The organism is Streptomyces sp. NPDC045026 (assembly GCF_056432625.1).
In genome coordinates this window covers 114,543-170,397 of record NZ_JBWKIS010000013.1, presented here as the reverse complement: position 1 = coordinate 170,397, position 55,855 = coordinate 114,543, and the positions used below count along the sequence as shown (strand labels likewise).

At 70.2% G+C, this 55,855-nt stretch carries 54 protein-coding genes and 1 riboswitch (2 of these 55 only partly in view); of the genes, 28 read left to right on the top strand and 26 right to left on the bottom strand.

Going from position 1 to position 55,855, the window contains the following annotated elements; translation table 11 throughout:
* Positions 1-622: the 3' portion of a helix-turn-helix domain-containing protein gene (locus tag AC07EJ_RS26465; protein ID WP_478885040.1), read on the top strand. 209 nt of this gene lie to the left of the window's left edge; the window shows 622 of its 831 coding nt (coding positions 210-831); the start codon falls outside the window, past its left edge; the stop codon is at positions 620-622.
* A gap of 46 nt (positions 623-668) precedes the next feature.
* Entirely contained in the window at positions 669-917 is a 249-nt protein-coding gene (locus tag AC07EJ_RS26460; RefSeq protein ID WP_478885051.1) for a DUF397 domain-containing protein, read from the top strand.
* 9 nt (positions 918-926) lie between these two features.
* Here the strand turns inward: AC07EJ_RS26460 and AC07EJ_RS26455 are convergent, their stop codons facing one another.
* The 5 genes from AC07EJ_RS26455 to AC07EJ_RS26435 form a co-directional block, all read right to left on the bottom strand.
* Positions 927-1,496, bottom strand: a complete 570-nt coding sequence (locus AC07EJ_RS26455; RefSeq protein ID WP_478885039.1) for a DinB family protein — start codon at positions 1,494-1,496, stop codon at positions 927-929.
* A gap of 49 nt (positions 1,497-1,545) precedes the next feature.
* A complete protein-coding gene (locus tag AC07EJ_RS26450; protein WP_478885038.1) occupies positions 1,546-2,481 on the bottom strand; it encodes an SMI1/KNR4 family protein in 936 nt (311 codons plus the stop codon).
* A gap of 214 nt (positions 2,482-2,695) precedes the next feature.
* On the bottom strand, positions 2,696-3,916 hold the full coding sequence (locus AC07EJ_RS26445) for an MFS transporter (protein WP_389479956.1): 1,221 nt from the start codon (positions 3,914-3,916) through the stop codon (positions 2,696-2,698).
* Positions 3,917-4,429: 513 nt separating this feature from the next.
* A complete protein-coding gene (locus tag AC07EJ_RS26440) occupies positions 4,430-5,638 on the bottom strand; it encodes an FAD-dependent oxidoreductase (RefSeq protein WP_389479953.1) in 1,209 nt (402 codons plus the stop codon).
* On the bottom strand, positions 5,635-6,096 hold the full coding sequence (locus tag AC07EJ_RS26435; RefSeq protein WP_389479950.1) for a hypothetical protein: 462 nt from the start codon (positions 6,094-6,096) through the stop codon (positions 5,635-5,637). Before AC07EJ_RS26435 ends, AC07EJ_RS26440 begins: the two co-directional genes overlap by 4 nt.
* Before the next feature lie 129 nt (positions 6,097-6,225).
* On the opposite strand from AC07EJ_RS26435, the gene AC07EJ_RS26430 reads away from it, so the two are divergent.
* Positions 6,226-6,840 (top strand): PadR family transcriptional regulator, encoded by a 615-nt coding sequence (locus AC07EJ_RS26430; RefSeq protein ID WP_389479948.1) that lies wholly within the window; start codon positions 6,226-6,228, stop codon positions 6,838-6,840.
* A gap of 140 nt (positions 6,841-6,980) precedes the next feature.
* On the opposite strand, the gene AC07EJ_RS26425 is transcribed toward AC07EJ_RS26430, so the two are convergent.
* Positions 6,981-7,514: an SMI1/KNR4 family protein gene (locus tag AC07EJ_RS26425; RefSeq protein ID WP_478885037.1), complete on the bottom strand. Its 534-nt coding sequence runs from the start codon at positions 7,512-7,514 to the stop codon at positions 6,981-6,983.
* Between the two features lie 480 nt (positions 7,515-7,994).
* Here AC07EJ_RS26425 and AC07EJ_RS26420 point away from each other — a divergent pair, with 480 nt between their 5' ends.
* Entirely contained in the window at positions 7,995-10,667 is a 2,673-nt protein-coding gene (locus AC07EJ_RS26420; RefSeq protein ID WP_478885036.1) for an N-acetylmuramoyl-L-alanine amidase, read from the top strand.
* A gap of 261 nt (positions 10,668-10,928) precedes the next feature.
* Here AC07EJ_RS26420 and AC07EJ_RS26415 read toward each other — a convergent pair whose 3' ends face one another.
* The 4 genes from AC07EJ_RS26415 to AC07EJ_RS26400 form a co-directional block, all read right to left on the bottom strand.
* On the bottom strand, positions 10,929-11,486 hold the full coding sequence (locus AC07EJ_RS26415) for a hypothetical protein (protein WP_389479939.1): 558 nt from the start codon (positions 11,484-11,486) through the stop codon (positions 10,929-10,931).
* A gap of 74 nt (positions 11,487-11,560) precedes the next feature.
* Positions 11,561-12,070 (bottom strand): hypothetical protein, encoded by a 510-nt coding sequence (locus tag AC07EJ_RS26410; RefSeq protein ID WP_389479937.1) that lies wholly within the window; start codon positions 12,068-12,070, stop codon positions 11,561-11,563.
* Between the two features lie 101 nt (positions 12,071-12,171).
* On the bottom strand, positions 12,172-12,876 hold the full coding sequence (locus AC07EJ_RS26405) for a DUF4328 domain-containing protein (RefSeq protein WP_478885035.1): 705 nt from the start codon (positions 12,874-12,876) through the stop codon (positions 12,172-12,174).
* A 158-nt stretch (positions 12,877-13,034) separates the two neighbouring features.
* Positions 13,035-14,654 carry a beta-N-acetylhexosaminidase gene (locus tag AC07EJ_RS26400; protein WP_393585693.1) on the bottom strand — a complete coding sequence of 540 codons (1,620 nt, stop codon included), beginning with the start codon at positions 14,652-14,654 and terminating at the stop codon, positions 13,035-13,037.
* A 369-nt stretch (positions 14,655-15,023) separates the two neighbouring features.
* Here AC07EJ_RS26400 and AC07EJ_RS26395 point away from each other — a divergent pair, with 369 nt between their 5' ends.
* The 5 genes from AC07EJ_RS26395 to AC07EJ_RS26375 all read left to right on the top strand — a co-directional run bounded on the left by AC07EJ_RS26395 (position 15,024) and on the right by AC07EJ_RS26375 (position 19,161).
* Positions 15,024-15,593 (top strand): 2-oxo-4-hydroxy-4-carboxy-5-ureidoimidazoline decarboxylase, encoded by a 570-nt coding sequence (locus AC07EJ_RS26395; RefSeq protein WP_389479929.1) that lies wholly within the window; start codon positions 15,024-15,026, stop codon positions 15,591-15,593.
* Positions 15,594-15,741: 148 nt separating this feature from the next.
* On the top strand, positions 15,742-16,122 hold the full coding sequence (sdhC, locus tag AC07EJ_RS26390; protein WP_100594758.1) for a succinate dehydrogenase, cytochrome b556 subunit: 381 nt from the start codon (positions 15,742-15,744) through the stop codon (positions 16,120-16,122).
* A gap of 8 nt (positions 16,123-16,130) precedes the next feature.
* Complete coding sequence (locus AC07EJ_RS26385) at positions 16,131-16,619, top strand: succinate dehydrogenase hydrophobic membrane anchor subunit (protein ID WP_389479926.1); 489 nt, start codon at positions 16,131-16,133, stop codon at positions 16,617-16,619.
* A gap of 23 nt (positions 16,620-16,642) precedes the next feature.
* Positions 16,643-18,397, top strand: a complete 1,755-nt coding sequence (gene sdhA / locus AC07EJ_RS26380; protein WP_389479923.1) for a succinate dehydrogenase flavoprotein subunit — start codon at positions 16,643-16,645, stop codon at positions 18,395-18,397.
* Entirely contained in the window at positions 18,397-19,161 is a 765-nt protein-coding gene (locus tag AC07EJ_RS26375; protein WP_389479920.1) for a succinate dehydrogenase iron-sulfur subunit, read from the top strand. Before sdhA ends, AC07EJ_RS26375 begins: the two co-directional genes overlap by 1 nt.
* 59 nt (positions 19,162-19,220) lie before the next feature.
* On the opposite strand, the gene AC07EJ_RS26370 is transcribed toward AC07EJ_RS26375, so the two are convergent.
* Positions 19,221-19,661, bottom strand: a complete 441-nt coding sequence (locus AC07EJ_RS26370) for an Lrp/AsnC family transcriptional regulator (protein ID WP_478885050.1) — start codon at positions 19,659-19,661, stop codon at positions 19,221-19,223.
* Between the two features lie 94 nt (positions 19,662-19,755).
* Between AC07EJ_RS26370 and AC07EJ_RS26365 the strand changes: the two genes are divergently transcribed.
* From AC07EJ_RS26365 to AC07EJ_RS26340, 6 genes are all read left to right on the top strand, one after another.
* Positions 19,756-20,685: an SMP-30/gluconolactonase/LRE family protein gene (locus AC07EJ_RS26365; RefSeq protein ID WP_478885034.1), complete on the top strand. Its 930-nt coding sequence runs from the start codon at positions 19,756-19,758 to the stop codon at positions 20,683-20,685.
* A 44-nt stretch (positions 20,686-20,729) separates the two neighbouring features.
* Positions 20,730-21,131, top strand: coding sequence for a VOC family protein (locus tag AC07EJ_RS26360; RefSeq protein ID WP_478885033.1), 402 nt, complete (start codon positions 20,730-20,732; stop codon positions 21,129-21,131).
* Between the two features lie 136 nt (positions 21,132-21,267).
* The gene (locus tag AC07EJ_RS26355; RefSeq protein ID WP_389479913.1) at positions 21,268-21,678 is read left to right on the top strand and encodes a hypothetical protein; all 411 of its coding nucleotides are present in this window, start codon (positions 21,268-21,270) and stop codon (positions 21,676-21,678) included.
* A 5-nt stretch (positions 21,679-21,683) separates the two neighbouring features.
* The gene (locus tag AC07EJ_RS26350; protein ID WP_389480076.1) at positions 21,684-22,193 is read left to right on the top strand and encodes a thiol-disulfide oxidoreductase DCC family protein; all 510 of its coding nucleotides are present in this window, start codon (positions 21,684-21,686) and stop codon (positions 22,191-22,193) included.
* A 9-nt stretch (positions 22,194-22,202) separates the two neighbouring features.
* Positions 22,203-23,036, top strand: coding sequence for a TetR/AcrR family transcriptional regulator (locus AC07EJ_RS26345; RefSeq protein WP_393585685.1), 834 nt, complete (start codon positions 22,203-22,205; stop codon positions 23,034-23,036).
* 78 nt (positions 23,037-23,114) lie between these two features.
* Complete coding sequence (locus tag AC07EJ_RS26340; protein WP_478885032.1) at positions 23,115-24,299, top strand: D-alanyl-D-alanine carboxypeptidase family protein; 1,185 nt, start codon at positions 23,115-23,117, stop codon at positions 24,297-24,299.
* Between the two features lie 137 nt (positions 24,300-24,436).
* Here AC07EJ_RS26340 and AC07EJ_RS26335 read toward each other — a convergent pair whose 3' ends face one another.
* Positions 24,437-24,943: a MarR family winged helix-turn-helix transcriptional regulator gene (locus AC07EJ_RS26335; RefSeq protein ID WP_389479908.1), complete on the bottom strand. Its 507-nt coding sequence runs from the start codon at positions 24,941-24,943 to the stop codon at positions 24,437-24,439.
* A gap of 94 nt (positions 24,944-25,037) precedes the next feature.
* On the opposite strand from AC07EJ_RS26335, the gene AC07EJ_RS26330 reads away from it, so the two are divergent.
* Positions 25,038-26,444 (top strand): MFS transporter, encoded by a 1,407-nt coding sequence (locus tag AC07EJ_RS26330; RefSeq protein ID WP_389479905.1) that lies wholly within the window; start codon positions 25,038-25,040, stop codon positions 26,442-26,444.
* Here AC07EJ_RS26330 and AC07EJ_RS26325 read toward each other — a convergent pair.
* Positions 26,374-28,839, bottom strand: a complete 2,466-nt coding sequence (locus AC07EJ_RS26325) for an MMPL family transporter (RefSeq protein ID WP_478885049.1) — start codon at positions 28,837-28,839, stop codon at positions 26,374-26,376. The genes AC07EJ_RS26330 and AC07EJ_RS26325 overlap by 71 nt on opposite strands.
* A 331-nt stretch (positions 28,840-29,170) precedes the next feature.
* Between AC07EJ_RS26325 and AC07EJ_RS26320 the strand changes: the two genes are divergently transcribed.
* Positions 29,171-29,845 carry a response regulator transcription factor gene (locus tag AC07EJ_RS26320; protein ID WP_389480071.1) on the top strand — a complete coding sequence of 225 codons (675 nt, stop codon included), beginning with the start codon at positions 29,171-29,173 and terminating at the stop codon, positions 29,843-29,845.
* A 227-nt stretch (positions 29,846-30,072) separates the two neighbouring features.
* Positions 30,073-31,668, top strand: a complete 1,596-nt coding sequence (locus tag AC07EJ_RS26315) for a sensor histidine kinase (protein ID WP_478885048.1) — start codon at positions 30,073-30,075, stop codon at positions 31,666-31,668.
* On the opposite strand, the gene AC07EJ_RS26310 is transcribed toward AC07EJ_RS26315, so the two are convergent.
* The 3 genes from AC07EJ_RS26310 to AC07EJ_RS26300 all read right to left on the bottom strand — a co-directional run bounded on the left by AC07EJ_RS26310 (position 31,601) and on the right by AC07EJ_RS26300 (position 34,917).
* Positions 31,601-33,157: an ABC transporter substrate-binding protein gene (locus AC07EJ_RS26310; RefSeq protein ID WP_478885031.1), complete on the bottom strand. Its 1,557-nt coding sequence runs from the start codon at positions 33,155-33,157 to the stop codon at positions 31,601-31,603. The two genes, AC07EJ_RS26315 and AC07EJ_RS26310, sit on opposite strands and share 68 nt — an antisense overlap.
* A gap of 191 nt (positions 33,158-33,348) precedes the next feature.
* Positions 33,349-34,635: a metallophosphoesterase gene (locus AC07EJ_RS26305; RefSeq protein ID WP_389479900.1), complete on the bottom strand. Its 1,287-nt coding sequence runs from the start codon at positions 34,633-34,635 to the stop codon at positions 33,349-33,351.
* Between the two features lie 42 nt (positions 34,636-34,677).
* On the bottom strand, positions 34,678-34,917 hold the full coding sequence (locus AC07EJ_RS26300) for an SCO4848 family membrane protein (RefSeq protein WP_234374403.1): 240 nt from the start codon (positions 34,915-34,917) through the stop codon (positions 34,678-34,680).
* Between the two features lie 109 nt (positions 34,918-35,026).
* Here AC07EJ_RS26300 and AC07EJ_RS26295 point away from each other — a divergent pair, with 109 nt between their 5' ends.
* Positions 35,027-36,394, top strand: a complete 1,368-nt coding sequence (locus tag AC07EJ_RS26295) for a D-alanyl-D-alanine carboxypeptidase family protein (RefSeq protein WP_478885030.1) — start codon at positions 35,027-35,029, stop codon at positions 36,392-36,394.
* Positions 36,395-36,497: 103 nt separating this feature from the next.
* Here AC07EJ_RS26295 and AC07EJ_RS26290 read toward each other — a convergent pair whose 3' ends face one another.
* From AC07EJ_RS26290 to AC07EJ_RS26275, 4 genes are all read right to left on the bottom strand, one after another.
* Positions 36,498-37,418, bottom strand: a complete 921-nt coding sequence (locus tag AC07EJ_RS26290) for a YihY/virulence factor BrkB family protein (protein WP_389479895.1) — start codon at positions 37,416-37,418, stop codon at positions 36,498-36,500.
* Positions 37,406-37,870 (bottom strand): GtrA family protein, encoded by a 465-nt coding sequence (locus tag AC07EJ_RS26285; RefSeq protein WP_389479893.1) that lies wholly within the window; start codon positions 37,868-37,870, stop codon positions 37,406-37,408. Before AC07EJ_RS26285 ends, AC07EJ_RS26290 begins: the two co-directional genes overlap by 13 nt.
* Positions 37,871-37,989: 119 nt before the next feature.
* On the bottom strand, positions 37,990-38,940 hold the full coding sequence (locus tag AC07EJ_RS26280) for a decaprenyl-phosphate phosphoribosyltransferase (RefSeq protein ID WP_478885029.1): 951 nt from the start codon (positions 38,938-38,940) through the stop codon (positions 37,990-37,992).
* A 101-nt stretch (positions 38,941-39,041) separates the two neighbouring features.
* Positions 39,042-39,560 (bottom strand): phosphatase PAP2 family protein, encoded by a 519-nt coding sequence (locus tag AC07EJ_RS26275; RefSeq protein WP_389479888.1) that lies wholly within the window; start codon positions 39,558-39,560, stop codon positions 39,042-39,044.
* A gap of 351 nt (positions 39,561-39,911) precedes the next feature.
* On the opposite strand from AC07EJ_RS26275, the gene AC07EJ_RS26270 reads away from it, so the two are divergent.
* Complete coding sequence (locus AC07EJ_RS26270) at positions 39,912-41,249, top strand: FAD-binding protein (RefSeq protein WP_478885028.1); 1,338 nt, start codon at positions 39,912-39,914, stop codon at positions 41,247-41,249.
* Positions 41,250-41,444: 195 nt separating this feature from the next.
* Positions 41,445-42,200: an SDR family NAD(P)-dependent oxidoreductase gene (locus tag AC07EJ_RS26265; protein ID WP_389479883.1), complete on the top strand. Its 756-nt coding sequence runs from the start codon at positions 41,445-41,447 to the stop codon at positions 42,198-42,200.
* 36 nt (positions 42,201-42,236) lie between these two features.
* On the opposite strand, the gene AC07EJ_RS26260 is transcribed toward AC07EJ_RS26265, so the two are convergent.
* Together AC07EJ_RS26260 and trpS are read right to left on the bottom strand one after the other, a co-directional pair.
* Positions 42,237-42,818: a 2'-5' RNA ligase family protein gene (locus tag AC07EJ_RS26260; protein ID WP_389479880.1), complete on the bottom strand. Its 582-nt coding sequence runs from the start codon at positions 42,816-42,818 to the stop codon at positions 42,237-42,239.
* Positions 42,819-42,887: 69 nt separating this feature from the next.
* A complete protein-coding gene (gene trpS / locus AC07EJ_RS26255; RefSeq protein ID WP_389479877.1) occupies positions 42,888-43,901 on the bottom strand; it encodes a tryptophan--tRNA ligase in 1,014 nt (337 codons plus the stop codon).
* 278 nt (positions 43,902-44,179) lie between these two features.
* On the opposite strand from trpS, the gene AC07EJ_RS26250 reads away from it, so the two are divergent.
* The 3 genes from AC07EJ_RS26250 (at position 44,180) to AC07EJ_RS26240 (ending at position 46,483) form a co-directional block, all read left to right on the top strand.
* Positions 44,180-44,743 (top strand): RNA polymerase sigma factor, encoded by a 564-nt coding sequence (locus AC07EJ_RS26250; protein WP_478885047.1) that lies wholly within the window; start codon positions 44,180-44,182, stop codon positions 44,741-44,743.
* Complete coding sequence (locus AC07EJ_RS26245) at positions 44,736-45,599, top strand: hypothetical protein (RefSeq protein ID WP_478885027.1); 864 nt, start codon at positions 44,736-44,738, stop codon at positions 45,597-45,599. Before AC07EJ_RS26250 ends, AC07EJ_RS26245 begins: the two co-directional genes overlap by 8 nt.
* Positions 45,600-45,733: 134 nt before the next feature.
* Positions 45,734-46,483: a hypothetical protein gene (locus tag AC07EJ_RS26240; protein WP_478885026.1), complete on the top strand. Its 750-nt coding sequence runs from the start codon at positions 45,734-45,736 to the stop codon at positions 46,481-46,483.
* An 89-nt stretch (positions 46,484-46,572) separates the two neighbouring features.
* Here the strand turns inward: AC07EJ_RS26240 and AC07EJ_RS26235 are convergent, their stop codons facing one another.
* On the bottom strand, positions 46,573-48,021 hold the full coding sequence (locus AC07EJ_RS26235; RefSeq protein ID WP_389479869.1) for a glycine hydroxymethyltransferase: 1,449 nt from the start codon (positions 48,019-48,021) through the stop codon (positions 46,573-46,575).
* A gap of 61 nt (positions 48,022-48,082) precedes the next feature.
* Positions 48,083-48,169, bottom strand: a riboswitch (ZMP/ZTP riboswitch).
* A gap of 117 nt (positions 48,170-48,286) precedes the next feature.
* On the opposite strand from AC07EJ_RS26235, the gene rocD reads away from it, so the two are divergent.
* Positions 48,287-49,513 carry an ornithine--oxo-acid transaminase gene (gene rocD / locus AC07EJ_RS26230; RefSeq protein ID WP_389479867.1) on the top strand — a complete coding sequence of 409 codons (1,227 nt, stop codon included), beginning with the start codon at positions 48,287-48,289 and terminating at the stop codon, positions 49,511-49,513.
* A 198-nt stretch (positions 49,514-49,711) separates the two neighbouring features.
* Positions 49,712-50,557 (top strand): DMT family protein, encoded by an 846-nt coding sequence (locus AC07EJ_RS26225; RefSeq protein WP_478885046.1) that lies wholly within the window; start codon positions 49,712-49,714, stop codon positions 50,555-50,557.
* 13 nt (positions 50,558-50,570) lie between these two features.
* Here the strand turns inward: AC07EJ_RS26225 and pdxR are convergent, their stop codons facing one another.
* Positions 50,571-51,995 (bottom strand): MocR-like pyridoxine biosynthesis transcription factor PdxR, encoded by a 1,425-nt coding sequence (pdxR, locus tag AC07EJ_RS26220; RefSeq protein ID WP_478885025.1) that lies wholly within the window; start codon positions 51,993-51,995, stop codon positions 50,571-50,573.
* 47 nt (positions 51,996-52,042) lie between these two features.
* Between pdxR and AC07EJ_RS26215 the strand changes: the two genes are divergently transcribed.
* Both AC07EJ_RS26215 and AC07EJ_RS26210 read left to right on the top strand, forming a co-directional pair.
* The gene (locus AC07EJ_RS26215) at positions 52,043-52,609 is read left to right on the top strand and encodes a carboxymuconolactone decarboxylase family protein (RefSeq protein WP_478885024.1); all 567 of its coding nucleotides are present in this window, start codon (positions 52,043-52,045) and stop codon (positions 52,607-52,609) included.
* Between the two features lie 41 nt (positions 52,610-52,650).
* Positions 52,651-53,094: a carboxymuconolactone decarboxylase family protein gene (locus AC07EJ_RS26210; RefSeq protein ID WP_478885045.1), complete on the top strand. Its 444-nt coding sequence runs from the start codon at positions 52,651-52,653 to the stop codon at positions 53,092-53,094.
* Positions 53,095-53,279: 185 nt separating this feature from the next.
* On the opposite strand, the gene AC07EJ_RS26205 is transcribed toward AC07EJ_RS26210, so the two are convergent.
* Positions 53,280-54,227, bottom strand: coding sequence for an ABC transporter substrate-binding protein (locus tag AC07EJ_RS26205; RefSeq protein ID WP_478885044.1), 948 nt, complete (start codon positions 54,225-54,227; stop codon positions 53,280-53,282).
* A gap of 47 nt (positions 54,228-54,274) precedes the next feature.
* On the bottom strand, positions 54,275-55,855 hold the 3' portion of the coding sequence (locus AC07EJ_RS26200; RefSeq protein ID WP_389479861.1) for an ABC transporter permease. Its footprint extends 393 nt past the window's final position; 1,581 of the gene's 1,974 nt are visible here — the last part of the coding sequence; its start codon lies beyond the right edge, outside the window; its stop codon occupies positions 54,275-54,277.

Below are 55,855 nucleotides of genomic sequence, written 5' to 3'. Positions count from 1 at the left end.
CGAGAACTTCCTACCCACGCAGGGCGAGGGAAGCGTCGCCGAACACTTCGCGGAAGCACTGGAGTTGGAGCGACAGGCGACGGTGATCCGGACCTACGCACCGAAGCTGGTGCCCGGCATGCTCCAGACCGAGTCCTACGCCCGCGAAGTCCTCCAGTCCGGCTTCCCGCCGAAGACCGACGAGGAACGTGACAGGCTCCTTGTCACACGTCTGGCAAGGGCCCGCGTCCTGGATGACTTCAAGTCACCAGTGACGTGGTTCCTCCTGGACGAAGCAGTGTTGCGCCGCCCTGTGGGAGGCCCTGCAGTGATGTGCGAACAGCTCCTTCACATCGTGGAATTGGGCGAAAGCCGCCGCATTCGCGTCCACGTGCTGCCCTTCTCTGTGGGCTTGCACGCTCTCCTGGAGGGCCCGGTGTCCCTCATGTGGTTCAAGGACCTGCCGCAGGTCGCGTACGTGGAGGGCCTCACATGGGGCCGGGTCCTCGAACTCCCCTCCGTGGTAAGCGAATGTCAGACGGCCTACGATCACGCCATGGGCGACGCCCTGTCGCACCGTAAGTCCCTGGCGCTGATCAGGTCCGTCGCGGAGGATTGCGAGCATGACGCACAGCAGCAGTGAGCAGCAGTGGCAGGGCATCCGCGTCCCCGACGCTTCAGTCCTGCCGATGTGGCGTAAGTCGAGTTACAGCGGCGGCGAGAGCGGCCAGTGCCTCGAAGTCAGCGACGCCTGGCGCAAGTCCACGTACAGCGGCGGCGAAAGCGGTGAATGCCTGGAGGTCAACGACTCCCCCAGCGCCGCCCACGTCCCCGTACGTGACAGCAAGAACCCTCACGGTCCGGCCGTCGTGTTCACGAGCGGTGCGTGGACGGCGTTCCTCGGTGCGGTGAAGGCGGCCGACCGCCCGCACCCTTGAGCGGCGGGCCTACTGGCCCACCCTCCCGTCGATGCACTCACGAAGCAGGTCGGCGTGCCCGCAGTGGCGGGCGTACTCCTCGACCCGGTGCACCATCAGCTCCCGTACCGGGATCTCGGCCTTCCCGAGACGCTCGCCCAGATCCGCGTGCCCCGCGAGCGCAGCGTCCGTCGCGGCCTGCTCGCGTTCGAGATCGGCGTACGCGGCGTCGATCACGGGCTGCTCGGCGACGGCGCCGTCGAAGTCCCCGTCACGCTCGCCGTACAGCTTCGGCAGCGGCTCGCCGTCAGTGATCCAGTTGAGCCAGTCCCGCTCCGCCTCGGCGAGGTGGCGGAGGAGGCCGAGCAGCGACATCGTCGACGGCGGCACCGACCGCCGGGCGAGCTGCTCCGGGTCCAGGCCCTCGCACTTCATGCGCAGGGTCAGGCGGTAGTCCGTCAGGAAAGTCTGGAGCGTCGCCAGTTCGCCGTCCGCGCTGACTCCCTCACTGCTGCGGGGATCGTCGTCCGGGTCGGCCCACATGTCGGGGTAGACGGACGCCTGGCTCCATCGTGCGGGTTGGTCGGTCATACGTCGCATGGTCGTCGGTGGCGACTCGTGCCCGCCACCGGTTTGCGGGGCCGCATCCCTACTCTTCTTCCTCTTCTTCCTCTTCTTCGTAACTCTGGAACCAGTGTGTGTCGTAGTACCGGGCCATCGAGTGGGGGTGCGAGCGCTCGGTGAGCATGCGGAAGATGAACTCGGCGACGGTGCCGTCGAATCGCGTCCAGGTGTCGGGCATGTCCTGCGACGCGAGGACGGGCCAGCGGTCGGGGTCGTCGCCTTCGGTGAGCCAGTAGAACTCGTCCGCCTGCTCGGACGAGCCCCATTGGAGGAGGCCGCCAGGGGCGGGGTAGATGTCGTGCGGCTCCCAGAGTCTCCTGCCCTCGCGCGACGAGAACGCGGTCAGAAACTCGGCGTGCTCGACGAAGTCTTCACCGGGGACGCTGCGGCCCGGACCGTAGACGCTGAGGAACCCGTCGAAGGCTCCGTTCACGAAGATCTCGCTGAGCTGCTTGTAGTCGGTGGGCAGGCGGGTGCCGAGCCGCTCCTCGACGGCGGCCCAGTCGACCGTACGGGCCTCGCCGGCCCACCCGGTCACGGCGACGACCCGCTCCACCCATGTCGCGTCGCCGGGCAGCTCCAGCTCCTCCACGACGGGCACGTCCCGCTCGGCGACGAGCACGACGTGCCGTATGTCGTCCCCCACCCGGACCGTCCCGGCCCCGATCCACTGGTCGGCATGGGCCCAGGCCCGCATGTTGATCACGTCAGCACCGAAGGGCGTGAGCACGGGCCGTCCGGTGGTCGCGTCGACAGTGGGATCGGTATAGCCGCGCATGGCGAGGTTGCGGGAGGCCCCGTAGCGGTTACTGATCCCCTCGATCAGTTCGAGGAGGTCGAGCTCTTCGGAGAGGGCAAGGCATAGGTGCCCTGCGCCATGCCCGTCCTCGCAGCACTCGTAGCGCTGGGCACCGCTGCCGACAAACCGCGTTATGGCATCAACGAGTTCGTCTGTATCCATGGCCGCCTCCCACCTCCTGCGCTCGACTCGCGGCTCCTCCCGTTCTCCTCGGGGAAACCGGGCCGGTTCTACAACACGCCGCCCTCAGCGCGCGAGCGGCCGGAACTTTCGGACATCGCTACGCGTGCGGCCACCCGCAGCGCATCGTCCAGCGCCAGGTCGGACGGAAGTGGGGCGGGACGCTCCTCGCATCAGGGCGCCTGGGAGCAACGGCCTAGTCCGTGGCGGCGGGTTCCGGCAGGACGTCCGGACGCGTACCGGGGTCGGCCGGCCGTCGTTCCTCCCGCCTGCCCAGCGCCGCGAGAGCCAGCGTCACGGTGACCGAACCGGCCGCCATCAGCGTCATCGCCGCGGCAGGGGAGGCGAGTTGGGCGAACGTGCCCGCGAGGAGGGCGCCGATGCCCTGGAAGGCGGCCATGCCGGTGGCGTGCAGGCCGAGGGCCTGGCCCGCGAGGTCGTCCGGGGTGAGGGACAGCAGACGTTCCTGCAGGACCAGGCTCGCGGCGAAGCCGACGGAGGCGACGGTGACGGCCACCGCCGACAGCGCCACTCCCGGCCGCAGGACGAAGAACAGGTAGGGAGCCGCGAGGAGCAGTCGCAGCGGGGTCGCGAGACGGGGGCGCACCCCGGGCGGCACCAGGCGGCCCACCGCCATGTCACCCACGAACATGCCCAGCGCCCCGACCGCGTACAGCGTGCCGGCGGCTCCGGGAGCGTAGGAGACGTAGAGCGAATCGCTGCCTACCACCAGGCCGTTGGGGACCCACAGGCCCAGGTACGCCAGGCGGCGGGGGCGCGAGGACCACAGGAGGGCGTTGGTGCGCCAGGTCGCCGCGACGGACGGACGGCCGGAGGAGCGCGGTGCCCGCGCCGTGAGGCCGAAGCGGGTGGCGAGGGCCGACACCACGTACAGCGCTGCCGCGAGGAGCAGGCAGGTCCGGGGGGACAGGAGCGCAAGCAGTGCGCCGCCCGTCGCGAAACCGGCCATCTGCGTCAGGCCCCAGAGCATGTTGTACACCGAACGGCCGAGCACGTAGCCGTCCTTCGACAGGATCTCGTTGAGCAGCCCCCCGCGCACTCCCCCGCCCAGCGACGCGACCAGGCCCTGGAGGAGTACGACGACGAACACCGCCCAGACCGGCAGCCCGGGCAGCGCGAGGACCGCCGTGCCGGCCGCGAAGGCGAGGGCGAGGGCGGACAGGACCGCGCGCGGGGGCAGGCGGTCGGAGCCCGAGAGCAGGAACGCGCCCCCCAGCAGCTGTGCCAGCTGCGGCCCGAACATGCTCAACGCCGACAGGAGCGGGGAGCCGGTGGCCCGGAAGACCAGCGTGCCCAGGGCCAGGCCGCCGATCGTCTGGGCGGCGGCGAAAGCGGCGAAGGAGAGCAGGAACGGGGTGAACTCCGGCGTGCGGAACAGGGTGCGGTAGCTGCGCATGCATCGAAGTCTGGGAGAGGACCGGCGGTCGTGTTCACTGTTTCGCCGATACGCGAAAGGTCGTACGTGCGCCTGGGCTTGTGGCAGATCGGCGCGGACACGACACCCGGCCGCGCTCCTCGTACAGGTGGCCATCGGCGCGTCCTGATCGCCGACTTCCTCTGCCCCACCTCGTGCGAGGGCGAGAGTTTCGAGGAGACCGTGGCCCGGGTGCGGGCGGCCGGGGCCGGGGAGGCGCGCGCGGCCGGGGGTGCTGGTGGAGGCGTCGGGGGCCGGAACCGGGGACATCGCCGCAGGTGGGGCCGAGGCCTGACGCGACGGGGACCGCTGACGCAGTTCCAGCCCCGCGCTCACTGGTCCCCGCCCGTCCCGCCCGAAACTCCACCCGTTCCAGGACTGCCCCAAATGCGACCGCCCGTTCCGCTCCCCGGAACCAGGCAAATGCCGAGACTGCCGCGACCGCGCGGCGGCGTGATCCCGTCCCCGGCAGCGCGGCCGGGGGCGGGCCGGGCTTCAGGCGAGCGGAGATGCCTTCGCGTTCCAGTCGATGTGGTGGTCGAACTGCCAGGCCGACTTCTCTGGGTTGATCAGCTTCATGCCCACCGGCATCAGCAGGTCGCGCAGCACGCGGCCGACCGGGCCCGGTGACTTGTTGCTGTTCGTGCGGGCGCCGAGTTTGATGATGCGTTCGACGCGGGGGCGGCGCAGTTGTTCGTACGCCGCGAAGGCCTGGCCGTACGGCAAGTCCCGCAGACAGCGGGCCAGTTCAACGGCGCTTTCGGCGGCGATGGAGGCGCCCTGCCCCGAGCTGGACGAGGCAGCGTGGGCCGCGTCGCCGACCAGAGTCAGGCGGTCGCGGGTCCAGGTCGGGACACTCGGCATGTTCTCCATCGGTCCGGTGATCAGGAGCCGGCCGGGGTCGGTAGCGCTGATCATCTCCAGAGCCGGGGTGCTGTCGTCGGCGAAGGCAGCGCGCAGGGTGCGCATCCACTCCTTCGCGCCGATCGCCTGAGCCTCGGCGACTGTCATCGGAGCGGGGTGCGGCAGATTCGCGAACCACACCGCCGAGGAGTCGTCGAAGATCTGGTAGCCGAAGAAGGCGCGCTTGCCGAAGCACAGGTACATGACGCCGTCAGTGGACGGCAGCCCGCACTCGTCCACCCGCGCGCCGAAGGAGACCAGGCCGGCGTAGTTCGGCCCTGGTGCGGCCGGGTCGATCAGGGGGCGGACCGTGGACCGGATGCCGTCGGCACCGATCAGGATGTCGGCGCTCGCCTGCGTACCGTCCGCGAATTGCGCGGTGACACCGGAGCCGGTGTCCGTCGCGCCGGTCAGCCGCTTGCCGTGGTGGATGGGTACGGAGCGGCGCTCCGCCTCGTCGTAGATCCCTCGGTAGAGATCGGCGCGCCAGACGAACTGCTGGACGGGGAGACGCGTAGGCGGGGCGAACTGTGCGAGCTGCCTGCCCGTCCCACTCCGCAAGACCATGGAGGTGACCGGGGTGCCGATGGCGCGGACGAGGCCGCCCGCGCCGATGGCGTCGAGGGCGTTCTGACCGTTGGGGGCGATGGTCATGCCGCCGCCGACCTCGTCCGCCGTGGAGTCGTACGCCTCGTAGACGGCGGCCTCGATACCGGCCTGGCGCAGGGCCATCGCGGCGACCGGGCCTGCGATCCCGCCCCCGACAATGAGCGCGGTGCGGGCTTTGTCCGTGCTGGTCATCCCTGATGTCCCCTTGTCGGGTCGTCGATCGTCGGCACGCCGCCGGTCTTGCGGGCGCGGCGCACATCCTGGACGTACGCGCGGGAGAACATCGCCGACAGGAGCGCGATGCCACCGCGGTGGATGCGGATCTCGCTGTTCGTCGCGGAGCCGGACAGATGGACAAGGCGGCCGGCCGCCTTGTCGCCATCGCATGAGGGCGTGGAGTCCTTGATCTTGCCGCGGGCGGTCCAGCTCAGGTTCCAGTGGTCGATGGCAGTGTCGTCGTCGACGAGCAGCTTGACCATGGCCCGGTCCATATCGAGGTGAATCTCGATGTCGTCGGGGAGGCCGGGCGAGCGGAGGTCGAGGACGGCTGCGCCATGGCGGGCCTTGACCTCGAAGCGGCCGGCCTCGGTCCAGTTGCCAAGGTGCTTGACGAGGCCGTGGTGGGAGTGGATGCGCTCGGTCAGGGACATCTCGATGGTTCCTCTCTGGGGGGTGTTGCTGAGTGGTGTTGCGCTGAGTGGTGTTGCGCTGACGATTTCGATAGTTGCACTGAAACTAGTATCGCGTCAACTAGTGCGCCTGAGGCTAGAATCGGGTCCATGACCCCATCTGCCCCCCGCAGCTCCCCGCTCGCCCTGACCGTCCTGGCTCTGCTGCACTACAAACCGCTGCACCCCTACGGCGTTCAGCGCCTGATCAAGGACTGGGGCAAGGAGCAGGTCGTCAACGTCAGCCAGCGCGCGAGCCTCTACCGCACGATCGAGCGGCTCAATGCCGCCGGGCTGATCGCCGTCCGCGAGACCGGGCGCGATCAGCAGTACCCGGAGCGGACCGTGTACGAAATCACCGACGCGGGGCGCGAGACCGCGCGCGCCTGGCTGGAGGAGATGCTCTCCGCGCCCAAGCAGGAGTTCCCGGAGTTCCCGGCCGCCCTGTCGAACCTGCTACTGCTCACAGCCCGAGACATGGCTGACGTACTGGATCAGCGGGCCGACGCACTCGCGGAGAAGCTCGACGGGCTGGAATCGGCCCTGGCCGAGCAGACGGAGCAGGGGCTGCCACGCATCACCAGCCTGGAGACCGAATACCTGAGGGCCGTGACGGCCGCGGAGCTGGAGTGGGTGCGCGCGGTGGTCGAAGATCTGCGGTCCGGTGGTCTCTCGTGGTCGAGGGAGCGGCTGGACGTGTTCGCGGCGGGACCGGTGGAGCAGTAGCCCGCCCCCGATGCGACTGGGGACGGGCCAGTGCTGCATTCTCCCGGGGGCCCCTGCTGAATGACGATCGCCCCCAGGAGCCCTGGGGGCGATCGCTGTTCACATGTGACTGCGGATCAGTTGCCGATCAGTCGACGCGGTCACTCACTCAGGCCCAGTACCTCCGGAAAGTCACTGGGAAAGTCCCCGGGCATGCCCGGTACGTCGATGGTGCGCCCGTACACGCCGGCCAGGAACTCGACGGCACCGACCGGGAACTCGATCCAGTCGGCGTTGTCCGTGCGGACGACCACCGGCCATGCGTCCGGGTCCGCGGGGCTCGTCTTCCAGTAGAAGTCGTCCCCCGAATTGGAAGCCGCCCAGCCGATCAGGCCTCCCGGCTGCGGGAAGGGAACGTAACCCTCGGCGTCGTCCATCTCGTACAGATCCTGAAGGATCTCGTCGTTCCTGGACGCGGACGCCCACGACGCCTCGGCACCGGGCGTCGGAACGGACACCATGACGAAGTCGTCGATGACCAGCACCGGGTACGCCTCGGCAAGGGACCGGTAGTCGGAGGGCAGCGCCGTCCCGAGGGCCGTTTCGAGGGCAGTCCAGTCCACGCCACGCCCCTCCGTCACACGCCACTGCGTCATCGACGGAAGCGCGGCCTCCAGCTCTTCGATCTTCGACATGTCCATCAACTTTCGGTGTGTGGGGTGCCGGCACTCGTGGCGCAGGTCCATTTCGGAGAGCCCGAATACGACTGGTCGTGTTCACCATTCCGAAAGGGATGAACGACGGCACGGTTTCTATTCGCCGAAACGGTGACGGGTCAACCGCGGGCACAATACGGGTCATTCCGCCGGGTGTTGTGAGTCGTTCGGGCTCCGACCGCGCTCGGAACGGCCGCCGGTGTCGGCATCGGCGGCTAACCGACCCGGTGACGTACAGGTGATTACCGGGCGATTTCCCGGTGGATTCCCGGTGACCTGCAACACAACCGCACAACCAGTGACGTTTCCCGATGGTCGATCGCTGAAGAGAACAACTACCCGCGTGACGGGTGTGGCATTTGTGAACTTATTCGAGGGGTGGGGCATTTGAGCCCGCGTAATCCGCGTGCGCGCAGATCGCATGCGTACAAACCGCTGAGTCTCAAGCGCAGGGCCTGGGTGACGGTGGGGGCCGTCGTCCTGGGTGGCGCGGGTGTGGTGACCTACGCCGTCGCCAGCCCGGAGGCGTCCGGTGGCTCCGGCCCCTCCGCGACGACTCCGCGGCCGGTCAAGGTGCGCTCCGCCGCGCTGCGGGCCGACGGCAGCAGCAAGCGGGAGCTCCCGCGCACCGGCACCGAGCCGTTCTCGCTGGTCGGGGTGACCTGGGACAAGCAGAGCGCCGAGCTCAAGGGCACCGCCCAGGTCCGCACACGCAGCAGTGTGACCGGGACGTGGACCGACTGGGTGTCCGTGAACACGGACGCGCACCTGCCCGACCCCGACACCGCCGAGAGCAAGAACGGCGTGCGGGGCATGTCCGAGTCCCGGTGGGTCGGGCCCTCGGACGGCGTCGAGGCGCGCGTGGTCGCCGCCGACGGATCGTCGACCGCGCTGCCCAAGGGGCTCACCCTGGCCATGGTCGACCCGGGCGTCACCTCGAAGGAGGCCAAGGAAGCGAAGGCGGCCAAGGCGTCCGTCGCGTCCGGGGGGCCACAGAACGCGGCGTACACCACCGACCTCGCCGAGTCCCCCTCGCCGTCTGCCTCGGACTCCGCCCCGGAGAGCCCCTCGCCGTCGGCGTCGCCCAGCGACTCGGCTCCGGCCGGCTCCCCGAGCCCGTCGGACTCCGCCTCGGCGAGCGCGAGCCCCAGCCCGTCGCCGACGCCCACCAAGCCCCCGGCCCCGCCCTCCACGGTGAAGCAGCCGCCGATGATCATGCGGTCGGAGTGGAAGCCGGACACCTCTCTCGCGGTCAACTACAGCCCGCCGGAGTACATCGACAAGATCCAGGCCGTCTTCATCCACCACACCGTAGACGCGAACGACTACAGCTGCGCGGACTCGGCCAAGCTGATCCGCGCCGACTACGCCTACCACGTGAAGCCGGATCCGGACGGCAACGGCTGGAAGGACATCGGCTACAACTTCCTGGTCGACAAGTGCGGCCAGATATTCGAGGGCCGCGAGGGCGGCGTCGACGAGCCCGTCCTCGGCGCGCACACGTACGGCTTCAACTCGTACTCGACCGGTATCGCGATCCTCGGCAACTTCGTGGACTCCAAGCCCTCGCGGGCCGCGATGGAGTCCGCCGCGCGCGTCGCCGCGTACAAGCTCGGCCAGTACGGCGTCGATCCGAACGGCTCGGTGAACCTCGTCGCCGCCGCTGACACCGGCGTCTACAAGACCGGCCAGACCGCGACCCTGCGGACCATCTCCGGCCACCAGGACGCGTACGCCACCGAGTGCCCGGGCAAGCAGCTCGAGGACCGGCTCGGCACGATCCGCTCCTTCGCCGCCGGGGCGGGCCGCAGCTCCGCCGTCCCGACCGCCGACGTGAACCGCGACGGCATCAGCGACCTCGTCACCGGCCTGCCCAGCGCCTCCAGCGGCGGCCGCGTCATCGTCGTGCCGGGCGGCGCGAGCGGCCCCGACAGCACCAAGAAGATCTCGCTCACGCAGTCCAGCCCGGGCGTGCCCGGCGCCGGTGAGACCGGCGACCAGTGGGGCGCCGCCGTGGCCACCGGCGACATCAACGGCGACGGCTACGCGGACCTCGCGATCGGCCAGCCCGGCGAGGACGACACCTCGTCGCACGCCGACCGCGGCGCCGTCACCATCCTGAACGGTCCGTCCTTCACGACCGGTTCGCAGATGAACCTCGACGAGGGCTTCTACGCCAACGGCGCCAAGTACGGCTCCGCCGTGGCGGTCGGCGACTTCAACGCCGACGGCAAGGCAGACGTCTTCGCGTCCTCCACCGGCACCGGCGGCACCTGGACGGCGCGCTACGCCGAGGGCCAGGAGTCCAGCTCCAACATCACCAGCGGCGACAAGGCCCTCTCCTACGAGGACGCCACCAGCGGCGACTTCAACAAGGACGGCTACGCGGACGTCGCGCTCAACTACCGCGACTCGACGTCCATCGGCCGGGTCGTCTGGTTCAAGGGCGGCAGGAACGGGCTCACCAAGGCCGGCACCCTCACCGTGAAGGGCGGCCGCGCGATCGCCGCCGGCGATATCGACGGCAACGGCGTCGACGACATCGTCATCGGCCAGCCCTACACCGCCGAGTCCGGCGCGTACGCGGGCGGCCAGGTCACCGCCGTCTACGGCACCGCGGGCACCGGCCTCACCGCCACCGGCGCCAAGGTCATCCACCAGGCCACCTCCGGCGTCCCCGGCGCCGCCGAGTCCGGCGACGCCCTCGGCGCGTCCGTCTCGGTCGGCGACTACAACGCCGACGGCTACGCGGACGTCCTGGCCGGCGCCCCGAACGAGGACATCACCCGCACCAGCAACCGTTCCAACGCGGGTACGTCGCTGCTGTTCAAGGGCTCGTCGACCGGCCTCACCGGCACCGGCGCCCTCGCGATCTCGCAGGACGAGCCCGGTGTCCCCGGCTCGACGGAGACCAACGACAACCTGGGCTCCGCCGTCTCCCTCACCGACCTGACCGGCTTCGGCCGTGCGGACCTGGTGATCGGCGCGGCGGGCGAGGACGCCGGCAACGGCACACTCCTGTACGTCCCGAGCAACAGCACGGGTCTCGGCCTGTCGACGTCCAAGTACATCGGACTGACGCAGCTCGGCACCGCGACGGGCAACCACTTGGGCACCACGCTGGCGCCCTGACAACAGCGCCTGCAGAACCTCTCGCCGCGCGGCTCCCGACACCCGGGGAACCGCGCGGCGAGAGCCGTTTCAGGTCCTGGGCGCCTGACGGTCCTGGCGGCCTGTCAGCCCTGTCGCCCTGTCCGCTTTGCGCCCGCACTTGCGCCGCCACGCCCGAATGGGTTACTCACTACCTTCCACGGAAGCGGACCCGACCGCAGGAGGGGGCGGCCGGGCCCGGTTCCGTTCAGGTCCCTCCGGGGGGCCCGGACAGCCGGTGCATCAGACGCGGCCCCGCGCCCGCCGCGACACGACGGCCCGCAGGATGCGCCGGCCCTCCGTCGACACATCGAGCGCCTGGCGCAGGCCGCCCGCGCCCCGGCCCGCGAGCAGCTCCAGGATCCTGATCTGACGCCGCAGTTCGGCCGCCACCAGCGGGGACATGCCCTCCGTGCGGCCCTCGCGCCGGGACCGTACCGAGCCCTCGCCGTCCTTCATCGCGTCCAGCATGCGGTGGATCTGCAGCGCGCCGACCGAGCAGGCGTCGGCCCACTCGCGCAGCGCGGGCGCCGACGGGGTGCCCGGCACGGCGGCCAGCATGCGCCGGGCGAGCCCGGACGCCTCGTCCGCGTCGTCGTCCGGCCCGGACGGGATCGCGGCCCGCGCCTGCGCCAGGCAGTCGCCCCACTCCGGGCCGCCCTCGGCGAGGCTGCCCCACAACGGGCGCAACGCCTCGTCGTCCTCGGCTCCCAGCAGCGGCACGCAGCGGTCGAGGCAGGCGAGACCGCTGGCCGCGAGACCCCGCTCGTCGGCCTGCGCGATCAGCTCCACCAGACTCATGAAGTACGCCCTTTCCCTGCCCACCCGGCACTTCGTCCCTACTGGGCTCTACTGCGTGCCGGGACGCAGGAACGTCACAGCGGCGCGACGCCGAGCCGGTCCAGGAAGCGGAAGAAGAGCGGCTCGGCGAACGGGTCGGGGTCCTGGCCCAGGACGTCGGCGAGCGGACCCGGCTCGACGGTGCGGCCGCACTCCGCGGCCCATGCGACCGCCCGCCGCGCGGCGTCGGCCGGCTCCAGGAAGTAGTCCTCCAGGGTCAGTTCGTCCTCGGAGAGGTATCCGGCCATGACCTCGCGCGCCAGACAGGTCGTCCACGCGCCGCTCTCGGGCGCGGCCGCCTCGATGACGACGCAGTCGCTGTCCATGACGTATCCGAAGAGGGCGGGCGCGCCGGTCTCGGCGGCCAGCGCGTTCATGCTGCCCACGTCATGGCGCCGGTCCCCGCCGTCCGGGCACTCCCAGACCTGCCAGCCGTCGGCCCGCCGCTCCAGGAGGGTGAGCGCGTCCCGCGCCCCGCCCAACGCGACGAGCTCGGCGAGCGGCCGTTCACTCCTGGCCACGACGTAATAGCCCCAGTAACCCATGCCGGTGCCCCCCCGGTGCCTTCGAAAACGGCTGATCTCGGCTCGGGCCGAATACACCACAGCCGTCCGCGGACGCGCCACCGAAAACCCAAATCCGGCGATTACGCCGGACCGTGGCCGAAGGGCGTCGGACCGTGGCCGAAGGGCGCCCGCTCGGGCGAGGGCCCGCGGAGGGCCTTCTCGTTCTGCATGCGGGTCAGGGAGCGGACGAACATGATGGCCGCGACGACGGCGGCGATGTCGAGCGCGTCGGAGAGCATCATCACCTCCGTGGCCGTCTTGATCTCACCGAGGGACTCTGCGTTGTCGTACATCCTGCCCGCGACGTTGTCGACGACATTGCTCACCAGCCACAGCGTCCACCAGCAGTTGATGACGGCGCGGGAGTGCTTCTGCGGGATCAGACCGGCCTCCGGAACGCTGGCGTCCCAGGTGTCGTTCGCGACCTGGCGCGGCGCCCACAGGTTCACGAACGGCACGAACCAGCCCCAGGAGGCCCAGCCGCGCGACCTGCTGTGCCCGTCGGGCCGGAACACCTCGGCGTTGACACGCACCCGCCGGAACCACACGATGAAGACGACCGCGGTCGCCACCAGCGCACACAGCTGCGCGACGCCCGCCGCCGAGTACAGCGAGTCGATGCGGTCGGCGTCCCCCTCGGCTCCCGCCGAGAGGTGCCCCGCCACGAAGTCCGCCGCGAGACTGCGCTGCTCGAACCCCACCCACAGCGCGAACAGGTCGATCGCGGCCGTCACTCCCAGCAGGACGACGACAGCCTTCGAGACACCGACCGGCGACTTGAGCACGGCAAAACTTGTGGACACAGCGGACCCCCCACGGGTTCAAGGTGAGCCGGTCGCGCGCATCTCCCCAGAGCGCGTCGAACACCGGCCAGCGGAACATACGGTTCAAGCCACCGGGCTGTCCACTGCTCAGTCGTCCGCAGTTCAGCCGCTCAGGACGTTCAGGACCCCAGCCGGTTCGCCAGGGCCACGAACTGGGGCCACGTCAGCGGAGGCTTGCCCGGGTACCAGAGCTTCTGGATCGTCGCCCGCAGCGGCATGAAGATGCCCTGCGCGACCTGCTCCTGCGTCTGCGAGTTCGCCAGGTCGCTCCACACGGCGAACGTGCCGCCCAGGATCTGGCTGTCGTACTTCGCGGGCACCGGCGTCGTGCCGCGCACGACGAGCGGGGTCCAGCTCTCGTAGATCCGCTGCCCGGTCGGGTACACGAAGTCGTTGGGCTGACCGAGGACGTAGTAGAGGTACTCGTCGTTGTAGTTGGTCATCTTGCGGCCCTCGGCCAGGTACTCCTCCGGCGGGCGCGCCCCGATCTCCTTGCCGGTCCAGTACGCGACCTCGAGGTTCTTGTCGGCCTGGACGACACCGCCCCGGAAGAACCCGTCGTTCCACGCCTTGAGGGAGCGGTTGAACGGCTTCATCGTGGCGACCCGGTCGTTCAGCCAGCCCGTCGTCAGGTCGGCGACCTTCGCGTTCGCCCCGTACTTCTTCTTGGCGGCGGCCGCGAGCTGCGGGAAGGACGCCTCGGGGTTCTTCACCGTCAGCGCCTGGTACTCGTCGCCGCCGAGGTGCCAGAACGCGCCGGGGAAGAGGGGAGCGTACTCACGCAGCAGATCGTCGACGATCTTCGCGGACTCGGGGTTCGAGATGTCGACGGCGCCGCGCGTCGGGACCCCTGCCGTGTTCCGCAGCTGGAGCTCGGGGTGCGCCGCGATCACGGCGCCGAGGTGTCCGGGCGAGTCGATCTCGGGGATCACGGTGATGTGCCGCTGGGCGGCGAGCGAGACGATCTCGCGGACCTGCGCCTTGGTGAGGTGGTCGGGCGAGACGATCTCGGGGTGCGAGTCCGACTGGATGCGGAAGGCCTGGTCGTCGGAGAAGTGCAGACCGAACTGGTTGTACTTCAGGTCGCCGATCTCCCGGATCCGGTCCTCGATCCACCCGGCCGTGAAGTGCTTGCGCGCGATGTCCAGCATGAATCCGCGCTGCGGCTTCGCGGGCGCGTCCTTCACCACGCCCTCCGGCGCGGTCCCCCCGCCGTGCACCTCCTGCTTGAGCGTGCGCGTGCCGTAGAAGACACCCGCGTCCCCCGGCCCCACGATCCGCACCCGCCCGTCCTGGACGGTCATCGTGTACGACTCCGGGTTCCCGCTCCCGCCGAGCGCCAGCTCCACGTCACCGGCGCCGGCCTTGGCCTTGCCCGCGTACTTCAGCTTCAGCTCGTCGGCGATGAGCTTGCCCTCGTCGGCGAGCTTCGCGTCCCCGATGACGACGCGGCCGCCGGCGGGGCGCCATCCGGGCCCGCGCGCGGCCGTGTGCTCGCGCACGGAGGGGATGGTCTGCGGGGTCTTGGACAGGGGGTACGACTTCGAGGGCGAGGGCTCCGTCGACGTCCGGGCCGAGGCCGGGCTGGGGGACGCGGTCTTTCCGTCGGAGGGGGGCTCGGCACGGGTGGTGCCGGTGCCGCCCCCGTCGCCGGCGCAGCCGCCGAGGACCATGGTCAGCGCGACCGTCCCCGCCGTGACGACTCCCGCACCGAACTTCGCTCGGTTCCGCGTACCCATCAGTGACCGCCCTCCGGTTTCGACAGCTACCTCGACAGCAACCCCGACATCGAATTCCGCGTCCTAGGAGGCGACCGTACGGCCCCGTTCCCCCGACCTCCTGTCCACCACACGCCCCCAAACTCTCCCTTCCGGGTGAAATTGGTGCATCCACCAGACAGCTCCTGGCCCGGATCGTTAGCGTGGACGCGCATCCGTCACACCCTCACCACATGTCCCGTGAAACTCCTGGCTCACATCTCGTCCCAGTGTCAGGCCAGTCACGTCCCACGTCTCGCCGAGGAGCGCACGCTGCCTTCGCATCGTTTCTCCCGCCTCCCCGGACATGCCGCCCTACCGGTGCAGTCCTCACCAGGGCGTTCGTCGCCCGTGCAGTCGTCCCCGCACGGCCTCACGCGGTTCAACACGCTGCCCGCGGCCGAGGCCGAGCGCGCTCTCCTGACCTGCTGCGGTTCACTCCACTGGGCCCGCCGCCTCGTCGCCCACCGGCCCTACCCGGACCTCGACGCGCTGCTCGCCGCGGCCGACGAGGCGGTCTACGACTTCGTGCCGGCCGATCTCGACGAGGCCCTGTCCCGCGAGACGCTCCCCCTGCCGCCGCACGGCTCGTACTCCGTCGCGCACACGGCGCTCGGCGCGGCACACTCCGCGTACGAGAGCCGCTTCGGTCACGCGTTCGTGATCTGCCTCGACGGCTACGGGCCCGACGAGGCCCTCGACCAGCTCTTGGCCGGAATCCGGTCACGCCTTGGCAACGATCCCGAGGAGGAGCGCGTCCTGTCCTGGGACGAACTGCGCCGACTCGCCCGGGGACGACTCGCCCGGTTCGTGTGGTCACTCGACGCCCGTTCAGACCCCCAGGAAGCGATAGACCCGCAGGAACCAGCGGATTCCGGGCGTCCCGACAGTGCGTCCGATAGCCCGTACGTGGCTGTTTGATTGCCTGTTTGATCACACCGGCGGCCCCCGGGCGAGCGAGCCGACAACTCGTCGATACGATGACGAGCGGCCGGTGGACCGTACCCGGCCGGGCCAGACCGACATCGAAGCCGGCAGGCCCCAATCCCCGCTCCCGGAGGGTTCTTCCGTGCCGGCTGGAACGCTGTACCGCGGCCGGGAAGGCATGTGGTCGTGGGTGGCTCATCGAGTCACCGGTGTCCTCATTTTCTTCTTCCTGTTCGTACACGTCCTGGACACCGCTCTCGTCCGCGTCTCCCCCGAGTCGTACGACGACGTCGTTTCCACCTACAAGACGCCGATCGTCGCGCTCCTCGAGTACGGCCTCGTCGCCGCCATCCTCTTCCACGCGCTCAACGGCCTGCGTGTCATCGCCGTCGACTTCTGGTCGAAGGGGCCGCGCTACCAGAAGCAGATGCTCTGGACCGTCGTCGGCATCTGGGTCGTGCTGATGGTGGGCGCGCTCTACCCGGTCCTCGGCCACGCCGTCCGTGAACTCTTCGGGAGCTGACGCCAGACATGTCTGCTGACACCACCCCTGCGAAGACGCCCGGCGTCGGACCCGTCGAGGTGGTCGCCGTCTACGACGTCGACAACCCGGCCCCCGTCATCGAGGCCCCCCGCATGCGTACCTCGAAGACCCCGCGCTCGACGCGCGGCAACTTCGAGATGGCCGCATGGCTCTTCATGCGCCTGTCCGGCGTCGTCCTCGTCGTCCTGGTCCTCGGCCACCTGCTCATCCAGCTCGTCCTCGACGGCGGCGTGAGCAAGATCGGCTTCGCGTTCGTCGCGGGCCGCTGGGCCTCGCCGTTCTGGCAGGGCTGGGACCTCCTGATGCTGTGGCTGGCGATGCTGCACGGCGCGAACGGCCTGCGTACGGTCATCAACGACTACGCCGAGCGCCCGAACACGCGCCTGTGGCTGAAGGGCCTCCTGTACACCGCCACGGTGTTCACGATCCTGCTGGGCACGCTGGTGATCTTCACCTTCGACCCGAACATCCGATAGGCACGGGGCTGAGGTAACCACTCATGAAGATCCACAAGTACGACACCGTCATCGTCGGCGCCGGCGGCGCGGGCATGCGCGCGGCCATCGAGTCGACGAAGCGCAGCCGCACCGCCGTCCTGACGAAGCTCTACCCCACCCGCTCCCACACGGGCGCGGCGCAGGGCGGCATGGCCGCCGCGCTCGCCAACGTGGAAGAGGACAACTGGGAGTGGCACACCTTCGACACGATCAAGGGCGGTGACTACCTGGTCGACCAGGACGCCGCCGAGATCCTCGCGAAGGAGGCCATCGACTCCGTCCTCGACCTGGAGAAGATGGGCCTGCCGTTCAACCGCACCCCGGACGGCACCATCGACCAGCGCCGCTTCGGCGGCCACTCGCGCAACCACGGCGAGGCCCCGGTCCGCCGGTCCTGCTACGCCGCGGACCGCACCGGCCACATGATCCTCCAGACGCTGTACCAGAACTGCGTCAAGGAGGGCGTGGAGTTCTTCAACGAGTTCTACGTCCTGGACCAGCTGATCGTCGAGGTCGACGGCGTCAAGCACTCCGCCGGTGTCGTCGCGTACGAGCTGGCGACCGGCGAGATCCACATCTTCCAGGCCAAGTCGGTCATCTACGCCTCGGGCGGCACCGGCAAGTTCTTCAAGGTGACGTCGAACGCGCACACCCTGACCGGTGACGGCCAGGCTGCCTGCTACCGCCGGGGTCTGCCGCTGGAGGACATGGAGTTCTTCCAGTTCCACCCGACCGGCATCTGGCGCATGGGCATCCTTCTCACGGAGGGCGCCCGCGGTGAGGGCGGCATCCTCCGTAACAAGGACGGCGAGCGCTTCATGGAGAAGTACGCGCCCGTCATGAAGGACCTCGCGTCCCGTGACGTCGTGTCCCGCTCCATCTACACGGAGATCCGTGAGGGCCGCGGCTGCGGTCCCGAGGGCGACCACGTCTACCTCGACCTCACGCACCTCCCGCCGGAGCAGCTCGACGCCAAGCTCCCGGACATCACGGAGTTCGCGCGCACGTACCTCGGGATCGAGCCCTACACGGACCCGATCCCGATCCAGCCGACCGCGCACTACGCCATGGGCGGCATCCCGACGAACGTCGAGGGTGAGGTCCTCTCGGACAACACCACCGTCGTCCCCGGTCTGTACGCCGCCGGCGAGGTCGCCTGCGTGTCCGTGCACGGCGCCAACCGCCTCGGCACCAACTCGCTGCTCGACATCAACGTCTTCGGGCGTCGTGCGGGCATCGCGGCCGCCGAGTACTCGGCCAAGAACGACTACGTGGAGCTCCCGGAGAACCCGGAGTCCCTCGTCGTCGAGACCGTCGAGCGCCTGCGCAACTCCACGGGCACGGAGCGCGTCGCGGTGATCCGCAACGAGCTCCAGGAGTGCATGGACGCCAACGTGATGGTGTTCCGCACCGAGCAGACGATCAAGACGGCGGTCGAGAAGATCGCCGAGCTGCGCGAGCGGTACCGGAACGTCTCGATCCAGGACAAGGGCAAGCGGTTCAACACCGACCTCCTGGAGGCCATCGAGCTGGGCAACCTGCTCGACCTGGCCGAGGTCATGGCGACCTCCGCCCTGGCGCGCAAGGAGTCCCGCGGCGGCCACTACCGCGAGGACTTCCCGAACCGCGACGACGTCAACTTCATGCGCCACACCATGGCGTACCGCGAGGTCGGCGACGACGGCTCCGAGTCCATCCGTCTGGACTACAAGCCGGTCGTCCAGACCCGCTACCAGCCGATGGAGCGTAAGTACTGATGGCTACCCCGACCATGGACAAGCTCGAGGCTCTCGAGGCGGACAACGGCTCGCACCTCATCACGGTCACCTTCCGCATCCGCCGGTTCAACCCGGAGGTCTCCGCGGACGCGGTCTGGGAGGACTTCCAGCTCGACATCGATCCGAAGGAGCGCGTCCTCGACGCCCTCCACAAGATCAAGTGGGAGCTCGACGGCTCGCTGACCTTCCGGCGCTCCTGCGCGCACGGCATCTGCGGCTCGGATGCCATGCGCATCAACGGCCGCAACCGCCTGGCCTGCAAGACGCTGATCAAGGACATCGGCCCGGAGAAGCCGATCACGGTCGAGGCCATCAAGGGCCTCACGGTCCTCAAGGACCTCGTGGTCGACATGGACCCGTTCTTCCAGGCCTACCGGGACGTCATGCCGTTCCTGGTCACGAAGGGCAACGAGCCGACGCGCGAGCGCCTGCAGTCCGCCGAGGACCGCGAGCGCTTCGACGACACGACCAAGTGCATCCTGTGCGCCGCGTGCACGTCCTCGTGCCCGGTGTTCTGGAACGACGGCCAGTACTTCGGCCCGGCCGCGATCGTCAACGCGCACCGCTTCATCTTCGACTCGCGTGACGAGGCGGGCGAGCAGCGCCTGGAGATCCTCAACGACAAGGACGGCGTGTGGCGTTGCCGCACGACGTTCAACTGCACGGACGCCTGCCCGCGCGGTATCGAGGTCACCAAGGCGATCCAGGAAGTCAAGCGCGCGCTGATCACGCGCCGCTACTGAGCCGCCCGTACGGTCTCACCGGGGCCCCGCTCTCCTTCGGGAGGGCGGGGCCCCGTGCGTTACGGCCGCGCCGTGACCGGCCGCTCGAAGAACGTCTCCAGGGCCACCGTCGCCTGGGTACCGCTGACGCCTTCTATCGCGTACAGCCGGCGCAGCACGTCTTGGAGCTGCTCCGTCGTCGCCGTGCGGACCTTCACCAGGACCGATGCGCTGCCCGCGATGATGTGGGCCTCCTGGATTTCGGAGATCGCCGCGAACTCGTCCGCGGACCCGCCCATCCACGACGACGACTCGACCATCACGAACGCGAGGACCCCCTGCCCGAGCGCGGCCGGGTCCACGTCGACCGTCGTCCGCCGGATCACGCCCCGCTCGCGCAGCTTGCGCACGCGCTCGTGGGCCGCGCCCGCCGAGAGACCGACCTCCTTGCCGAGCGCCGCGTACGCCGTCGTCGCGTCCTGCTGGAGCAGCGCGAGCAACTGCCGGTCTATGTCGTCCACTTCCACCACGTTCGCCATGGCGCAACCGTATCTCGTTCTGACATAGTCCAGTGCGACAGGATGACCTTCAGTCAAGAGTGCGTAGGGGATAATCATGTCCACCCAGAACCACCCCACCGTGTACGAGATCCTGGACGAGCGCTTCCTCGCCGGACGCTGCGCCTACGGGGACGACAGCCTCACCACCCTGCACACCGGCAGCCGTTGGGCCGAAGGCCCCGTCTACCTGCCCGCCTGGCGCCAACTCATCTGGAGCGACATCCCCAACGACCGCCTGCTGCGCTGGGACGAGATGACCGGCACCGTCAGCCTCTTCCGCGACCCCGCCGGACACACCAACGGGAACACCCTCGACCGCGAGGGACGCCTCATCAGCGCGGAGCAGGGCGGCCGCCGCGTCACCCGCACCGAGGCCGACGGGCGCGTCACCGTCCTCGCCGACCGCTTCGAGGGCAAGCGGCTCAACAGCCCGAACGACGCGGTGGTCCGCTCGGACGGCTCGATCTGGTTCTCCGACCCGGACTTCGGGATCACCAGCGACTACGAGGGCTTCCGCGCCGAGTCCGAGATCGGCGCCAACAACGTCTACCGGATCGACCCCGCCACCGGCGAGGTGCGCCAGGTCGCCGACGGCTTCGGGGCGCCGAACGGCCTCGTCTTCTCGCCCGACGAGCGCCAGTTGTACGTCTCCGACACCCGGTCCGGATGCATCCGCGCCTTCGACGTACTCGACGACGGCGAGAGCCTGAGTGACGGCAAGGTCTTCGCCGAGACCAGCGGCGACGACGGCCGCTTCGACAACATCCGCTTCGACGACGGCGGGCGGCTGTGGGCCGCAGCCATGCACGGCGGCGTGCACTGCTACGACCCGGACGGCACACGGATCGGCCGCATCAACGTCCCTGAGCCGGTCTCGAACGTCGCGTTCGGCGGCCCCAAGAACAACATCCTCTTCATCACCGCGACGACGTCCCTGTACTGCCTGATGACGTCCGTGACCGGCGCGCCACGTATCCGCCGCTGACGATATGCCGTCCGGTTCGCCCTGAACATGGCTAATCTGACGGTATGTCACTTGAGCTTGAGCTGCTCGGCTTCGACAACGTGCTGTTCCCCGTCGGCGATCTCGGCGAGGCGGTCTCCTTCTACGAGCGGGCCGGCTTCCGCGTGAAGTTCCGCCTGGACGAGGCCGGGATCGCGCTCCTCGAAGCCGGCAAGGAGACGCCCGGCGTACTGCTGCGCGCGGAGGAGGACTTCGGCCACCGGCCCCCTCCATGGCCGGGCCCGCGCGTATGGCTGGAGGTACGCGACGCCAAGGCGGCGGCCCGCGCGCTGGCGGAAGCCGGGATCCCGCCGGTCGACCCGCCGTTCTCTACCTCCACCGGTCACGTCGTGGAGATCGCGGACCCATGGGGCAACGTCATCGGCCTCACGGACTATCTCAAGCGGCCCGAACTGGCACGGAGTTGATACCCGGGTCCACCGATCCCCATCGGCCGGCCTTCGACCGGTTCCCGGCGGCCGACCCTCGCTTGAACATGTTCAAAAACAGGTCTACAGTCTTTCTCGGCAGCGTTTTTGAACGCGTTCAAGGAGGGGTGGGGAAATGGACCTCACAGTCGTTGCATACGTCGTCTACCTCGTCGTCAGCATCAGCCTGACCATCTGGGTGGCGCGCACCCTGAGCCGTAACGGGAGGATCTTCCTCGCCGACGTGCTGCACGGGAACGAGAAGCTCGCGGACGCCGTCAACCACCTGCTGGTCGTCGGCTTCTACCTCGTCAACCTCGGCTTCGTGGCGCTCTACCTGAGCGGGGACGACACCATCGCCGACACCCGGGGCGTCTTCGAGGCCCTGTCGACGAAGCTCGGCGTGGTGCTCCTCGTGCTCGGCGTCATGCACCTGGGGAACGTGTGGGTGCTCAACAAGATCCGGCGGCGGGGCGTGATGGAGCGGGAGCAGCTGCCGCCCGTCGCCCCGCAGGGCTGGGCCGCGCCGCCGGTGGCCGGGGCGTGACGGCGATGAGCGAGGTCGCGGACCGGGGCACCACGGGGGCCCCGGTCCGCCGGCTCATCCTCCTCTACGACGCCCAGTGCCCGCTCTGCACGTTCCTGCGGAACTGGCTCGCCCGGCAGCGGCAGCTCGTCCCGCTCGACCTGGTGCCGGCCGGTTCCGAAGAGGCCCGGCGCCGCTGCCCCGGAATCGACCACATCTCCACGCTCTCGGAGATCACGCTCGTCGGCGACAGCGGCCAGATCTACCGGGGGCCCGCCGCCTGGGTCGTCACTCTCTGGGCCCTGTCCGAGTACCGGCCCCTGGCCCACAAGTTCAGCACCCCCGCGGGCGCCCGGCTGGCGCGCGCCGCGGTCCTCAGCGCCGCCAAGTACCGTCAGGCCCATCGGGACCAGCAGGTCAGGAAGGCCGGCGGCGGCGCGTACCGCAGGGCGGACGGCTGGACGTACGACCGCGTAGACGGCTGGACCTACTACGGCCCGGCTGCCTGCGACAGCGGCTGCCACGTGCCCGATTAGGCTCTGAGCGTGCCAGCAGAGAAAGAGACCCCCGACAGCGCTGCGAAGAGTCCCGCCACGAGCCCCGCCGCGAGCCCCGCGAAGAGTCCCGCGGAAAGCCCTGCGAAGAGTCCCGCCAAGAGCGAGCAGACGCGGGCGCTGATCCTGGAGACCGCGATGCGGATGTTCCGGGAGCGGGGCTACGACAAGACGACGATGCGGGCCATCGCCAAGGAGGCAGGGGTCTCCGTCGGCAACGCGTACTACTACTTCGCCGGCAAGGAACACCTCATCCAGGGGTTCTACGACCAGATGTCCGCGGAGCACCGGGCGGCCGTGCGGTCCGTGCTCGACCGGGAGACCGATCTGGAGAAGCGGCTCGCCGGGGTGCTGCGCGCCTGGCTGGACATCGCGGAGCCGTACCACGAGTTCGCGGCCCAGTTCTTCAAGACCGCCGCGGACCCGACCAGCCCGCTCAGCCCCTTCTCTCCCGAGTCGGAGCACGCCCGCGAGACGGCGATCGACGTCCACCGCGAGGTGCTGGCCGGCTCGAAGGCGAAGGTACCGGCCGAACTCGCCGCGATCCTGCCGGAGTTGATGTGGCTCTCCCAGATGGGGCTCGTCCTGTACTGGGTCTTCGACAGCTCCGAGGACCGGGAGCGCAGCCGGCGCCTCGCCGAACGAGGGGCACGCCTGACGACGCGCGGGGTCGCCCTCGCCCGGTTCCGGGTGCTGCGGCCGCTCGTCCTCGAGGTGCACGAGCTGTTCACCGACTTCCTGCCGGGGATGACGGAGGCGTCCACGGCGGCGCGGGAGAAGGGGAACGGGACGGGGAGCAGCGGAACGGGGAACGGGAAGGGCTGATCTTCGGGGGCTGCGGGCCGGCGGGGACCGGCGGGGGTCTCTTACCTTTGGTTCATGCACGGCTTGTACGGTCGTCTGATGCCCGGCTCCTCTTCATCGCCCCACGTCAGCCGTCGCGCCGCGCTCGCCCTCGGTCTCGGCGCCGCGGTCTCCGTCACCCTGCCAGGACAGCGCGCCGTGGCCGCGGCACCCGCCGTCGGCGGGGAGCGGCTCGGCAGGTCCGGTGTGCAGGTGGCATCCGGCGCGCCCCGGCTGCCGAGGCTCGCCGCGAAGGCGTGGCTCGTCGCCGACCACGACAGCGGCGACGTCCTCGCCTCGTACGCGGCGCACCGCGCGCTGCCTCCGGCGTCGACGCTCAAGATGCTGTTCGCGGACACGGTCCTGCCGAAGTTCGGGCGGGCCTCGGTCCACAAGGTGACCGCCGCCGATCTCGCGGGGATCCCGTACGGCAGCAGCCTCGTCGGCATCCAGGCCGGGACCGCGTACACCGTCGAGCAGCTGTGGCAGGGCGTGTTCCTGCGCTCCGGGAACGACGCGGTGCACGTGCTCGCCAGCATGAACGGCGGGGTGGGCGAGACCGTCCGCCAGATGCAGGCCCACGCGAACGACCTCCAGGCGAACGACACGCATGTGGTCAGCCCCGACGGCTTCGACCACAAGGGGCAGGTGTCGTCGGCGTACGACCTGACGCTGTTCGCGCGCGCCGGGCTCAAGAACGAGGACTTCCGCGGCTACTGCGCCACGAAGACGGCCGACTTCCCGGCCGGGGGCAAGAAGACGTTCCAGATCCAGAACACGGACCGCCTCCTCACCGGGCAGGGCGTGGCCGCGTACCAGGGGCTCATCGGCGTGAAGAACGGCTACACGTCGCACGCCGGCAACACGTTCACCGGCGCGGCGACCCGTGGCGGGCGCACCCTGCTCGTCACCGTCATGCACCCCAAGTCCGGGTACGAGGCGGTGTACGAGGAGACGGCGGCGCTGCTCGACTGGGGGTTCGCGGCGGCGGGCAAGGCGGATCCGGTCGGCACGCTGGTCACGCCGCTGAGCGAGCAGCCCAAGGGCGCGGCGGCGGCGAAGCCGGATGCGGGCGGCGCGGGTGTGGGGGGCGCTCCCGCCTCGGCCGCGGTGACCACGTCTCGCACCGACGACTGGGCGTTCGGCGGCTCGGCGGCGGTGGCGGTGCTTGCGGGCGGTGGGCTGCTGGCGCTGCGGCGACGGGGGCAGGGGCGGCCGAGTGGGCGCAGGCGACGCCAGGACTGACGTCGACCAGGCTCGGCCGGGCGCACGACAAGCGCGGCCTCAGGACTGACGTCCACCAGGCCCGGCCGGGCGCACGACAAGCGCGGCCTCAGGACTGACGTCCACCGGGCCCGGCCGGGCGCACGACAAGCGCGGCCTCAGGACTGACGTCCGCCAGGGCCCGACTCGGCGATCACCATCACGCGCCGCAGCAGGTCCGAGAGGACCTTGCGCTCCTTCGCGTCGAGGGCGCCGAGGACGCGGTGCTCCTCGCCCCCGAGCCGGTCCATCGCCTTGCGCCAGATCACGCGGCCCTCATCGGTCAGCTCCACGTCGACCCGGCGCCGGTCGGTCCTGGACGGCGTACGGACGACGAGGCCACGGCGTTCGAGGCCGTCGAGGCGGCCCGTGACGGAGGCGGGGGCGAGGCCCAGGTCCGAGGCGAGTTCCGAGGGCGTCGCGCGGCCTTCGCGGCCCGCGAGCTTGTGCAGCGTGTCGTACTCGAAGCGCTCCAGGTCCACGTCCACCAGGGCCTGTTCGCGGACCTTGCGCAGATGCCGGGTGAGCTCGCCCGCGCGCGTGACCGCGCCCTCGACGTCCGGGTCGAGGTCCGGCATGACCGGCAGCCAGCGCGCCAGATGCCCATCGGTCCAGTCGCGTTCCATCGGGGCAGTCTATGGCCGGATCCTTCGGTATCAGATATTTCGGAGCCCAATATTTCGTTGACAAATAATTCGGCACCGAAATACATTCCTCGGCATGCCGCATCCCTTCCGGCACAACCCGGCCTTCCGCCGCTTCTTCCTCGGGCGCCTCCTCTCCCTGGTCGGCGACGCCGTCATCCCCTCCGCCCTCGCCCTCGCCGTATTGCGCGCCACCGGCTCCGCCTCGGCGCTCGCCCTGGTGCTGGGCTGTGCGATGGTGCCGCGGCTCGTGCTCCTCCCTCTGGGCGGCGTGATCGCCGACCGCTTCAACCCGCGCACCGTGGCTCTGACCACCGACCTCGTGCGCTGCGCGGGACAGCTCTTCGTAGGCATCGAACTCCTCTCCGGGAAACCGGAGTTGTGGCAGATCGCAGTCGCCGAGGCGATCGGTGGTGCCGCCTCCGCCTTCGCCATGCCGACGCTCTCCTCGCTGATCGTCGGCATCGTCGGCGAGAAGGACCGGCAGGCCGCCAACTCCGCGCTCGGCGTGGTCCGCAGCGCCACACTGGTGGGCGGTCCGGCGCTCGCCGGGCTGCTCGTCCTGACCGCGGGACCCGGGTGGGCGTTCGTCCTCGACGCCGCCTCGTTCGCCGTCAGCGCCGCCCTGCTCGCCACCCTGACGCTCAGCCGCGCACCGGCACCCGGCGAGGAACACCACTCCCTTCGGTCCGACCTCGTCGAGGGCTGGCACGAGGTGCGCTCGCGCGGCTGGTACTGGACGAGCCTCGTCGCCCACGCCACCTGGAACGGCGCGGCGGCCGTGTTCTCCACCCTCGGACCGGCCGTCGCCGTCAAGGAACTGGGCGGCGACGGCGCCTGGATCGTGATCGCCCAGGCGGGCGCGGTCGGCCTGCTCCTCGGGTCACTCCTGTCCGGGCGGGCCCGCCCACGCCGCCCGATCCTCGCGGGCAACCTGGTTCTGACCACGTACGTCCTGCCGCTGGGACTGCTCGCCCTGCACGCCCCGGCCCCGGCGGTCGCCGCCGCGTTCGGCGTCGCCTCGGCCGGGCTCGGCTTCTTCAACCCCCTTTGGTCGACGGCGGTCCAGGCGGCCGTTCCCCAGGCGGTCCTCGCGCGCGTCACCTCGTACGACTGGCTGCTCTCGCTGGCCGCGATGCCCCTCGGTTACGTCCTCGCCCCTCTCGCCGCCGACGCCTGGGGCGAGGCGACCCCGCTGTGGATCGCGGCGGCGGCCGTGGGTCTGGCCTGCGTGGCCACGGCGGGGGTGCCCGACGTACGGCGGTTCACGCTGAACACCCCTGCCAACACCCCTGACGCAGATGCCAGTTCATCCGCCCTTGACGCAGGTGCCAGTTCACCCGTCCCTGACGCAGATGCCAGTTCACCCGTCCCTGACGCAGATGCCAGTTCACCCGCCGCTGACGCAGATGTCAGTTCACCAGATCTGCACCGTCGTCCGTCAGCTCCACGTCGTACACCAGCGGACCGCCCCCGACGGTGATGTGGCGAGCGCGCGGCGCCACTCCGTGCGCCGTCACCGCCAGGACGTACGCCCCCGGCGCCGGCACCGACACGATGTACGAGCCGTCGGCGAGGGACGTGACGCGGTCGAGCTGGCGGCCGCCCCTGGAGACGAGGGTCACGGAGGCGCCGGCCAAGGGGTCGCCGTCGAAGGTGCGCAGGAATCCGTGGACGACCGTGGCTCCGCCGGTGCTGCTGCTCTCCATGGGCTCCGCAGTCTTAATGAGGCCGGCGCCCTTGATGGGCTCGGTCGGCGGTGCGGCGGGCGGTTCGGCCGCCTCCACGGCCAGGTGCGGGAGCCGGCCCTCCAGCCAGTCCGGCAGCCACCAGTTGGAGCGGCCGAGGAGATGCATCGCCGCCGGGACCAGCGCCGTACGCAGGATGAACGCGTCGAGCGCGACCGCGGCGGCCAGCCCGATGCCCGCCATCGCGCCCTCCATGTCGCCGCTCAGGACGAACGCCGAGAACACGCAGATCATGATGAGGGCCGCGCAGTTGATGACCCGGCTCGTCTCGGCGAGGCCGACGCGCACGGCCCGCGCGTTGTCCCCGGTGTGCACCCACTCCTCGTGCATCCGGCTCACCAGGAACACCTGGTAGTCCATCGAGAGACCGAACAGCAGCGACAGCATGATCACCGGCAGGAACGCGGTGATCGGCCCCTCCTTCCCGATGCCGAGGAACTCCGTCCCCCAGCCCCACTGGAAGACCGCCACCAGGACGCCGAACGACGCGGCCGCCGCGATCAGGTTCATCAGCGCGGCGGTGAGCGGCACGACGAGCGAGCGGAACGCGATCAGGAGCAGCAGGAAGCCGAGCCCGATGATGGCGCCCACGAAGTAGGGCAGCCGGTCGCCGGTCACCGACGCGAAGTCCTTGAAGACGGCCGTCACCCCGCCGACGTGCGCCTCGACACCGGCCTCGGGGATCACGTCGTCACGCAGCCGGTCGATGAGCCGGTCCGTCCCGACGGACTGCGGGGACGTCTCCGGCACGACCTGGATGACGGTGATGCCCTCGGCGGGCGGGGCCGCGGCGGCCTGCGCGACGTCGTCCGTCGCGCGGATCGTCCTGACCAGCTCCGTGGTGTCGGCGCCGCCCGGCACGACGACCTGAAGGGGCCCGTTGAAGCCGGGCCCGAAGCCCTCCGCGAGCAGGTCGTACGCCTGCCGGGTCGTCGTCGACTCCTGGTTGTTGCCCTGATCGGTGGCGCCGAGCCGCAGCGACAGCACGGGCAGCGCGAGCACGGCCATGACCACCAGCGCCATCGCCGCGATCGCGCGCGGGCGCCTTTGCACATACGCCGACCAGCGCGCCGCGGGACCGCTCGCCTCGGCGGGATCGGGTCCCGCCGCCGCGAGCCGGCGGCGCTGCTTACGGCTGAGGACGCGCGGGCCGAGCAGGCCGAGGAGCGCGGGCAGCAGGGTGATCGCCGCCAGGACGCTGAGCACGACCGTGAGGGACGTGGCGATGACGACGCCGTCCAGGAAGCGCAGGTTCATCACCAACATCCCGGCGAGCGCGATGCAGACGGTGCCGCCCGCGAACAGGACCGCGCGCCCCGACGTGTTGAGGGCGCGCACCGCCGACTCCTCGGGGTCGAGCCCTCGCTGGATGCCGCGCCGGTGCCGGGTGACGATGAAGAGGGCGTAGTCGATGCCGACTCCGAGACCGATCAACGAGCCGAGCAGCGGGGCGACTTCGGGCACGTTCGTCACATGGCTGAGCAGCATCGTCGCCATCATGCCGCTGCCCACACCCATGATCGCCACGACGATCGGGAGCAGCATCGCGAAGAGCGAGCCGAAGGCCAGGAAAAGGACGACGGCCGCCGCCGCGATGCCGACCACCTCGGAGACGCCGGTGGGCGGCTCCTGGATACGGGTGATGGCCTGGCCGCCCAACTCGACCTGAAGGCCGTCGCGTTCGGCGCCCTGAGCCGTGTCGACGACTTTCTGGACCAGGTCCTTGGGGACCTCGTTCGCCTGGCCGGTGAAGGTGATCTGCGCGTAGGCGGTACGGCCGTCCCGGCTGATCCGCGCGGCGCCGTTCTTCTCGTAGGGGCCCGCGACCTCGCCGACGCCCCGCATCCCGGCGATCTCCTTCAGCGCGGGCTCGATCCGGGACCGTACGGCCGTGCCCGTCACCGGCCCCGCGTCGCCGGACGACCGCCACACCACGGTGTCCGTGTCGCCCGAGCTCTGCGGGAACGCCTTCGTCATCAGGTCGTACGCCTGCTTGGAGTCCGTGTCGGGGAGGGAGAACACGTTCGAGTAGTCGGTCCCCGCCGAGGTGCCCGCGGCCCCCAGTCCGAACAGCGCCCCCACCCACAGCACCAGGACCACCAGGCGGTGCCGGTAGCACCACCGTGCCAATGCCGTCACGTTTGCCACTCCTTCGGTCTTCGTCGCCGGGAGCGCGGCCACAACTCCGGCGCGGGCTCCGCGGGTTCCCCCGGGCCTTCCTCGGCCTCAGCATCCGGGGGCCGGGGCGCTCGGCGGCACGGCGCGGCCATGACTCTCAAGGAACTCCAAGGAGCGGGCCGGGCCGAGCAGGGGCGGGCGCGCCGATACTGGACGTATGAACGCTGGGGGTATGAATGCCGGGCCTGTGAACTCGGGTGGGTATGCGGATGGTGGGCATGCGGATGGTGGGCATGCGAACGCCGGGCCCGTGAGCAACGCGGAGCACCCCGCTGGGGCCACCGTGCTCATCGTCGAGGACGAGCCGAGCATCGCCGACGTCCTCGCGATAACCCTGCGCTACCACCGCTTCGAGGTCATGACCGCGGGTACCGTCCGCGAGGCCCTCGCCCTCGCCACGCGCACCCGGCCCGACGCCGCGCTCCTCGACGTGATGCTGCCCGACGGCGACGGCCGGGCGCTCGGACGCGAACTGCGAGCGCGCAGGCCTGATCTGGCCCTCGTCTTCCTGACCGCTCGCGACGCCCCCGCCGAGATCGTGGGCGCGCTCGGCTTCGGCGACGACTACATCACCAAGCCGTTCAACATCGACGAGGTCGTGGCCAGGCTGGGCGCCGTCCTGCGCCGCACCCGGCCCGCCGACGTCCTGCCCGAACGCCCGCCGCTGCGCTACGGCGACCTCGAACTCGACGAGACCGCCTACACCGTCCACCGCTCGGGCCGCACGGTCCAGCTCACGCCCACCGAGTACGCGCTCCTGCGCTTCCTCGTGCGCAACGGCGGCCGCGTCGTGCCCAAGGAACAACTCCTGCGGCACGTATGGCAGTACGAGCACGTCGCCGAGTCGACCGTCGTCGAGACCTACATCAGCTACCTGCGGCGCAAACTCGAAGCGCTGGGGCCGCCGTTGATCACGACGCGGCGGGGGGTCGGTTACGGGCTTGCGGGTGGGGCGTGAACGGGGCGCGGCGGGGCGCGGGTGAAGGCCTTCGCGGCCGACGCGGGCGGGTCCATGGCCTCCGCGGGCCGTTCCGTGAGCGCCGCGGGCCGTTCCGCGAGCGCCGCAGGCCGTTCCGCGAGCGCCGCAGGCCGTTCCGCGAGCACCGCGGGCCGTTCCGCGAGCACCGCGGGCCGTTCCGCGAGCGCCGCGGGCAGGCGGCCGGCCGAAGCCGGCGGTTCCACTCCCTGCGCGCCAAACTCACCCTCGTCAACGTCGCCCTGCTCGCCCTCGGCATCGTCGCCGCGACCGCCGTCAGCCTCATGGGGATGCGTCACTACCTCCTCGCGAACGTCGACGCCGAGCTGACCTCGTCACGCACCTCGCTCCAGCGCACCGGCCTCACCCTCAAACAGATCGAGTCGCTCAGCGAACTGGGCATCGCCATCGACAAACTCTCCCCCGGACCCAACTCGAAGGACGCGGGCGCGAGTTCACTGCCGCGCAACGAAACCGTGTTCGTTGCCGTCGACCGGGCCGGCGAGCCCATCACCGTCGGCGCCCTGCGCCCCACCGCCCGCCAGCGCGACCTCGCCTCCGCGGTCGACGACCCGAAGGCCCTCGCCACCGCCGACGAGCCGCGCGACGTCACCGTGCACGGCGACCCGTACCGCGCGGTGGGCGCCCGCCTCGCCGACGGCACGACCGTGCTGCTCGCCACCTCGACGGCCAACGTCCGGACCGGCATCCACAAGGCCCTCAGGCTCGACATCGCCCTCGGCACGGGGCTGCTCGCGCTGCTCGCCGTCCTCACGATGATCGGCGTCAGCCATCGGATGCGGCCCCTCGAAGACATGGTCGAGACCGCGTCGGCCATCGCCGACGGCGACCTCGCACGGCGCGTGCCGCCGCACCACGACACCGCCCTGGAGGTCGAACAGCTGCGGCTCGCCCTCAACTCCATGCTCCACCAGGTCGAAGCGGCTTTCGAGACCCGTGAGCGCAGCTCCGCGCAACTGCGACGGTTCGTCGCCGACGCCTCCCACGAACTGCGCACGCCACTGGCGGCGATCCGCGGCTACCTCCAGCTCTACGACAAGGGGATGCTCCGCGACCCGGCCGAACGCGCCCGCGCCCTGCGCCGGGTCCACGCCGAGGCCGACCGCATGGGCCGCCTCGTCGACGAGCTCCTCACCCTGGCCCGCCTCGACCAGGGACCCGAACTGCGCCTGCGGAACGTCGACCTGAGCCGGCTGGTCCGCGAGGCGGCCGACGACCTGCGCGTGCAGCAGCCGGACCGGCCGGTCCAGGTCACCGCGGACGGCGCGCTGCTCGTCCGCGCCGACGAGTCGGGCCTGCGCCAGGTCCTCGGGAACCTCCTCGCCAACGTGCGCACCCACACACCGGAGGACGCCCCGGTCAGCGTCACGCTCGAACGCGCGGACGGGACCGTCCGGCTGAGCGTGGCCGACGAGGGGCCCGGACTCGCTGAGGAGGACGCGGCACGGATCTTCGACCGCTTCTTCCGGGCGGGTGGCGGCGCGGGCAGCGGTCTGGGCCTGGCGATCGTGGAGGGGGTGGTGTCGGCCCACGGCGGAGAGGTGTCCGTGCGAACGGCTCCGGGGGCGGGGGTGCGGGTGACGGTGGTCCTGCCTGCGGGCGAGGGACCTGTGGGCTCGGCTGTGGCTGAGGGGATTCCCGCGAGCGAGGTTCCAGCGAGTGAAGGTCCCGCGACTGAAGTTCCCGCGAGTGAGGCGGCCTCCTCGTCGGAGCCGGTCAGATCCAGCCGAGCTGCCACAGCCGGAACACCCCGGTCCCGTCCGACAGATACTGCCCGCCGGTGATGTCCTCCGTACTCAGCACGTACTCCTTGCGCTGCCACAGCGGGATGAGCGGAACGTCGCGCGCGACCGCCTCCTGGAGCTTGCGGAAGTCGCCCATCGTGCGGCTGCGGTCCTCGTACTGCTGACTGGCCTGGATCAGGCCGTCGACCTCTTTGCTGCTGTACCCGTTGTGCATGCCGGACCCGGTGCGCACCAGCTGCGCGGTGAACGTGTCCGGATCAGGGAAGTCCGGCAGCCACCCGACCGCGTACGCGTCGAGCTTCCCGCTCGCGTACCGCCTCTGGAAGTCGGTCCACTCGTAGTAGCGCAGACTCACCTTGAACAGCCCGCTCGCCTCCAGCTGCCGCTTGATCTCCTTCGCCTCCGACGCGGACGCGGCGCCGCGCGAGTACGCGAACTCGAAGCGGACCGGCGTACTCACCCCGGCCTCCTGGAGCAGCGTGCGCGCACGGGCGGCGTCCGGCTTCGGATACGCGTCGAAGAACGCGGTCGTGTGCCCGGTGATGCCGCGCGGGATCACGGAGTAGAGAGAGTCGACGGTGCCTTGGTACGTCGAGGCGACCAGCCGGTCCCGGTCGAGGAGCGTGGCGAGGGCCTGCCGCACCCGCCGGTCGTGCAACGGGCGGCCGGTCCGCACATTGAGGACGAGATTGCGGGTCTCCGCGCTCTCGACCTCGGTGAGCCGCTCCCCCTTGTCGCTCGGCGCGTACGAGGCGAGCAGCGCGGGCGGCAGCTGTCGCGCGGCGACGTCGACCGTACGGGCCTTCCACGCGGACTCGAGGGCGGCCGAGTCCTTGAAGTAGCGCAGGGTGGTGGGCTTGCCGACGTTCTTGACGGCGCCCTGGTAGCGGGAGTTGGGGACGAGCTTCGCCTGCTTTCCCGGCGCGTACGAGCTGAGGCTGTAGGGACCGGTGCCGTCGACGCGGGTACGGGTGCGCAGGCTGTGCGCCGGGTACTGGGTGCTGTCGACGATGGAACCGGCGCCCGTGGCGACCTTGAACGGGAACGTCGCGTCGGGCGAGGACAGCTGGAAGGTCACCGTCCGCGCCCCGCTCGTCTCGACCTTGTCGAGCGTGTCGAGCAGGGTCGACGGGCCAACCGGCGAGTCGATGGCCTTGACCCGGTCGAAGGAGAACTTCACGTCCTTGGCCGTGACCGCGCGACCACTCGGGAAGGTCAGTCCGTCACGCAGCTCGCAACGGTAGGTGCGCAGCCCCTGGCCGACGAACCCGCAGTGCTCCGCGGCATCCGGCACGGGCACGGCGCCACCCGCGTCGAACGTCAGGAGTGACTGGAACACGTTGCTGTACAGCGCCCATGATCCGGCGTCGTACGCACCGGCCGGATCGAGCGACGTCACGGCGTCGGTCGTCCCGACGGTGATCGTCTTCCCCGGCTCGTCCCGGTCCGGAAGTAGCTGCCAGGCGCCGGCTCCGGCAGCGGCAAGCACTATGAACGTCGCAAAAACCCGCATGCGAATCGACCGCATCGCGCCCCTCCCCAGTGACGTGGATCACTGAATCACAGGAGTTTCAGCCGTGGGAAGAGGAGGTGATGAGGTTTCGAAGGCCCAGCGGAACCCTGTGAGCGGCTTGTGAACAAGGGGGTTTCGAGCCTGTTTCGGGACGGGCAGCGCCTGGTAGCGGGCCGGGAGGTACCTCGTACCTCCCGGCCCCCACCTCACGCCCGCTTCGACGCCAGCTCGACGACCGTGATGTCCGACGGCGCTCCCACCCGGACCGGCGGGCCCCACGCGCCGGCGCCCCGGCTCACGTACAGCTGCGTGTCGCCGTACCGCTCCAGGCCCGCGAGCGTCGGGTTCGCCGCGTCGGCGATGAAGTTGCCCGGCCAGAGCTGGCCGCCGTGGGTGTGACCCGAGAGCTGGAGGTCGACGCCGTGCTTGACCGCCTCGTGGATCATCACGGGCTGGTGGGCGAGGAGGACGGCGGCGCGGCCGGGGTCGCGGTCACCGAGCGCCTTGTCGTAGTCGGGCCCGTCGCCGTAGCTCTCGCCGGTCACGTCGTTCACCCCGGCCAGGTCGAACGCGCTCAGCTCCACGCGGGCGTTCTCCAGAGGCCGCAGGCCGATCTCACGGACGTGCTCGACCCACGGCTCGGCGCCCGAGAAGTATTCGTGGTTGCCCGTCACGAAGTACGTGCCGTGCCGGGCCCGCAGCCCCGCGAGCGGTGCGACGGCCGGCGCCAGGTCCTCGACACTGCCGTCGACCAGGTCTCCGACGACGGCGATCAGGTCGGGCTGCGTGGAGTTGATCGTGTCGACCACCCGCTGGGCGAACCCCCGGCCCAGTACCGGGCTCAGGTGGATGTCGCTGACGACCGCGATCCTGAACCCGTGCGCCGAACGCGGCAGCCGGGCCAGCGGAACCGTGACCCGCTTCACCTTCGGCCCCCGCAGCACGCCGTACGCACCGTTCCCGACGATCCCGGTGGCCGCGACGACGGCGGCACCACCGACGACCCGGGAGACGAAGAGCCGACGAGAGGGGTCGGACGGAGCCGATGGAGTGACGGGCGTGGGGTTGGGAGTGGGGGTGGAGGTGGGCTTTGAGGTGTGTTCGTCGGGCTCACGCGCCGGAACCAGTACGGGTTCCTGCACAGGCCCCGACTCCGCGCCGCCCGGCGCGGACCTGCGGTCGAGGTAACGCCGCAACAGAGGACGCACCACTTCGCCGGCGAGGACCGCGAGGACCAGATAGATGGAGAAGGCCATCCACAGGTACCCGGGCCAGGACAGGACCTGCTGCAGCCAGAACGACGCACCGGCCCGCTCACTCGCCACCGCCGCGAACATCAGCAACGGCCCCGCGACGAACACGACCGTGCCCGCACGCCGCGCAAGACCTGCGCGCGCCGTGGTGTCGCGCACCAAGCGGCGCCACGCGTACCAGTGCAGACCGGCGAACGCCGCGAGCAACACAAGCCCTGCGATCACAAAGACGGCGATCACAACGCCGCTCCCCCCGTTGTGTTCGTCGCGGTGTTCTTCACGTCACGCCCGGCGCAGGGCACGCAGTCCGCGGAACCCGATGACCCCAACCACCGTCCCCAAGACAAAGGAGACAACGGCGAGCGTCAGGTGCACCCAGAAGTAGGCGGTCGGGTCGCCGGCGTCGTCGAAGGCAAGCCCGCTCCCGTCCTTCCACAGGTTCTTGACGAAAGTGACCCAGATGACCCAGCTCCAGACACCGAAGGCGAGCAGGAACCAGGAGACGGGGCGGCTGAGCTTCATGCCCTCAGTATCGCCAGTCCTCGTTCCGCACCGCCGCCGGGGTGGGGGGCCGGAGACACAGGACACCTCGGCGGAGACTTACCAACCCCAGCCATGTACGTTCACGACCGTGCCTGCCTCGAATGAGTCGTATTTCACGACCACCTCCGCCAAGACCGAGTCCTGTTTTGAGCGCTCCGGTCTGAAGCGTTCTGGTCTGAAGCGTTCCGGTCCTCGGCGTGCCGGGCGATGGTCCGCCGTCGCCGCCACGGTCGCCGCCTCCGCCACTCTCGTCTCGGTCTGCTGCGCCTCACCCGCACTGGCCGACGACAAGCCGGGGTCCGGCAAAGGCAAGGCGAAGCCACCGGCCTCGATGTCGACAGTGGGCGGCACGCAGCTGGGCAAGCCGGGCACACAGGTGAATCTGGCGAACGGCGCCCCCGTCCTGCCCAAGGATCTGAGCGCTCGCTCCTGGATCGTCACGGACGCCGAGTCGGGCCAGGTTCTCGCCTCGCACAACGCGCACTGGCGGCTGCCCCCGGCCAGCACTCTCAAGATGCTCTTCGCCGACACGGTCCTCCCGAAGTTCCCCAAGACGCAGACGCACAAGGTCGTCCCCTCGGACCTGGCCGGCATCGGCGAGGGCTCCAGCATGGTCGGCGTCAAGGAGGGCTACACCTACACCGTCCACGACCTGTGGCTCGGCGTGTTCCTCCGCTCCGGCAACGACGCGGTTCACGTCCTGTCCGCCCTCAACGGCGGTGTCCCGCAGACCGTCAAGGACATGCAGTCCCACGCCGACGAGCTCCAGGCCCTCGACACCCACGTGGTCAGCCCCGACGGCTACGACTTCCCCGGCCAGGTCTCCTCCGCCTACGACCTCACCCTCTTCGCCCGCTCGGGCCTGCAGAAGAAGGACTTCCGCGAGTACTGCGCGACGGCGACCGCGAAGTTCCCCGAGTCGCAGAAGAAGGGCAAGACCACCGGCTCCTTCCAGATCCAGAACACCAACCGGCTCATCACCGGCGACATGGGCCTCGACCCCTACAAGGGCATCGCCGGGGTCAAGAACGGCAACACCACCAACGCCGGCGCCACCTTCACCGGCGTCGCCGAACGCAACAACAAAGTCCTCCTCGTCACCGTCATGAACCCCGACTCCGGCGAGAACCAGGCGGTCTACCAGGAGGCGGCCCGACTCCTCGACTGGGGTTTCCAGTCCGACGGCAAGGTCACCCCGGTGGGACAGCTCGTCCCACCGAAGAGCGCCGACACCGGCGACGCCGCCGGCTCCTCCGCCAGCCCGAAGGGCGACAAGGAAGGTGCCGCACCCGGTAAGGCGTCGACCGCTCACGCCTCCGTCCAGAACGGCACCAGCGGCATCGGTATCGCCCTGGCCATCACGGGCGGCGCGCTGATCCTCCTGGCCGGAGCTGCCTTCCTCGTCAACCGCCGCTGGCCCCTGCCCGAACTGGTACGCCGCATCCCCCGACGCTGACGGGCCCGCCCGGGGGTGCCACCGCCATCCGGCCCGGGGTGGTACCCCCGGGCGGCCCGGGAGCCACCGTCATTCCGGCCCGGATGCGCCTCCGCCGTCCGGCTCAGGCGGCGCCGGCCCGCGCCGCCCCCGGCGGTTCCACCCCCGGCTCGGCCTCGTCCGGCACTTCCGAGTCGGACCGCCCCCGCGTGGCCGTCCAGGCCGCGCAGAACAGCAGCAACTTCGCCGTGAAGTTGATCCAGAGCATCAGGGCCACCGGCGTACCGAACGCCCCGTACATGCTCTTCGACGCCACCTCCTTCATATAGCTGCCCAGCAACAGCTTCAGCAGCTCGAACCCCGCCGCCCCGATCAGCGCCGCCGTCACCAGCTCCCGCCGATGCGGGTGAACCCCCGGCAACAGCGTCAGCACATAGAGCAGCAGCAGGAAGTCCGCGAGCACGGCGATCGCGAATGCCACCGCTCTGAGCAGCGCGCCGCCCCATCCGCCATGGACGATGCCTAGCTGATCCGCCGTCCACCCCACGGCGGTCGAGGCGAGCATCGACGCCGCCAGCGAGGCAAGCCCGGCCCCACCCAGCCCCACCAGGACCCCGGTGTCCGTGACCTTGCGCATGACCGGGTTCTCCTCCGGGTCCTCCAACTCCCAGACGGTGCGCAGGCACTCTCTTATCGAGCCGACCCACCCGATGCCGGTGAAGAGCAGCAACGCCCCCGCCACCAGACCCACCGTGCCCGCGTTCGCGACGAGACCCCCCAGGTCCAACTGGTCCGAGATGCCGGGCACCTGCTCCGCGATCTTGTCCTGCAGCGTCTTCTGCCGCTCCGTGCTGAGCGTGCCGGCCGCGATCGCCGCGGCCACCGTCAGCAGCGGGAACAGCGCCAGGAAGCTGATGAACGTCATCGCTGCCGCGAGCCGCGTCCAGTGCACCTGGTCGAGCCGCTCGTAGGCGCACCAGCCGTGCGTGCGCATGAGCCGTTCGACGATCGGCCCGATGCCGGGAAGTCTTTTCAGCCAGTCCATGATCCGAGCCTGCCCTCCCTGACCCTTCTCGCACGTCTTGCCGGACTCACCACCCGGAAGACCAGGGTCCGGGTACCCCAGAACCGCAAAACCGTGGCCATCGCCATGCCCAGGCCCGCCCCGGACACCGTGTCCGCGCGCTGCGACGTGAGCCCGAGCCCGTAATGCGACACGGCGAGACACAACAACTGCACCAGTGCCCCCGCCACATTGACCGCGAAGAACACCCCGTACTGCCGCAGCCGTGGCACCCCTACCGCCGCCCGCCGATAGGTACTGAGCGCGTTCCCCGCGTACGCGACCGTGCAACCGGCCAGGAACGACAGTGACTTGGCGGTGATCGGATCCCATCCGAGCGGCCCCCGCAGCCACACGAAGAGCCCCAGGTCGACGACGTACGCGCAGCTCCCCACAATCGCGAACCCCACCAGCTCGCGTCCCAGCCCTTTCATCCACCACCACCGCCGAACCCACCACGACAGCTCATCCCCCACGTCTCCACTAGGCGCGCCCTCTCGGGGCGCGCCTTCCCCGCGCACCCCCTCGCCCGACGCGCTCCCACTCGGCACACTCACCAGTTGGCGACCGCGAGCCCGTACATCGCCACCCACACCAGCCCGATCACAGCCAGCGCTCTGTCCCGCAGAACGACGTCCTCCGGCTCTCCCGCCGTGCCACGGTCGGCGAAGACCGCATAGCGCAGGACGGCGAGGATGAAGGCCACCATCGACAGCTGTCTCCACGGCAGCACGCTGGCTCTCGCCACCCCGCCCTCCTCCATGGCCCACAGGCAGTAGGCGAGAACGGCCACCCCTGCGGCAAGCTGCCAGACGAACCGCAGATAGCCGGTCGTGTACTCCGTCAGCAAGGCCCGCGTAGCCCCGGCCTTCCCGGCCATCTGCACGGCCTCGGAGTACCGCTTGGCCGACACCATGAACAGCGCCCCGAACCCTGTCGTGATCAGGAACCACCGCGACAGCGGAATCCCCAGTGCGAGCCCGCCGATCATGGCCCTCATCAGGAACCCGGTGGACACCACGACGAGATCGACGACGAGAACGTGCTTGAGGCTGATGCAGTACGCCAGTTGCATCCCGACGTAGGCCGTCAGCAGCACCGCCGTGATGGGGGTGCACAGCGCAGCGGCCACCAGTGGCGCGAGAGCCGCGAGCCCGCCCCCGACGGCGTAGGCCACCGCCACCGGCACGTACCCCGCGGCAACGGGCCTGTTCCGCTTGACCGGGTGTGCCCGGTCCGCCTCGGCGTCCCGCGCGTCGTTGATCAGATACACCGCTGAGGCGGCGGCCGTGAACAGCAGGAAGACCAGCGTCAGTTGTGCTGCCGCGTGCCACGAGAACAGCTCACCGGCCGCCGCGGGCGCGGCCACGACCAGCACGTTCTTCACCCATTGCCGAGGCCTCGCCGTCCTCAACAGCCCGGCCGCCAGTCCGGGCGTCGTCGCCGCGCGTGGCCCCGGCACGGACTGCTCCCGCGGCCGTTCCAACAACGCCGCGGTCGACACTCGCCGCCCTCGGGCGGACGCATGTGCCAACGCCGGCCCGTCTCCCGCTTCCCCCGCGCCCATCACGTTCCCCACCCCTTCCCGTCGCTCAGTCCGTTCCGTCATCGCCGGGCACCCCCGGCCACCCAATGAGCACCGAGCCGCGCGGTGACTACCCCGAGCGCCGCCCCAGCAGCCACGTCCGACGGGTAGTGCACCCCGACGACCATGCGCGAGACGCACATCGCCGCCGCCAACGGCGGGACGAGCCGCGCCCCCGCCGGCCGCAACGCCCCGTACGCGACCGCGGCAGCTGCCGCCGAAGCCGCGTGCGAACTGGGGAAGGAGTGCCGCCCCGCCGTCCGCACGAGCGGTTCCCCACCGATCTCCGTTCCCGGCCGCGGCCTTCGGACGACCCGCTTGACCCCCATGCTGGCCAGGTGAGCCGCGGCCGTCAGCGCCGTACCGCGCAGCCACGCCCCCCGCCGCTCCCGGTCAACCGCTGCCCCCAGCAGCCCCGTGCCGAGCCAGAGCGCTCCGTGCTCCCCGCTCCAGGACAGTGCGCGCGCGGCCGCTGCCACTCGCCGGTCCATACCGCAGTCGCGCAATGCCGACAGCAATCGGCGGTCCATATCGTCCATGTGGCTCACTCTGCGGGCCAAAACCCGCATAACTCAGACAATTTGGGGTGACACCCGTTCAATCACCCATTTCGGTGAGGGCTTGGTTTGTTTAGGGCGAAGGCCGCATCTATGGGCGATACGGTCGCATTCATGGCTGCTGATCCCGCTCCACTCACCGCCCGCACACCCCCCGCCACCCCTGGTGTCACACCTACCGGCTCAGCCGTCCCTGCCGCGCCGTCCACCCCTGCGCCCACGACTGCGCCCGCACCTGCGCCCGTCTCGCCGACCGCCCAAGGACCCAGCACTCCCCCCGACGAGTCGCCTGTCCCAGGCAGTCGCTCCGGCGGCGTCCTCGACACCGTCCCCATGACCGGCTGGGGCCGCACCGCACCCACCGCCGCCCGCATCGTGTGCCCCCGCTCCTACGCCGAGGCGGCAGCCATCGTCCGTGCGTGCGGGACGTCGGGCCACCGGGGCAACATCGCCCGCGGCCTGGGCCGGGCTTACGGAGACGCGGCACAGAACGCAGGCGGCAGCGTCCTGGACATGACCGGCCTGGACCGCATTCACGCGATCGACGCGTCCGGCGGGACCGTGCTGTGCGATGCGGGCGTCTCTCTGCACCACCTCATGGAAGTCCTCCTCCCCCTGGGCTGGTTCGTCCCGGTGACCCCCGGCACCCGCTACGTCACGGTGGGCGGCGCGATCGGCGCCGATATCCACGGCAAGAACCACCACGTCTCGGGCTCGTTCTCCCGCCACGTGCTCGCTCTGGAACTGCTCACTGCTGACGGTGAAGTGCGGATCGTCGACCGCGGCAGCGAGCTGTTCGACGCCACGGCCGGCGGTATGGGGCTCACTGGAATCATCCTCACGGCCACCATCCAACTCCTCCCTGTCGAAACCTCGTTCATGTCGGTCGACACCGAACGTGCCGTTGACCTAGACGACTTGATGGCCCGCCTCACCGACACCGATCACCTCTACCGCTACTCAGTCGCGTGGATCGACCTCCTGGCCCGCGGAGCGTCGATGGGCCGCTCGGTACTCACCCGCGGTGATCACGCTCCGCTGGACACCGTTCCCGCACGGGCCCGCAGGGCACCACTGGCATTCCGCCCCGCAAAGCTTCCGGCCGCGCCCGGATTCGTACCCGAAGGACTCCTGGGCCGGCGGACCGTCGGCCTCTTCAACGAGCTCTGGTACAGCAAGGCCCCCACGTCACGCGTCGGCGAGATCCAGAAGCTGTCCACGTTCTTCCACCCCCTCGACGGCGTACCGCATTGGAATCGGATCTACGGGCGCAGTGGATTCGTCCAGTACCAATTCGTCGTCGGATACGGCCAGGAGGAAGCTCTTCGCCGCATCGTGCAACGCATCTCGCAGCGCCGGTGCCCCTCCTTCCTGGCAGTCCTCAAGCGCTTCGGCGAGGGGGATCCCGGCTGGCTGTCCTTTCCCATGCCCGGCTGGACGCTGGCCCTCGACATTCCCGCGAACCTGCCGGGGCTCGGCGCGTTCCTCGACGAACTCGACGAGGAGGTAGCCGCCGCGGGCGGACGCATCTACCTCGCCAAGGACGCGCGGCTAAGGCCCGAACTGCTCTCGATCATGTATCCCCGCCTCGACGAATTCCGCGCCCTGCGAGCCGAGTTGGACCCGCGCGGCGTGTTCCGCTCGGATCTCTCCCGGCGCCTCGGACTCTGACCGGAACGGGACCTGGTGGCGTGACCGGGGACCGCACGTCCCGACCATCCGCTCCCCCACATCGCACGCACGTCATACCCCCTCACTCGGCACGGCCCCTCCGCACCGATTCACTTTTGGTACACCGCTCAGGCCGTCCGGGTTCCCATCTCGCCCTCACCGATTTCGGTCCCGCCACTCTGGAGTTTGGTTCTCATGAAGGACGCCTTCGGCACCCCCCAGTCCCTGCTCGTCCTCGGCGGCACCTCCGAGATCGCCCTCGCCACCGCCCGACGCCTCGTGGCCCGGCGGACCCGAACGGTGTGGCTGGCCGGCCGTCCGTCCCCCGCCCTCGACCGTGCGGCCGCCGAACTCCGCGACATGGGCGCCGACGCCCGTACCGTCGCCTTCGACGCGCTCGACTCCGAGGCCCACGAGGTGACGCTGGGCAAGGTGTTCGCCGAGGGCGACATCGACATGGTGCTGCTGGCCTTCGGGATCCTCGGCGACCAGGCCCGCGACGAGGACGAGCCGCTGTCCGCGGTGCGCGTCGCGCAGACCAACTACACCGGCGCGGTGTCGGCGGGCCTCGTCTGCGCCCGCGCCCTGCAGTCCCAGGGCCACGGCTCACTGGTGGTGCTCTCGTCGGTCGCGGGTGAGCGGGCCCGGCGGTCCAACTTCATCTACGGGTCGAGCAAGGCCGGCCTGGACGCCTTCGCGCAGGGCCTCGGCGACGCACTGCACGGGACCGGCGTGCATGTGATGGTCGTCCGCCCCGGCTTCGTACGGTCGAAGATGACGGCGGGCATGGCGGAAGCACCGATGGCCACCACGCCGGAAGCGGTGGCACAGGCCATCGAGACGGGACTCAGGCGCCGGTCGGAGACCGTGTGGGTGCCGGGGGCGCTGCGCATGGTGATGTCGGCCCTGCGGCATGTCCCGCGTCCGGTGTTCCGGCGCCTGCCGATCTGAGCCGCGTCAGATGACGACCGGCCGACTCGCTTCGCGTCAGCGAGCCGGCTGTCTGCCCCGCTTCGAGCGGTCGGGGCCCTGCGCGGGAACGGCCGGGCCGCCGAAGGGGAACTCGCGCAGCTTGCGCCAGATACCGTCGGCGCCCTGCTCGTACAGCGCGAAGCCGGTGCATGGCCAGGCCGCCTCGTACCCGGCGAGCTCCTCGTACGCCCGGTCCATCGCTTCCTCCGCGATGCCGTGCGCCACCGTGACGTGCGGGTGATACGGAAACTGCAGCTCGCGCGCGACCGGACCCGACGCGTCACGGACCTGCTTCTGCAGCCACGTACAGGCCTCGGCGCCCTCGGCGACCTGTACGAACACAACGGGAGACAGCGGACGGAAGGTTCCCGTCCCCGCGAGCCGCATCGCGAAGTTCCGCCCCGCGGCGGCGACCTCCTCGAGATGGGCCTCGATCGAAGGCAGCGACCCGCCCTCCACCTCGGTCGGCGGGAGCAGAGTGACGTGCGTGGGGATGCCGTGCGCCGCAGGATCACCGAAGCCCGCGCGCCGCTCCTGGAGCTGGCTGCCATGTGGCTCCGGGACCGCGATCGAAACGCCGATCGTTACGGTCCCCACGTCGTACTCCTGTCGTCGTGTGGCGGGCGGGCGGGTGGCTGTGTAAGCCGGTTCAGGCGGGGCTGGGGCTCAGTGCTTCGCGGGCAGCAGTCCGACCTTGTCGTACGCCTGAGCGAGGGTTTCGGCGGCGACAGCGCGCGCCTTCTCCGCGCCCTTGGCCAGGATCGAGTCGAGCGTCTCCGGGTCGTCCAGGTACTCCTGGGTGCGGGTCCGGAACGGTGTCACGAAGTCCACCATGACCTCTGCCAGGTCCGTCTTGAGCGCACCGTACATCTTGCCCTCGTAGTTCTGCTCCAGTTCCGGGATACCTGTGCCGGTGAGGGTGGAGTAGATGGCGAGCAGGTTGCTGACGCCCGGCTTGTTCTCCGGGTCGAACCGGATCACGGTGTCGGTGTCGGTGACCGCGCTCTTGACCTTCTTGGCCGTGACCTTCGGCTCGTCGAGAAGGTTGACGAGGCCCTTCGGCGTCGACGCCGACTTGCTCATCTTGATCGACGGGTCCTGGAGGTCGTAGATCTTCGCCGTCTCCTTGAGGATGTACGGCGCCGGGACCGTGAAGGTCTCGCCGAAGCGGCCGTTGAAGCGCTCGGCGAGGTCGCGCGTCAGCTCGATGTGCTGGCGCTGGTCCTCACCTACGGGCACCTGGTCGGCCTGGTAGAGCAGGATGTCCGCGACCTGGAGGATCGGGTACGTGAAGAGGCCGACGGTCGCACGGTCGGAGCCCTGCTTGGCGGACTTGTCCTTGAACTGCGTCATGCGGGAGGCCTCGCCGAAGCCCGTCAGACAGTTCATGACCCAGCCGAGCTGTGCGTGCTCGGGGACGTGGCTCTGCACGAACAGCGTGCAGCGCTCCGGGTCAAGGCCGGCGGCGAGGAGCTGCGCCGCGGCGAGCCGGGTGTTGGCCCGGAGCTCCTTCGGGTCCTGCGGCACGGTGATCGCGTGCAGGTCCACAACCATGTAGAACGCGTCGTGAGACTCCTGCAGCGCCACCCACTGGCGGACCGCGCCGAGGTAGTTGCCGAGGTGGAACGAGCCTGCGGTGGGCTGGATTCCGGAGAGCACGCGGGGACGATCAGAGGCCATGCTCCTCATTCTCTCAGGTGTCTCTCATTGGTTGGAAACAGGTGGGCGACGGGTGCACGACAAGTGCCGGAACCGTGCGCGGAGCGCTGCCGCCCACCCCGCCCGGTGTATCGCCGGGGCCTGGGGCTTCGGGATCTCCCTTGGGATCTGTCTGTGGAGCGAGTTCGGAAAACCTGTGCGACGGGTGGGAACCGATACGCGGGGTGCGGTGTATCAACGATGTGAGGACACAGGGGGAGGTCCTGGAGGGGGGCCGCGTCGTCGACGACGAGCGTGCGGTGATCGCTCGCGTGCGCGCCGGAGATGTGGAGGCGTACGCGGTGTTGGTGCGCGCCTTCACCGGGCTGGCGTTGCGGGCGGCCCGGGCCCTCGGGGCGGGCGCGGACGCGGAGGACGTGGTGCAGCAGGCCTTTTTCAAGGCGTACTGCGCCTTGGGGCGGTTTCGGGACGACTCGTCGTTCAAGCCGTGGCTGCTCGCGATCGTCGCCAATGAGACGAGGAACACAGTGCGCTCGGCGGTGCGGCACCGTTCGGTCGTGGGGCGGGAAGCGACGTTGATAGAGGCCCAGCCGCTGATACCCGAGACCACGGATCCGGCGGTCGCGGCCGTCCACGACGAGCGGCGTACGGCGTTGCTCGCTGCGCTCGAGGAGCTGAGCGAGGAGCATCGGCTGGTCGTCACGTACCGGTATCTGCTGGAGATGGACGAGGCGGAGACGGCCGAGGCGCTCGGCTGGCCGCGCGGCACGGTGAAGTCGAGGCTCAATCGTGCGCTGAGGAAGTTGAAGCGGATTCTTCCGGCAGAGCTGGACCCGCGGGAGGGAGGTGATGAGCATGAGTGAGCCGCGTCGCGAGGACGACGGGAGCCGCGGCCCCGGCAAGGAGCGCGGGCCCGGCGCGGGTCGTGGGCTGCCGGACGAGCTGCGGGCGCTGGGCAGGTCCCTGGACGGTCTGGGCCCCGGTGCCGAGTCGATGGCCGAGCGGGTGCTGGCGCAGATAGTCGCAGAGTCGATTCCGGCACCGGTGACCGAGCCGGCGGCGCGCCCTGTCCGGGTGCGGCGGGCTCGCCTTTGGATACGGAAGCGGTGGCGGATGCTCACGGCGGGGATGTGCGGAGTGCTGACCGTGCTGGTGCTCACGCCTCCGGTGCGGGCAGCGGTCGCCGACTGGTTCGGCTTCGGTGGGGTGGAGGTCCGGTACGACCCCTCGGCGCTGCCGTCGTCCGGTGCTCATGTCCCGGGGTGCGGTACGTCGCTCTCGCTGGGTGAGGCCCGACGAGAAGCCGGATTCCAATCCCTGGTGCCGGGCGAACTGAGGATTCCGGACGCCGTGACGGTGACGCGGGAACCGAAGTCGCGTTTCTTGATCACGCTGTGCTGGCGCGAGGACGGGCACACGATCCGGCTCGACGAGTACCCGGCGCGGCTCGACATCGGGTACACGAAATCGGTGCGCATGCAGCCGCGCTGGGTCGACCTCGGCCGGGACGCAGGGCTGTGGTTCACCCAGCCGCATCTGCTCAGTTTCTGGATGCTCGACGGCAACGGCGACCGGTGGACCCGGTCGGAGCGCACCGCGGGGCCGACGCTCCTGTGGACTCGCCGGCAGGAGATGACGTTCCGCCTTGAGGGAGTCGACTCCCGGGAGCGGGCGATGGAGATCGCACGGTCGGTTCGGAAGCCGGACGCCGTCCGCTGATGTCTGCGGGCTGAGCCGGCGGACTCACACACCCAGGAACTCACGCGCAGAAGATGGGAACCCGGTCGGGTCGAGCGGTGTACCAGAAGTGAAGCGGCACGGGCGGGCCGCGCCGGAACCAGCTGGGGGAACGGATGCGAACAGTACGAAGGCTGACCGCGCTGGTGGTGGCGCTGACGGCGGCACTCGCCGCGATGCTGTTGAGCGCGTCAGAGGCATCGGCGGGCGGACCGACGAGCGTTCTGGTGGTGTCGCCCGAGAGTGGCCAGAGCTCGTCGCTCTACTTCAGTGACAAAAAGTACGGGCCGCTGGAGAGTCTCCTGGGCAAGCCGGACCAGGGGCGACGGGAGGAGCCGCCCGGCTTGGGCATAGGCGTGGGACGTCAGCTCAATGTCACATGGCTGTTGCACGACGTGCTGCCGTGGCGGGTGGACCGGGTCTATCCGGACTCGCCGGGCACGAAGGACGTCTGGATACACACAGCGACGCACGTGCCGGACTCGTACAACGGGTACTGGCACAAGGCGCGGAAGCCGGCGGAGCTGCGCGCACTGCTGAAGGACCTGGGAGTCATGGGTGAGCGGTCCCAAAAGGGCGGGAGCCCGATCTTCCCGATCCCCTGGCAGACGCCCGACCGGTCCAAGGAAGCGCTCGGTGGGGCTCCGGCAGCGGGCGGTCATGATGTCGGGCAGCCAGCAGCGGAGCGAGCCTCGACAGCCGGGTCGAACGACGGGGTGGACTGGTGGTGGGCAATACCGGGGCTGGCTGCGGGTGGCGCGCTGGCACTGGGGCTGCGGCCACTGGCCGGCGGGCTGTCGAGGCGTCGCGGATCGGGCAGGACCCCGCCCGACCCGGAACCACGGCAGCAGCTGATCGACTCCTGAGGGGCACCCCTCCAGCACTCACGGCTGGGAGAACACGGTGACCGGCCCGTCGGTACGGCTGGGACGGGCCGGCCAGGGGAGCCAGGGGGTCAGGCGAGGTCGATTTCCGGGTAGAGCGGGAAGCCGCTCAGCAGGTCGGCCGCTCGGGCGGAGACCTCGTCGGCGATCTTCTCGTCCAGGATGTGCTGCGCCTTGGAGGGCGCGCCCTTGCTGGTGGTGCCCGGTTCGGCGGCGGTGAGCACGCGGTCGATGAGGCCCGCTACCTCGTCCATCTCCGCAGTGCCCAGGCCACGGGTGGTCAGGGCGGGCGTGCCGATGCGGATACCGGACGTGTACCAGGCCCCGTTCGGGTCGGAGGGGATGGAGTTGCGGTTGGTGACGATGCCGGAGTCGAGGAGCGCGTTCTCGGCCTGGCGGCCGGTGAGCTCGTAGGAGGTGGCGACATCGATCAGGTTGAGGTGGTTGTCCGTGCCGCCCGTGACGAGGGTCGCGCCGCGACGGGTCAGGCCTTCGGCGAGGGCACGCGCGTTGTCGACGATGGACTGGGCGTACTCGCGGAACTCGGGGCGGCGGGCCTCTGCCAGGGCGACGGCCTTGGCAGCCATGACGTGGGGCAGCGGACCGCCGAGGACCATCGGGCAGCCGCGGTCGACCTGGTCGGCGAGCGAGTCGTCGCAGAGCACCATGCCGCCGCGCGGGCCGCGCAGCGACTTGTGCGTCGTCGTGGTGACGATCTGGGCGTGCGGCACCGGGTCGAAGTCGCCGGTGAGGACCTTGCCGGCGACGAGGCCCGCGAAGTGGGCCATGTCGACCATGAGGGTCGCCCCGACCTCATCGGCGATCTCACGCATGATGCGGAAGTTCACCAGGCGGGGGTACGCGGAGTAACCGGCGACGATGATCAGCGGCTTGAAGTCGCGGGCGGTGGCGCGCAGAGCTTCGTAGTCGACGAGGCCGGTCTGCGGGTCGGTGCCGTAGCTGCGCTGGTCGAACATCTTGCCGGAGATGTTCGGGCGGAAGCCGTGGGTGAGGTGACCGCCTGCGTCCAGGGACATGCCGAGCATGCGCTGGTTGCCGAAAGCCTGACGGAGCTCGGCCCAGTCGGCGTCGGAGAGGTCGTTCACGTTGCGGACGCCGGCCAGTTCCAGGGCGGGCGCCTCTACGCGCTGGGCGAGGACGGCCCAGAAGGCGACGAGGTTGGCGTCGATACCGGAGTGCGGCTGCACATAGGCGTGGCGCGCACCGAAGAGCTCACGGGCGTGTTCGGCGGCGAGGGCCTCGACGGTGTCGACGTTGCGGCAGCCGGCGTAGAAGCGGCGGCCGATGGTGCCCTCGGCGTACTTGTCGCTGAACCAGTTGCCCATCGCGAGGAGGGTTGCCGGGGAGGCGTAGTTCTCGCTGGCGATCAGCTTGAGCATCTCGCGCTGGTCGGAGATCTCCTGGCCGATGGCGTCGGCCACGCGGGGCTCGACAGCGCGGATCACGTCGAGGGCGCTGCGGAACGCTACGGATTCGGTGGAGAGGGTGGGCTCTGGCATGACGGACCTCCGGACGGATGGGACCTCCCCTGCTCGAGCGAGGTCGAGAGCGGGAGGTTCACGGGTCGGCCCAGGCGCACGGCACACAGTTCACAGGCCGCTCCCCGATGGTCAGTCCCATCCCAGCGCGCCAGTCACGGCCCTGCGGGCCACACTACCGGGCGCGCCGCAGGTCGGGGTTTCCTGGTCCACGATGCGAGCGACGATAGGAAGGGGCCACAAGCCCACGTCTTCGCGTCATCAAAGCTGTAAGAACGGAGATCCCGTGACTGCTGTGACTCCTCCGAATGCCGCAACGGAAGCCTTCATCACCGCGTCCGAAGCGCACAGCGCGCACAACTACCATCCGCTGCCCGTCGTGGTCGCTACGGCGGAGGGGGCGTGGATGACGGATATCGAGGGGCGCCGGTACCTCGACATGCTCGCCGGCTACTCGGCTCTCAACTTCGGCCATGGGAACCGGAGACTCATCGAGGCCGCCAAGGCGCAGCTCGAGCGGGTGACGCTGACGTCCCGCGCCTTCTACCACGACCGGTTCGCCGAGTTCTGCACCCAGCTCGCGGAGCTGTGCGGCATGGACATGGTGCTGCCGATGAACACGGGGGCGGAGGCGGTGGAGACCGCCGTGAAGACGGCGAGGAAGTGGGGCTATCAGGTCAAGGGGGTGCTCGACGGCAGGGCGAAGATCGTGGTGGCGGGCAACAACTTCCATGGGCGCACCACGACGATCGTCAGCTTCTCCACGGACCAGGAGGCGCGCGCGGACTTCGGTCCCTACACGCCGGGGTTCGAGATCGTGCCGTACGGCGATCTGACGGCGCTGCGCGGCGCTGTCACGGAGAACACCGTCGCGGTGCTGCTCGAACCGATCCAGGGCGAGGCAGGTGTCCTCGTACCACCGGCCGGATATCTGCCGGCGGTAAGGGAGCTGACCCGCGAGCGGAACGTGTTGTTCATTGCGGACGAGATCCAGTCGGGACTCGGGCGGACGGGGCGGACGTTCGCCTGTGAGCACGAGGGCGTGGTGCCCGACATGTACGTCCTGGGCAAGGCGCTCGGCGGCGGGGTCGTGCCGGTGTCGGCGGTGGTGTCGAGCAGCGAGGTGCTCGGGGTGTTCAAGCCGGGTGAGCACGGGTCGACGTTCGGCGGGAACCCGCTGGCCTGTGCGGTGGCGCTCGAAGTCATCGCGATGCTGCGCACCGGGGAGTTCCAGCAGCGGGCGGCCGAGCTGGGCGAGCATCTGCACGCGGAGCTCAGGCTACTGACGGGCACGGGCAAGGTGACGCAGGTACGGGGACGCGGGCTGTGGGCGGGGGTCGACATCGATCCGTCGTGCGGGACGGGAAGGGAGATCTCGGAGAAGTTGATGGACAAGGGCGTCCTGGTCAAGGACACCCATGGCAGCACGATCCGGATCGCTCCCCCTCTGGTGATCAGCAAGGAGGATCTGGACTGGGGGCTCGACCAGCTCCGGGCGGTACTGGCCGTCTGATGGGGGCGCGCCTCCGGCACGGGCGGCCGAGTCGTGGTCCGGGTCCCTCGCGGGGGATCACGAAGGGAAAGCGGTGCGCCTCCGGCACGGGCCGCCCACTCGTGGTCCGGGCCCTCGCGGGGGCACCCCCGGCGGGGAAGCCGATCGGGGGCCGGCCAGCACGAGGGCACCCTCTACAGTCGCTTTGTGCTTCTTGGAATGGTTTGCGCGCTCGGGTCGGCGGTCTGTTTCGGTACGGCTTCCGTGTTGCAGGCGATGGCCGCTCGGGCCGCGGAACCGGGGTCGGGGTCTGGCGTCGACGCGGCGCTGTTGCTGCGGGCGCTGCGTCAGTGGCGTTATGTGGCCGGGCTGGGGCTCGACTTGCTCGGGTTCGTGTTGCAGGTCGTGGCGCTGCGGTCCATTCCGATCTACGCCGTCGGGGCAGCGCTCGCCGCGAGTCTGGCGGTGACGGCGGTGGTCGCTGCGCGGCTGCTGGGCGTGCGGTTGAGCGGCGTCGAGTGGGGCGCCGTCGGGGTGGTGGTGGCGGGGCTCGCAATGTTGGGGCTGGCGTCGGGGACGGAGGGAGATAAGGCCGGTTCGGACGCGCTGCGGTACGCGATGTTGGGAACGGCGGTCGGGGTGCTGTTGATCGGTGCGGTGGCCGGGCGGCTGCCGGGGCGGGGCCGGGCGCTCGCGCTGGGGCTCGGCTCGGGTTTCGGATTCGGGGTGGTGGAGGTGTCGGTGCGGCTCATCGACGACGTGTCACCCGGCGCGTTGCTGACCAATCCGGCGACGTATGCACTGCTGCTCGGTGGGGGTGCGGCGTTTCTGCTGCTGACCTCGGCGTTGCAGAAGGGGTCGGTGACCACGGCCACCGCGGGGATGGTCGTGGGCGAGACGGTGGGGCCGGCGCTGGTCGGGGTGATCTGGCTGGGGGATCGCACGCGCGAGGGGCTGGGCTGGCTGGCGGTTCTCGGGTTCGTGGTGGCCGTGGCGGGGGCGTTGGCGCTGGCGCGCTTCGGGGAAGCGCCAGTGCAGGACGCGCCCACACCGGTCCGCATCTGACGCAGCCCGGACCCTACGGAAGCGCTCGGCACAACGCCTCGAGGGCGCTTGTCCAGGCGTGGTCCGGTGGGGTTCCGTAGCCGACCACCAGGGCGTCCACGGGCGGTTCGGCGGGGGCCGCTTCGTGGCGGAAGCTGGAGAGGCCGGCAACTCCGAGGCGCTGCCAGGCGGCGGCGCGGACCACGGACTGTTCGGTGCCGGGCGGGAGTTGGAGGACGGCATGCAGGCCGGCGGCGATTCCGGTGGGGTGGACGTCGGGGGCGCGTTCGGCGAGGGCGGCGAGGAGCTGATCGCGGCGGCGGCGGTAGCGCAGGCGGGCGCTGCGGACATGGCGGTCGTAGGCGCCCGAGTCGATGAACTCCGCGAGGGTCAGCTGGTCGAGGACACCGCACGACCAGTCGGCGACACCCTTCGCCTCGATCACTTCCTCGATGACGGACGGCGGCAGGACCAGCCAGCCGAGGCGCAGGCCGGGTGCGAGGGATTTGCTGGCCGTGCCGAAGTAGACGACGCGGTCGGGGTCGAGGCCCTGGAGGGCGCCGACGGGCTGGCGGTCGTAGCGGAACTCGCCGTCGTAGTCGTCCTCCAGGATCAGTCCGCCGGTGCGGCGGGCCCAGTCGACGACGGCGGTGCGGCGGTCGGGGTGCAGGGCCCCGCCCATCGGGAACTGATGGGCGGGGGTCAGGAGGGCGGCGCCCACGTCCGGTTCACCGGTCGCCAACTCGTCGGTGGAGGTGCCTAGTTGATCGAAGGGAAGGGGATGGGTATGCAGACCTGACCGCGTCAGGATGTTCCAGTGGGCGTCGAGGCCGTACGTCTCCACGGCCACGTCGCGCACGCCCCTGCCGCGCAGCACCTCGCCGAGAAGCATCAGGCCGTGGACGAAGCCGGAGCAGATCACGATGCGGTCCGGGTCGGCGTGGACGCCGCGGGCGCGGGCGAGGTAGCCGGCGAGGGAGGTGCGCAGCTCGATGCGGCCGCGGGCATCACCGTAGCCGAGGGCGTCGTTCGGGGCGGCGTTGAGGGCGCGGCGCGAAGCCTTGAGCCACTCGGCGCGCGGGAACGAGGAGAGGTCGGGGGTGCCGGGGTGCAGGTCGTAGCGGAGGCTGGCCGGGGCGCGCCGGCCCCGGGGCGAGGCCGGCCGGGGCGCCTCGACCGGTCGCTCCGCGACACGCGTCCCCGAGCCCTGGCGCGCGGTGAGCCAGCCCTCGGCGACGAGGTCGGCGTAGGCGTCGGCGACCGTGTTGCGGGCGATGCCCAGATCGGCGGCGAGCGTGCGGGATGAAGGGAGTCGGACCCCCGGGGCGAGACGTCCACCGCGTACGGCGTCACGGAGCGCGTCGGTCAGGCCTTTGCGCAGGCCGGAGCCGGTCGGCTCGACATGCAGATCGATACCGAGCGCTTGACCGGAGGGCGAAGTGGCCCAGGATTCCACCATGGAAATGGACCATACCCGTGGGCTACTCCGCTCGTAGGGTCGATGTCATGACGACGACCGAGAACACCACCGACAGCGCCCGCCAGAACGCCGAAATCGACACCGCCACCAACACCAACACCAACACCAACACCAAGGAGTACGTCCACGAGCACACGCCCCGGCTGGCCTGGGCCAAGCACGCTCCGGAGGTCTACAAGGCCATGATCCGGCTCGACGCGGAGGCCAGTAAGGGCGTCGATCCGGTGACGCTGGAGCTGATCAAGATCCGTGCTTCGCAGATCAACCACTGCGCGTTCTGCCTCGACATGCACTCCAAGGACGCACTCGCCGCGGGCGAGAGCGTCGAGCGGATCATCCAGCTGGCCGCGTGGGAGGAGTCGCAGCACTTCTACACGGCCAGGGAGATCGCGGCGATCGAGCTGACCGAGGCCATCACGGTGCTCACCGACGGGTTCGTGCCCGACGAGACGTACGAGAAGGCGGCGAAGGTGTACGACGAGAAGGAGCTGACGCAGGTGATCGCGGCGATCACGGTGATCAATGCGTGGAACCGGTTCGGTGTGTCGACGCGGATGGTGCCCGGGCACTACACCGCGGGCGACTTCAAGTGACAGCCCGTACGACGCACTTGGGCGCCGGGGTGCGCGACGCGATGATCGCGTTCAGCGCCGCCGCGAAGAAGGGGCTCGGCGACCCGGTTCTCGGCGAGCTGGTGATGATCCGGGCGTCGCAGATCAACGCGTGCGCGTTCTGCCTGGACATGCACGTGGACCTCGCCGTCGGGAAGAACGGCGAGAGCGCGGTTGGGGGATCCCCTGTTCGAGCGAAGTCCAGAACCTGGGAGAAGATCGCGCTGCTCAGCGCCTGGGCGGAGGCCCCCGAGCACTACACAGAACGGGAGCGGGCCGCGCTGGCGCTGACCGAGGCCGTCACCGTCCTCACCGACGGCTTCGTGCCGGACGAGACGTATGAGGCGGCGGCCAAGCACTTCGGTGAGGACGAGCTCGCCCACCTCCTCGGCGTGATCACTGCCATCAACAGCTGGAACCGGCTCATGGTGAGCCGCCGGATCGCGCCGGGCGGACCGCAGTGGTGACGTGACGCCCACACCCGAGCCGACGCCCACGCCGCCACACCCGAGCCGATGTCCGCGCCCGCGCTCCCACGCCGCACGCTCACCCCACCCCACCCCACCTGCACACATCGAGGCCTTCGCACAGACGTGCCGGGTGCCCCCGTCAGGAAAAGCACCCGGCACGCGCGCGGGGAGGAGCCCTACGGCTACTTCGGCAGCCAGGACCGCCAGGTCGACTCGTGCTCGTCGATCCACTTCTTCGCCGCCTCGTCCGGAGACAGCTTCTGGTCGGCGATGAGCAGGGAGACCTCGTTCTGGTCCTCGGTCGTCCACTTGAAGTTCTTCAGGAAGGCCGCCGCCTTGCCGCCGTTCTTCGAGAAGTCCGCGTTCAGGTACTTCTGCAGCGGCGTCTTCGGATAGGCGCAGGCCACCTTCTTCGGATCGGCGTCGCAGCCCTTCTTGTACGCGGGCAGCTTCACCTCCGTCATCGGCACCTTCTTGAACAGCCACTGAGGCTGGTACCAGTACGTCAGGAACGGCTTCTTGGCCTTGGCGAACTGCTTGATCTGCGTGATCTGCGCCGCCTCGGAACCGGAGAACACGACCTGGTACTTCAGCTTCAGGTTGTCGACCAGCGCCTTGTCGTTGGTGACGTACGACGGGGAGCCGTCGAGGAGCTGGCCCTTGCCGCCGCTCTCCGCGGTGCGCAGCTGGGACGCGTACTTGTTGAGGTTCTTCCAGTTCGTGACGTCCGGGTGCTGCTTGGCGAAGTACGTGGGGACGAACCAGCCGATGTGTCCGGTGACGCCGAGGTCGCCGCCGTTCACGATCGTCTTCTTGTCCTTGACGTACCGCTGCTCCTGGTCGGGGTGGCCCCAGTCCTCCATGATCGCGTCGACGCGGCCCTGGCTGAGCGCGTCCCACGCGGGGACCTCGTCGACCTGGACGGTATCGACGCGGTAGCCGAGCTCGTGCTTGAGCAGATACTCGGCGACGGCGACGTTGGACTGGGCGCCGACCCAGGACTGGACGGACAGGGTCACCGTCTTCGCGCCCTGGGCATTGGCATACGGGGACGACTGCTTGGTCATGTCGGCGGCGCCGCAGCCGGTCGCCACCAGGAGGGTGCCCGCAGCCGCGAGCCCCATGGTCATCCTGCGTGCCCGCGCCGGGCGGAAAGATCGAAGTGCTCGCATGGCGATCACGCTCCCTTCTTCGCGCGGCGTTCGGTCGGCTGGGTGACCCGGTCGAGCATGAGGCCGAGGCACACGATCGCCGCGCCGCCGACGAGCCCGGTCGCCAGGTCGCCCCGGGCGAGGCCGAACACGACGTCGTAGCCGAGCGCGCCACCGCCCACGAGACCGCCGATGATCACGACGGCGAGGACGAGGACGACACCCTGGTTCACGGCCAGGAGCAGCGCGGGCCGGGCCAGCGGGAGCTGGACCTGGCGCAGTTGCTGCCCGCTCGTCGCGCCCATCGACCGGGCCGCCTCCATGGCGGCCCTGTCGACCTGGCGGAGCCCCTGCGTCGTGATGCGGACGACGGCCGGCAGCGCGTAGACGACGGCGGCGGCGACCGCGGGGGCGCGGCCGACGCCGAACAGCGCGACCACCGGGATCAGGTACACGAACTGCGGCATCGTCTGGAAGACGTCGAGCACGGGCCTGAGCAGGCGTGCCAGTCGCTCGCTGCGCGCCGCCGCGATCCCGACCGCGAAGCCGACGACGAGCGTCACGGCGACGGCCGCGAGCACCTGCGACAGCGTGTCGAGCGACGGCTTCCACACCCCGAGGACACCGATTGCGGCCATGGCGAGCACGGCGGTCACAGCGGTCCGCCAGGTGCCGATCAGCCAGGCCAGCGCGGCGACGATGAGGAGCACGGACCACCAGGGCAGCCACTGGAGCCCGTCGCGCAGGGGGTTGAGGACCCAGGTGGTGAAGTGGCCGGCCCAGTCGGCGGTTCCGCCGATGTAGGGAACGCCGGAGTAGAGGTGGTCGGTCATCCAGTCGACGGCGTTGTTGACCGGGTCCGCGATGTTCACGGTCCAGGCGTCGGGCCAGTCGATCCGGTCCGCGAGGCGGCCCACGAGGGCGACGACCACGGCGAGAACGGCGGCGACGACCCAGCCGTACGGGCCGTGCAGACGGCGGCCGTCGGGTTCGGCGGCGCCGAGCCGCTCCCCCGCCGCGGCCGTCGTACGGTCCAGGATCACGGCGAGCAGCACGATCGGGATACCGGCAGCGAGGGCCGCGCCGACGTCCACGGAGGCCAGTGCCTGGTACACGCGGTCACCGAGGCCACCCGCGCCGATCACCGACGCGATGACGGCCATCGAGAGCGCCATCATGATCGTCTGATTGAGCCCGAGGAGGAGTTCCTTGCGGGCGAGCGGGAGCCGGGCCGTGAGGAGCCGCTGGCGCGCGGTCGCGCCGAGCGAGGCGACGGCCTCCATGACGCCGCCGTCGGCGCCGCGCAGGCCGAGCGCCGTGAGGCGGGCCATCGGCGGGGCGGCGTAGACGACGGTCGCGAGGACGGCCGCGGGGACGCCGATGCCGAACACGAGGACGACCGGCAGCAGATACGCGTACGCGGGAAAGACCTGCATCGTGTCGAGGACGGGCCGCAGCGCCCGGTACGTGCGGTCGGAGAGTCCGGCCGCGAGTCCCAGGAGCGCGCCGAGCACGACCGAGGCGAGGACCGCGACGACCATCAGCGCGAGGGTCTGCATGGTCGGCACCCACATGCCGAACGAGCCGCACACGAGGAGCGCGGCGAC

Bases quoted from the DNA above. Each gene is read 5' to 3' on its own strand.
- AC07EJ_RS26425 (WP_478885037.1), bottom strand. From the start codon at position 7,514: ATGTCGAAGATCGAAGAGCTGGAGGCCGCGCTTCCGTCGATGACGCAG.
- AC07EJ_RS26290 (WP_389479895.1), bottom strand. From the start codon at position 37,418: ATGGACTGGCTGAAAAGACTTCCCGGCATCGGGCCGATCGTCGAACGG.
- AC07EJ_RS26215 (WP_478885024.1), top strand. From the start codon at position 52,043: ATGACGACGACCGAGAACACCACCGACAGCGCCCGCCAGAACGCCGAA.
- AC07EJ_RS26430 (WP_389479948.1), top strand. From the start codon at position 6,226: ATGACCCCATCTGCCCCCCGCAGCTCCCCGCTCGCCCTGACCGTCCTG.
- AC07EJ_RS26455 (WP_478885039.1), bottom strand. From the start codon at position 1,496: ATGCGACGTATGACCGACCAACCCGCACGATGGAGCCAGGCGTCCGTC.
- AC07EJ_RS26415 (WP_389479939.1), bottom strand. From the start codon at position 11,486: ATGAGTCTGGTGGAGCTGATCGCGCAGGCCGACGAGCGGGGTCTCGCG.
- AC07EJ_RS26360 (WP_478885033.1), top strand. From the start codon at position 20,730: ATGTCACTTGAGCTTGAGCTGCTCGGCTTCGACAACGTGCTGTTCCCC.
- AC07EJ_RS26310 (WP_478885031.1), bottom strand. From the start codon at position 33,157: ATGCGGTCGATTCGCATGCGGGTTTTTGCGACGTTCATAGTGCTTGCC.
- AC07EJ_RS26265 (WP_389479883.1), top strand. From the start codon at position 41,445: ATGAAGGACGCCTTCGGCACCCCCCAGTCCCTGCTCGTCCTCGGCGGC.
- pdxR (WP_478885025.1), bottom strand. From the start codon at position 51,995: ATGGTGGAATCCTGGGCCACTTCGCCCTCCGGTCAAGCGCTCGGTATC.
- AC07EJ_RS26350 (WP_389480076.1), top strand. From the start codon at position 21,684: ATGAGCGAGGTCGCGGACCGGGGCACCACGGGGGCCCCGGTCCGCCGG.
- AC07EJ_RS26240 (WP_478885026.1), top strand. From the start codon at position 45,734: ATGCGAACAGTACGAAGGCTGACCGCGCTGGTGGTGGCGCTGACGGCG.
- AC07EJ_RS26410 (WP_389479937.1), bottom strand. From the start codon at position 12,070: ATGGGTTACTGGGGCTATTACGTCGTGGCCAGGAGTGAACGGCCGCTC.
- AC07EJ_RS26285 (WP_389479893.1), bottom strand. From the start codon at position 37,870: ATGAAAGGGCTGGGACGCGAGCTGGTGGGGTTCGCGATTGTGGGGAGC.
- AC07EJ_RS26335 (WP_389479908.1), bottom strand. From the start codon at position 24,943: ATGGAACGCGACTGGACCGATGGGCATCTGGCGCGCTGGCTGCCGGTC.
- AC07EJ_RS26450 (WP_478885038.1), bottom strand. From the start codon at position 2,481: ATGGATACAGACGAACTCGTTGATGCCATAACGCGGTTTGTCGGCAGC.
- sdhA (WP_389479923.1), top strand. From the start codon at position 16,643: ATGAAGATCCACAAGTACGACACCGTCATCGTCGGCGCCGGCGGCGCG.
- AC07EJ_RS26400 (WP_393585693.1), bottom strand. From the start codon at position 14,654: ATGGGTACGCGGAACCGAGCGAAGTTCGGTGCGGGAGTCGTCACGGCG.
- AC07EJ_RS26205 (WP_478885044.1), bottom strand. From the start codon at position 54,227: ATGACCATGGGGCTCGCGGCTGCGGGCACCCTCCTGGTGGCGACCGGC.
- trpS (WP_389479877.1), bottom strand. From the start codon at position 43,901: ATGGCCTCTGATCGTCCCCGCGTGCTCTCCGGAATCCAGCCCACCGCA.
- AC07EJ_RS26435 (WP_389479950.1), bottom strand. From the start codon at position 6,096: ATGTCCCTGACCGAGCGCATCCACTCCCACCACGGCCTCGTCAAGCAC.
- AC07EJ_RS26440 (WP_389479953.1), bottom strand. From the start codon at position 5,638: ATGACCAGCACGGACAAAGCCCGCACCGCGCTCATTGTCGGGGGCGGG.
- AC07EJ_RS26225 (WP_478885046.1), top strand. From the start codon at position 49,712: ATGGTTTGCGCGCTCGGGTCGGCGGTCTGTTTCGGTACGGCTTCCGTG.
- AC07EJ_RS26460 (WP_478885051.1), top strand. From the start codon at position 669: ATGTGGCGTAAGTCGAGTTACAGCGGCGGCGAGAGCGGCCAGTGCCTC.
- AC07EJ_RS26300 (WP_234374403.1), bottom strand. From the start codon at position 34,917: ATGAAGCTCAGCCGCCCCGTCTCCTGGTTCCTGCTCGCCTTCGGTGTC.
- AC07EJ_RS26365 (WP_478885034.1), top strand. From the start codon at position 19,756: ATGTCCACCCAGAACCACCCCACCGTGTACGAGATCCTGGACGAGCGC.
- AC07EJ_RS26355 (WP_389479913.1), top strand. From the start codon at position 21,268: ATGGACCTCACAGTCGTTGCATACGTCGTCTACCTCGTCGTCAGCATC.
- AC07EJ_RS26235 (WP_389479869.1), bottom strand. From the start codon at position 48,021: ATGCCAGAGCCCACCCTCTCCACCGAATCCGTAGCGTTCCGCAGCGCC.
- AC07EJ_RS26385 (WP_389479926.1), top strand. From the start codon at position 16,131: ATGTCTGCTGACACCACCCCTGCGAAGACGCCCGGCGTCGGACCCGTC.
- AC07EJ_RS26210 (WP_478885045.1), top strand. From the start codon at position 52,651: ATGATCGCGTTCAGCGCCGCCGCGAAGAAGGGGCTCGGCGACCCGGTT.
- AC07EJ_RS26275 (WP_389479888.1), bottom strand. From the start codon at position 39,560: ATGGACGATATGGACCGCCGATTGCTGTCGGCATTGCGCGACTGCGGT.
- AC07EJ_RS26270 (WP_478885028.1), top strand. From the start codon at position 39,912: ATGACCGGCTGGGGCCGCACCGCACCCACCGCCGCCCGCATCGTGTGC.
- AC07EJ_RS26340 (WP_478885032.1), top strand. From the start codon at position 23,115: ATGCCCGGCTCCTCTTCATCGCCCCACGTCAGCCGTCGCGCCGCGCTC.
- AC07EJ_RS26330 (WP_389479905.1), top strand. From the start codon at position 25,038: ATGCCGCATCCCTTCCGGCACAACCCGGCCTTCCGCCGCTTCTTCCTC.
- AC07EJ_RS26445 (WP_389479956.1), bottom strand. From the start codon at position 3,916: ATGCGCAGCTACCGCACCCTGTTCCGCACGCCGGAGTTCACCCCGTTC.
- AC07EJ_RS26375 (WP_389479920.1), top strand. From the start codon at position 18,397: ATGGCTACCCCGACCATGGACAAGCTCGAGGCTCTCGAGGCGGACAAC.
- AC07EJ_RS26245 (WP_478885027.1), top strand. From the start codon at position 44,736: ATGAGTGAGCCGCGTCGCGAGGACGACGGGAGCCGCGGCCCCGGCAAG.